The organism is Pseudomonas lurida, from assembly GCF_002563895.1.
Taxonomy (GTDB): domain Bacteria; phylum Pseudomonadota; class Gammaproteobacteria; order Pseudomonadales; family Pseudomonadaceae; genus Aquipseudomonas; species Aquipseudomonas lurida.
Window position 1 is genome coordinate 4,391,820 of the sequence record NZ_PDJB01000001.1, and the last position, 55,942, is coordinate 4,447,761.

56 protein-coding genes (2 of these 56 only partly in view) are annotated in these 55,942 nt (G+C 61.1%); 32 read left to right on the plus strand and 24 right to left on the minus strand.

Annotation, left to right across the window (positions count from 1 at the left end; genetic code table 11):
• From ATH90_RS19835 to ATH90_RS19850, 4 genes are all read left to right on the plus strand, one after another.
• A protein-coding gene (locus ATH90_RS19835; RefSeq protein ID WP_034107774.1) for an N-acetylglutaminylglutamine amidotransferase crosses the window boundary here: on the plus strand, positions 1–1,314 show its 3' portion. 459 nt of this gene lie to the left of the window's left edge; 1,314 of the gene's 1,773 nt are visible here — the last part of the coding sequence; its start codon lies off the left edge, out of view; its stop codon occupies positions 1,312–1,314.
• 3 nt (positions 1,315–1,317) lie between these two features.
• Positions 1,318–3,051, plus strand: a complete 1,734-nt coding sequence (ngg, locus tag ATH90_RS19840) for an N-acetylglutaminylglutamine synthetase (RefSeq protein ID WP_034107776.1) — start codon at positions 1,318–1,320, stop codon at positions 3,049–3,051.
• Positions 3,052–3,196: 145 nt separating this feature from the next.
• On the plus strand, positions 3,197–4,381 hold the full coding sequence (locus ATH90_RS19845; RefSeq protein WP_098467143.1) for an osmoprotectant NAGGN system M42 family peptidase: 1,185 nt from the start codon (positions 3,197–3,199) through the stop codon (positions 4,379–4,381).
• Between the two features lie 59 nt (positions 4,382–4,440).
• The gene (locus ATH90_RS19850) at positions 4,441–4,668 is read left to right on the plus strand and encodes a YheU family protein (RefSeq protein ID WP_003172962.1); all 228 of its coding nucleotides are present in this window, start codon (positions 4,441–4,443) and stop codon (positions 4,666–4,668) included.
• A gap of 2 nt (positions 4,669–4,670) precedes the next feature.
• Here ATH90_RS19850 and csrA read toward each other — a convergent pair whose 3' ends face one another.
• On the minus strand, positions 4,671–4,874 hold the full coding sequence (csrA, locus tag ATH90_RS19855; RefSeq protein WP_034107781.1) for a carbon storage regulator CsrA: 204 nt from the start codon (positions 4,872–4,874) through the stop codon (positions 4,671–4,673).
• Between the two features lie 128 nt (positions 4,875–5,002).
• Complete coding sequence (locus ATH90_RS19860; protein WP_069077899.1) at positions 5,003–5,818, minus strand: SDR family oxidoreductase; 816 nt, start codon at positions 5,816–5,818, stop codon at positions 5,003–5,005.
• A gap of 325 nt (positions 5,819–6,143) precedes the next feature.
• Here ATH90_RS19860 and ATH90_RS19865 point away from each other — a divergent pair, with 325 nt between their 5' ends.
• Complete coding sequence (locus ATH90_RS19865) at positions 6,144–6,296, plus strand: DUF3309 family protein (RefSeq protein WP_003236711.1); 153 nt, start codon at positions 6,144–6,146, stop codon at positions 6,294–6,296.
• A gap of 67 nt (positions 6,297–6,363) precedes the next feature.
• Here the strand turns inward: ATH90_RS19865 and ATH90_RS19870 are convergent, their stop codons facing one another.
• The 5 genes from ATH90_RS19870 to ATH90_RS19890 form a co-directional block, all read right to left on the minus strand.
• The gene (locus ATH90_RS19870; RefSeq protein WP_098467144.1) at positions 6,364–8,451 is read right to left on the minus strand and encodes an LTA synthase family protein; all 2,088 of its coding nucleotides are present in this window, start codon (positions 8,449–8,451) and stop codon (positions 6,364–6,366) included.
• A gap of 360 nt (positions 8,452–8,811) precedes the next feature.
• Positions 8,812–9,003 (minus strand): PLDc N-terminal domain-containing protein, encoded by a 192-nt coding sequence (locus tag ATH90_RS19875; RefSeq protein ID WP_003172956.1) that lies wholly within the window; start codon positions 9,001–9,003, stop codon positions 8,812–8,814.
• Positions 9,004–9,070: 67 nt separating this feature from the next.
• A complete protein-coding gene (locus ATH90_RS19880; protein WP_034107791.1) occupies positions 9,071–9,601 on the minus strand; it encodes a hypothetical protein in 531 nt (176 codons plus the stop codon).
• A 41-nt stretch (positions 9,602–9,642) separates the two neighbouring features.
• Positions 9,643–10,158 (minus strand): ankyrin repeat domain-containing protein, encoded by a 516-nt coding sequence (locus ATH90_RS19885; RefSeq protein WP_034107793.1) that lies wholly within the window; start codon positions 10,156–10,158, stop codon positions 9,643–9,645.
• Between the two features lie 94 nt (positions 10,159–10,252).
• Positions 10,253–12,079 carry a long-chain-acyl-CoA synthetase gene (locus ATH90_RS19890; protein WP_098467145.1) on the minus strand — a complete coding sequence of 609 codons (1,827 nt, stop codon included), beginning with the start codon at positions 12,077–12,079 and terminating at the stop codon, positions 10,253–10,255.
• Positions 12,080–12,485: 406 nt separating this feature from the next.
• Between ATH90_RS19890 and ATH90_RS19895 the strand changes: the two genes are divergently transcribed.
• The gene (locus tag ATH90_RS19895) at positions 12,486–12,764 is read left to right on the plus strand and encodes a DUF3509 domain-containing protein (RefSeq protein WP_003172952.1); all 279 of its coding nucleotides are present in this window, start codon (positions 12,486–12,488) and stop codon (positions 12,762–12,764) included.
• Between the two features lie 59 nt (positions 12,765–12,823).
• Here the strand turns inward: ATH90_RS19895 and ATH90_RS19900 are convergent, their stop codons facing one another.
• From ATH90_RS19900 to aroC, 4 genes are all read right to left on the minus strand, one after another.
• Positions 12,824–13,093 carry a response regulator transcription factor gene (locus ATH90_RS19900; RefSeq protein ID WP_034107797.1) on the minus strand — a complete coding sequence of 90 codons (270 nt, stop codon included), beginning with the start codon at positions 13,091–13,093 and terminating at the stop codon, positions 12,824–12,826.
• Between the two features lie 213 nt (positions 13,094–13,306).
• Positions 13,307–13,837 (minus strand): 1,2-dihydroxy-3-keto-5-methylthiopentene dioxygenase, encoded by a 531-nt coding sequence (locus ATH90_RS19905; protein ID WP_034107799.1) that lies wholly within the window; start codon positions 13,835–13,837, stop codon positions 13,307–13,309.
• Positions 13,834–14,997: an MFS transporter gene (locus ATH90_RS19910; RefSeq protein WP_034108503.1), complete on the minus strand. Its 1,164-nt coding sequence runs from the start codon at positions 14,995–14,997 to the stop codon at positions 13,834–13,836. Before ATH90_RS19910 ends, ATH90_RS19905 begins: the two co-directional genes overlap by 4 nt.
• Positions 14,998–15,076: 79 nt before the next feature.
• A complete protein-coding gene (gene aroC / locus ATH90_RS19915; RefSeq protein ID WP_034107801.1) occupies positions 15,077–16,168 on the minus strand; it encodes a chorismate synthase in 1,092 nt (363 codons plus the stop codon).
• A gap of 143 nt (positions 16,169–16,311) precedes the next feature.
• Here aroC and ATH90_RS19920 point away from each other — a divergent pair, with 143 nt between their 5' ends.
• Both ATH90_RS19920 and ATH90_RS19925 read left to right on the plus strand, forming a co-directional pair.
• Positions 16,312–17,274: an alpha/beta hydrolase gene (locus ATH90_RS19920; RefSeq protein WP_034107803.1), complete on the plus strand. Its 963-nt coding sequence runs from the start codon at positions 16,312–16,314 to the stop codon at positions 17,272–17,274.
• A gap of 99 nt (positions 17,275–17,373) precedes the next feature.
• A complete protein-coding gene (locus tag ATH90_RS19925) occupies positions 17,374–18,180 on the plus strand; it encodes a hypothetical protein (RefSeq protein WP_069077903.1) in 807 nt (268 codons plus the stop codon).
• An 83-nt stretch (positions 18,181–18,263) separates the two neighbouring features.
• Here the strand turns inward: ATH90_RS19925 and prmB are convergent, their stop codons facing one another.
• The gene (prmB, locus tag ATH90_RS19930; protein ID WP_034107807.1) at positions 18,264–19,172 is read right to left on the minus strand and encodes a 50S ribosomal protein L3 N(5)-glutamine methyltransferase; all 909 of its coding nucleotides are present in this window, start codon (positions 19,170–19,172) and stop codon (positions 18,264–18,266) included.
• A 238-nt stretch (positions 19,173–19,410) separates the two neighbouring features.
• Between prmB and ATH90_RS19935 the strand changes: the two genes are divergently transcribed.
• From ATH90_RS19935 to ATH90_RS19955, 5 genes are all read left to right on the plus strand, one after another.
• Positions 19,411–20,001 carry a cysteine hydrolase family protein gene (locus tag ATH90_RS19935; RefSeq protein ID WP_025855010.1) on the plus strand — a complete coding sequence of 197 codons (591 nt, stop codon included), beginning with the start codon at positions 19,411–19,413 and terminating at the stop codon, positions 19,999–20,001.
• Positions 20,002–20,142: 141 nt separating this feature from the next.
• Positions 20,143–20,463, plus strand: a complete 321-nt coding sequence (locus ATH90_RS19940; RefSeq protein ID WP_069077905.1) for a hypothetical protein — start codon at positions 20,143–20,145, stop codon at positions 20,461–20,463.
• Positions 20,464–20,537: 74 nt separating this feature from the next.
• Positions 20,538–21,095 (plus strand): Smr/MutS family protein, encoded by a 558-nt coding sequence (locus ATH90_RS19945; protein ID WP_016976371.1) that lies wholly within the window; start codon positions 20,538–20,540, stop codon positions 21,093–21,095.
• Positions 21,096–21,173: 78 nt separating this feature from the next.
• The gene (gene folE, locus ATH90_RS19950; protein WP_003442011.1) at positions 21,174–21,719 is read left to right on the plus strand and encodes a GTP cyclohydrolase I FolE; all 546 of its coding nucleotides are present in this window, start codon (positions 21,174–21,176) and stop codon (positions 21,717–21,719) included.
• A 101-nt stretch (positions 21,720–21,820) separates the two neighbouring features.
• Entirely contained in the window at positions 21,821–22,192 is a 372-nt protein-coding gene (locus tag ATH90_RS19955) for a glutathione S-transferase N-terminal domain-containing protein (RefSeq protein ID WP_034107814.1), read from the plus strand.
• Between the two features lie 62 nt (positions 22,193–22,254).
• On the opposite strand, the gene ATH90_RS19960 is transcribed toward ATH90_RS19955, so the two are convergent.
• Genes ATH90_RS19960 through ATH90_RS19970 form a run of 3 tightly spaced genes read right to left on the minus strand, consistent with a single transcriptional unit; the run spans position 22,255 to position 25,179 of the window.
• Positions 22,255–22,563 carry an AtuA-related protein gene (locus tag ATH90_RS19960; protein ID WP_069077906.1) on the minus strand — a complete coding sequence of 103 codons (309 nt, stop codon included), beginning with the start codon at positions 22,561–22,563 and terminating at the stop codon, positions 22,255–22,257.
• Positions 22,560–23,885 (minus strand): acyclic terpene utilization AtuA family protein, encoded by a 1,326-nt coding sequence (locus ATH90_RS19965; protein ID WP_098467146.1) that lies wholly within the window; start codon positions 23,883–23,885, stop codon positions 22,560–22,562. The genes ATH90_RS19960 and ATH90_RS19965 overlap by 4 nt, the downstream gene beginning before the upstream one ends.
• A 1-nt stretch (position 23,886) precedes the next feature.
• Positions 23,887–25,179: a CitMHS family transporter gene (locus ATH90_RS19970; protein WP_034107820.1), complete on the minus strand. Its 1,293-nt coding sequence runs from the start codon at positions 25,177–25,179 to the stop codon at positions 23,887–23,889.
• A 125-nt stretch (positions 25,180–25,304) separates the two neighbouring features.
• On the opposite strand from ATH90_RS19970, the gene ATH90_RS19975 reads away from it, so the two are divergent.
• Positions 25,305–26,201, plus strand: a complete 897-nt coding sequence (locus ATH90_RS19975) for a LysR family transcriptional regulator (RefSeq protein WP_098467708.1) — start codon at positions 25,305–25,307, stop codon at positions 26,199–26,201.
• A gap of 103 nt (positions 26,202–26,304) precedes the next feature.
• Here the strand turns inward: ATH90_RS19975 and ATH90_RS19980 are convergent, their stop codons facing one another.
• Both ATH90_RS19980 and ATH90_RS19985 read right to left on the minus strand, forming a co-directional pair.
• Positions 26,305–26,907, minus strand: coding sequence for a glutathione S-transferase family protein (locus ATH90_RS19980; protein ID WP_098467147.1), 603 nt, complete (start codon positions 26,905–26,907; stop codon positions 26,305–26,307).
• 10 nt (positions 26,908–26,917) lie between these two features.
• Positions 26,918–28,084 carry an aminotransferase-like domain-containing protein gene (locus ATH90_RS19985; protein WP_098467709.1) on the minus strand — a complete coding sequence of 389 codons (1,167 nt, stop codon included), beginning with the start codon at positions 28,082–28,084 and terminating at the stop codon, positions 26,918–26,920.
• A gap of 81 nt (positions 28,085–28,165) precedes the next feature.
• Here ATH90_RS19985 and ATH90_RS19990 point away from each other — a divergent pair, with 81 nt between their 5' ends.
• From ATH90_RS19990 to ATH90_RS20000, 3 genes are all read left to right on the plus strand, one after another.
• A complete protein-coding gene (locus ATH90_RS19990; RefSeq protein WP_034107826.1) occupies positions 28,166–28,600 on the plus strand; it encodes a MarR family winged helix-turn-helix transcriptional regulator in 435 nt (144 codons plus the stop codon).
• Positions 28,601–28,806: 206 nt separating this feature from the next.
• The gene (locus tag ATH90_RS19995) at positions 28,807–30,153 is read left to right on the plus strand and encodes an NCS2 family permease (protein WP_098467148.1); all 1,347 of its coding nucleotides are present in this window, start codon (positions 28,807–28,809) and stop codon (positions 30,151–30,153) included.
• A 13-nt stretch (positions 30,154–30,166) separates the two neighbouring features.
• Positions 30,167–30,793: a LysE family translocator gene (locus ATH90_RS20000; protein WP_098467149.1), complete on the plus strand. Its 627-nt coding sequence runs from the start codon at positions 30,167–30,169 to the stop codon at positions 30,791–30,793.
• Between the two features lie 4 nt (positions 30,794–30,797).
• On the opposite strand, the gene ATH90_RS20005 is transcribed toward ATH90_RS20000, so the two are convergent.
• Positions 30,798–36,026, minus strand: a complete 5,229-nt coding sequence (locus tag ATH90_RS20005; RefSeq protein WP_098467150.1) for a dermonecrotic toxin domain-containing protein — start codon at positions 36,024–36,026, stop codon at positions 30,798–30,800.
• A gap of 155 nt (positions 36,027–36,181) precedes the next feature.
• Complete coding sequence (gene uraH, locus ATH90_RS20010; RefSeq protein WP_034107834.1) at positions 36,182–36,535, minus strand: hydroxyisourate hydrolase; 354 nt, start codon at positions 36,533–36,535, stop codon at positions 36,182–36,184.
• Between the two features lie 388 nt (positions 36,536–36,923).
• On the opposite strand from uraH, the gene puuE reads away from it, so the two are divergent.
• From puuE to ATH90_RS20045, 8 genes are all read left to right on the plus strand, one after another.
• Positions 36,924–37,850, plus strand: a complete 927-nt coding sequence (gene puuE / locus ATH90_RS20015; RefSeq protein WP_034107836.1) for an allantoinase PuuE — start codon at positions 36,924–36,926, stop codon at positions 37,848–37,850.
• Positions 37,847–38,362 carry a 2-oxo-4-hydroxy-4-carboxy-5-ureidoimidazoline decarboxylase gene (gene uraD / locus ATH90_RS20020; RefSeq protein ID WP_069077911.1) on the plus strand — a complete coding sequence of 172 codons (516 nt, stop codon included), beginning with the start codon at positions 37,847–37,849 and terminating at the stop codon, positions 38,360–38,362. Before puuE ends, uraD begins: the two co-directional genes overlap by 4 nt.
• 81 nt (positions 38,363–38,443) lie before the next feature.
• Positions 38,444–39,439, plus strand: coding sequence for an allantoicase (gene alc / locus ATH90_RS20025; RefSeq protein ID WP_010208835.1), 996 nt, complete (start codon positions 38,444–38,446; stop codon positions 39,437–39,439).
• A 124-nt stretch (positions 39,440–39,563) separates the two neighbouring features.
• On the plus strand, positions 39,564–40,067 hold the full coding sequence (locus ATH90_RS20030; RefSeq protein WP_095185456.1) for an ureidoglycolate lyase: 504 nt from the start codon (positions 39,564–39,566) through the stop codon (positions 40,065–40,067).
• Between the two features lie 51 nt (positions 40,068–40,118).
• Positions 40,119–41,423 (plus strand): urate hydroxylase PuuD, encoded by a 1,305-nt coding sequence (locus tag ATH90_RS20035; protein ID WP_098467151.1) that lies wholly within the window; start codon positions 40,119–40,121, stop codon positions 41,421–41,423.
• Positions 41,424–41,620: 197 nt separating this feature from the next.
• Positions 41,621–42,967: a nucleobase:cation symporter-2 family protein gene (locus ATH90_RS20040; RefSeq protein WP_034107846.1), complete on the plus strand. Its 1,347-nt coding sequence runs from the start codon at positions 41,621–41,623 to the stop codon at positions 42,965–42,967.
• A 44-nt stretch (positions 42,968–43,011) separates the two neighbouring features.
• Complete coding sequence (locus ATH90_RS29215) at positions 43,012–43,380, plus strand: hypothetical protein (protein WP_141537510.1); 369 nt, start codon at positions 43,012–43,014, stop codon at positions 43,378–43,380.
• Positions 43,381–43,403: 23 nt separating this feature from the next.
• Positions 43,404–44,189: an outer membrane protein OmpK gene (locus ATH90_RS20045; RefSeq protein WP_034107847.1), complete on the plus strand. Its 786-nt coding sequence runs from the start codon at positions 43,404–43,406 to the stop codon at positions 44,187–44,189.
• Between the two features lie 48 nt (positions 44,190–44,237).
• On the opposite strand, the gene ATH90_RS20050 is transcribed toward ATH90_RS20045, so the two are convergent.
• Together ATH90_RS20050 and ATH90_RS20055 are read right to left on the minus strand one after the other, a co-directional pair.
• Positions 44,238–45,368, minus strand: coding sequence for a patatin-like phospholipase family protein (locus tag ATH90_RS20050; protein WP_034107848.1), 1,131 nt, complete (start codon positions 45,366–45,368; stop codon positions 44,238–44,240).
• A gap of 32 nt (positions 45,369–45,400) precedes the next feature.
• A complete protein-coding gene (locus ATH90_RS20055) occupies positions 45,401–46,333 on the minus strand; it encodes a lipid A biosynthesis lauroyl acyltransferase (RefSeq protein WP_034107850.1) in 933 nt (310 codons plus the stop codon).
• A gap of 119 nt (positions 46,334–46,452) precedes the next feature.
• On the opposite strand from ATH90_RS20055, the gene minC reads away from it, so the two are divergent.
• The 7 genes from minC (at position 46,453) to ATH90_RS20085 (ending at position 53,251) form a co-directional block, all read left to right on the plus strand.
• Complete coding sequence (gene minC, locus ATH90_RS20060; RefSeq protein WP_033900844.1) at positions 46,453–47,190, plus strand: septum site-determining protein MinC; 738 nt, start codon at positions 46,453–46,455, stop codon at positions 47,188–47,190.
• Between the two features lie 199 nt (positions 47,191–47,389).
• Positions 47,390–48,202: a septum site-determining protein MinD gene (minD, locus tag ATH90_RS20065; RefSeq protein WP_003175251.1), complete on the plus strand. Its 813-nt coding sequence runs from the start codon at positions 47,390–47,392 to the stop codon at positions 48,200–48,202.
• 3 nt (positions 48,203–48,205) lie between these two features.
• Positions 48,206–48,460, plus strand: coding sequence for a cell division topological specificity factor MinE (gene minE / locus ATH90_RS20070; RefSeq protein WP_003175252.1), 255 nt, complete (start codon positions 48,206–48,208; stop codon positions 48,458–48,460).
• A gap of 96 nt (positions 48,461–48,556) precedes the next feature.
• Entirely contained in the window at positions 48,557–49,192 is a 636-nt protein-coding gene (locus ATH90_RS20075; RefSeq protein ID WP_034107854.1) for an RluA family pseudouridine synthase, read from the plus strand.
• 186 nt (positions 49,193–49,378) lie between these two features.
• A complete protein-coding gene (locus ATH90_RS20080) occupies positions 49,379–50,668 on the plus strand; it encodes a M18 family aminopeptidase (RefSeq protein ID WP_034107856.1) in 1,290 nt (429 codons plus the stop codon).
• Between the two features lie 185 nt (positions 50,669–50,853).
• Positions 50,854–51,030, plus strand: a complete 177-nt coding sequence (locus tag ATH90_RS29425) for a hypothetical protein (RefSeq protein ID WP_010208820.1) — start codon at positions 50,854–50,856, stop codon at positions 51,028–51,030.
• Positions 51,031–51,082: 52 nt separating this feature from the next.
• Complete coding sequence (locus ATH90_RS20085) at positions 51,083–53,251, plus strand: mechanosensitive ion channel family protein (RefSeq protein WP_098467152.1); 2,169 nt, start codon at positions 51,083–51,085, stop codon at positions 53,249–53,251.
• Positions 53,252–53,330: 79 nt separating this feature from the next.
• On the opposite strand, the gene ATH90_RS20090 is transcribed toward ATH90_RS20085, so the two are convergent.
• The 3 genes from ATH90_RS20090 to ATH90_RS20100 all read right to left on the minus strand — a co-directional run.
• Positions 53,331–53,555: an MbtH family protein gene (locus ATH90_RS20090; protein WP_034107860.1), complete on the minus strand. Its 225-nt coding sequence runs from the start codon at positions 53,553–53,555 to the stop codon at positions 53,331–53,333.
• An 82-nt stretch (positions 53,556–53,637) separates the two neighbouring features.
• On the minus strand, positions 53,638–55,032 hold the full coding sequence (locus ATH90_RS20095) for an aspartate aminotransferase family protein (protein ID WP_098467153.1): 1,395 nt from the start codon (positions 55,030–55,032) through the stop codon (positions 53,638–53,640).
• Positions 55,033–55,220: 188 nt separating this feature from the next.
• A protein-coding gene (locus ATH90_RS20100) for an N-acetylmuramoyl-L-alanine amidase (RefSeq protein WP_098467154.1) crosses the window boundary here: on the minus strand, positions 55,221–55,942 show its 3' portion. The gene runs 46 nt beyond the window's last position; the window shows 722 of its 768 coding nt (coding positions 47–768); its start codon lies off the right edge, out of view; the stop codon is at positions 55,221–55,223.

The following is a 55,942-nucleotide window of genomic DNA, read 5'->3' on the forward strand; positions in this document are numbered from 1 at the left end:
AAGCGCCTGCGCTTTGCTTCGGCGTTACCAGCGTTGCTCAAGGGCGGCGACATCAACCCGATCCTCGACCCGGTGGCGCTCAATCATTACCTGAACTTCCATGCGGTGGTGCCTGCGCCACGCACACTGTTGGCGGGTATCGAGAAACTGCCACCGGCCACCTGGATGCGCATCGACGCTGAGGGCAATACCGAGCAGAAAACCTGGTGGACCCTGCCCTACGGCCCCCATGACGATGAAAAGAACCTGACCCTGGAAGACTGGACCGACCGCGTGCTCGACAGCACCCGCGAAGCCGTGGCGATCCGTCAACGCGCGGCCGTGGATGTAGGCGTGTTGCTGTCGGGCGGTGTGGATTCGAGCATGCTCGTCGGCCTGCTGCGCGAAGTCGGCGTGCAGGATCTGTCGACCTTCTCCATCGGCTTTGAAGACGCCGGTGGCGAGGCCGGCAACGAGTTCCAGTACTCGGACCTGATCGCCAAGCACTACGGCACGCGTCACCACCAATTGCGCATCGCCGAAAGCGAGATCATCGAGCAACTGCCGGCCGCCTTCCGCGCCATGAGCGAGCCGATGGTCAGCCACGACTGCATCGCGTTCTACCTGCTGTCGCGGGAAGTGGCCAAGCACTGCAAGGTGGTGCAGAGCGGCCAGGGCGCCGATGAACTGTTCGCCGGTTACCACTGGTACCCACAAGTCGACGGCGCCAGCGACCCGTATGCCGCCTACCGCGAGGCTTTTTTCGACCGCAGCTATGACGACTACGCCGCCACCGTTGCACCGAAATGGCTGACCGCCAACGATGCCGCCGGTGACTTCGTGCGCGAGCATTTCGCCATGCCCGGTGCCGACGCAGCGGTGGATAAAGCGCTGCGCCTGGACAGCACGGTGATGCTGGTGGATGACCCGGTCAAACGCGTCGATAACATGACCATGGCCTGGGGCCTTGAAGCGCGTACGCCGTTCCTCGACTACCGCCTGGTTGAACTGTCGGCCCGCGTACCGGGCCAGTTCAAATTGCCCGACGGCGGCAAGCAGGTGCTGAAGGAAGCCGCGCGCCGCGTGATCCCGAGCGAAGTCATTGACCGCAAGAAAGGTTACTTCCCCGTGCCGGGCCTCAAGCATTTGCAGGGCGACACATTGAACTGGGTGCGCGAACTGTTGCTGGACCCCAGCCAGGACCGCGGCCTGTTCAACCCCGCCATGCTCGACCGCTTGCTCACCGACCCGCAAGGCCAACTGACCCCGCTGCGCGGCTCCAAGCTGTGGCAACTGGCGGCGCTGAACCTGTGGCTCAGCGAACAAGGAATCTGATTGATGAAACCCCATGCAGCGGCCTACAGCCAACGCTTGCTCAAAGGCCAGGCGCCGACCTATGAGCGCCTGCAAGCCCGCCTGGCGGAAGACGGCAGCCCCTTGGCCGCCGAGCCGATTGCCGTGCATTGCGGTTGGGGCCGGTTGCTGATCGGGCATACCTTCCCCGACCCGGCGACCCTGGCCCAGGAACTGCTGAATGAGCAACCCGGCGAGCGCGATATCGCGCTCTACGTGGCGGCGCCGCAACAGATCCTGGGCATCGATCCCCAGCAGCTGTTCCTCGACCCGTCCGACACCCTGCGCCTGTGGTTCAGCGACTATCGCCCTGCCACCCGGGTGTTCCGCGGTTTTCGCATTCGTCGGGTGCAGTCCGAAGCCGATTGGCAGGCGGTCAACCACCTGTATCAAGGGCGCGGCATGTTGCCGGTCGACGCCGAACGCCTCACGCCTCGTCATGAAGGCGGCCCGGTGTATTGGCTGGCGGAAGATGAAGACAGCGGCGCGGTGATCGGCAGCGTGATGGGCCTCAACCACCAGAAGGCGTTTCACGACCCGGAAAATGGTTGCAGCCTGTGGTGCCTGGCGGTCGACCCGCAATGCACACGCCCCGGTGTGGGCGAGGTGCTGGTGCGCCATCTGGTTGAACACTTCATGAGCCGTGGCCTGAGTTACCTTGACCTGTCGGTGCTGCACGATAACCGCCAGGCCAAGAACCTTTACGCCAAGCTCGGTTTTCGCGCCTTGACCACGTTTGCGATCAAGCGCAAGAACGGTATCAACCAACCGCTGTTCCTCGGCCCCGGCCCGCAGGCGGGGTTCAATCCGTATGCACGGATCATCGTCGAAGAGGCCCATCGACGCGGCATCGATGTGCAGGTGGATGACGCCGATGCAGGCCTGTTCACCCTCAGTCATGGCGGGCGCCGTGTGCGTTGCCGTGAGTCGTTGAGCGACCTGACCAGCGCCATCAGCATGACCTTGTGCCAGGACAAGAGCCTGACCCACAAAGTGCTCAAGGCAGCCGGTTTGAAACTGCCGGCGCAGCAACTGGCGGGCAGCGCCGATGACAACCTGGAGTTCCTCGACGAGCACCAGCGCATCGTGGTCAAGCCGCTGGATGGCGAGCAAGGCCAGGGCGTGGCGGTGGATCTGCAGAGCATTGAAGACGTGCAGCGGGCGATCGAGGCAGCGCGCCAGTTCGACAGCCGTGTACTGCTGGAGAGCTTTCACGAAGGCCTCGACCTGCGCATCCTGGTGATCGGCTTCGAGGTCGTGGCTGCCGCGATCCGCCGCCCGGCGGAGGTGACCGGTGACGGCCAGCATTCCATCGGCGCGCTGATCGAAGCCCAGAGCCGCCGTCGCCAGGCCGCTACCGACGGAGAAAGCAAAATCCCGCTGGATGGCGAGACCGAACGTACCTTGAAGGCCGCCGGCTACGACTACAGCAGCATCCTGCCCCGTGGCCAGACCCTCGCCGTGCGCCGCACCGCCAACCTGCACACCGGCGGTTGCCTGGAAGACGTTACCGCCATCCTGCACCCCACGCTGGTGGACGCCGCCGTGCGCGCCGCCCGCGCCTTGGACATCCCCATGGTAGGCCTGGACCTGATGGTGCCGGCCGCCGATCAACCCGAGTATGTGTTTATCGAAGCCAACGAACGGGCCGGCCTGGCCAATCATGAACCGCAGCCTACGGCTGAGCGGTTTGTGGATTTGTTGTTTCCTCACAGTTAACCGACCGCTCGAGCGATGGGCTGGCTGTTCCGGCCTCATCGCGGGCACGCCCGCTCCCACATTGGAATGCGCTGAACCTGGGAGCGGACGTACCCGCGATGAATCCCGGATGGCACCCCATCTTCACGCGTAATCAGGAGTCTTTATGAGCCGAACCATCCCCGAACCGGACCTGAACTACCTGCAAAAAGTGCTGCTGGAAATGCTCGCCATTCCCAGCCCCACCGGATTTACCGACACCATCGTGCGTTATGTCGCCGAGCGCCTGGGAGAACTGGGCATTCCCTTTGAAATGACCCGGCGCGGGACCATCCGCGCCACCCTCAAGGGCCAGAAAAACAGCCCCGACCGTGCGGTGTCCGCGCACCTGGACACCATCGGCGCAGCGGTTCGCGCGATCAAGGACAACGGTCGCTTGAGCCTCGCGCCAGTGGGCTGCTGGTCGAGCCGCTTCGCCGAAGGCAGCCGCGTCAGCCTGTTTACCGACAACGGCGTGATCCGTGGCAGTGTGCTGCCATTGATGGCTTCCGGGCATGCGTTCAATACCGCCGTGGATGAAATGCCCGTGAGTTGGGACCATGTGGAATTGCGCCTGGATGCCTACTGCGCTACCCGTGCCGATTGTGATTCGCTGGGGATTGGTATCGGTGACTATGTGGCCTTCGACCCGCTGCCGGAATTCACCGAGAGCGGGCACATCAGCGCCCGTCATCTGGACGACAAGGCCGGCGTCGCCGCCCTGCTCGCGGCGCTCAAGGCGATTGTCGACAGCGGCGAGCCCTTGCTGATCGACTGCCACCCGCTGTTCACCATCACCGAGGAAACCGGCAGTGGCGCCGCCGCCGCCCTGCCCTGGGATGTCAGCGAGTTTGTCGGCATCGACATTGCCCCCGTCGCCCCCGGCCAGCACTCCAGTGAACACGCGGTGAGCGTGGCCATGCAGGATTCCGGCGGGCCGTATGACTATCACCTGTCGCGGCATTTGCTGCGCCTGGCGTCTGACCATGACTTGCCGGTGCGCCGCGACCTGTTCCGCTATTACTTCAGCGACGCGCACTCGGCGGTGACCGCCGGCCACGACATCCGCACCGCCTTGCTGGCGTTTGGCTGTGATGCGACCCACGGGTACGAGCGTACGCACATCGACAGCCTGGCGGCACTGAGCCGCCTGTTGGGCGCCTACATTCTCAGCCCACCGGTGTTCGCCAGTGATGCGCAGCCGGCGCAGGGTTCCCTGGATCGGTTCAGTCACCAGATCGAGCATGAGACGCAGATGGAGAGCGACACACGGGTGCCGTCGGTGGACAGCCTGGTAGGCAACAAGTCCTGAAACTGGCAACTCCGGTCCCGGCGCAGTAGGATCGCCGGGATCCATCACCCGAGGCTTGTATGCTGATTCCCCACGATGCACTTGAAGTCGACACCCTGACCCGTCTGATCGAAGACTTCGTCACCCGTGACGGCACCGACAATGGCGACGACACGCCGCTGGAAACCCGCGTACTGCGCGTGCGCCAGGCGCTGACCAAGGGCCAGGCGCTGATTGTGTTCGACCCGGAAAGCGAGCAATGCCAGTTGATGCTCAAGCACGACGTGCCCAAGCACCTGTTCGACTGACATCAGAGATTGGGCACCGTCACCGGGTGAGTGGCTGCGCCCTGGCGATCGAGGATCTTCTGGTAGACCTCGGCACGGTGTACATGCACCCCGCTTGGCGCCTCCACGCCTAACTTCACTTGGTTACCGTTCAACTCAAGAATGTGCACGGCGATGTCATCGCCGATGGAGATGACTTCGCCTACGGCACGGCTTAAGACCAGCATGGCGGTTATCCTTTTAGCAATGAAAGGACCTCGACCATGCGCGCTCGGTGGGGGTGCATCAATGGCTTGCGAAGAATTCAGGCAAGCCCTACATGCGCCGGTAAGTTGTCTGACAGACCGCTACTGGATCAGCCCTTGGCCGCCTGCGCCTTGGCACGCATCTTATCGGCCATGCTGGTCATTTCGTCATAGAGCAACTGCGGGTTCTTCTGCTTCAATGCCCACGCCATGCGCCCCTGTTCGTGGGGCAGGATCATGAACTCGCCCTCGGCGACACGCTGGTAGATGTAGTCGGCGATATCCGCTGCCGAGATCGGTGAGCTTTCCAGCAATTTACCGACCTGTGCCTTCATGGCCGGGGTCGGCCCGCGGAACGAGTCGAGCAGGTTGGTCTGGAAGAACGATGGGCACACCACGTGCACGCCGACTTCCTGTTGCTTGAGTTCCACCAGCAAACTTTCCGACAGCGCCACCACACCGGCCTTGGCCACGTTGTAGTTGCTCATGGCGGGCCCCTGCATCAGCGCAGCCATGGACGCGATGTTGATGATGCGCCCCTTGCTCTTTTCCAGCAGCGGCAGGAACGCCTTGCAGCCCTTGACCACGCCCATCAGGTTGATCGCGATCTGCCAGTCCCAGTCTTCCAGGGACAGCTCGGCAAAGAACCCTCCCGAGGCCACGCCCGCATTGTTGACGATCACATCGACCCCGCCGAGTTTCACCTCGCAGGCCTGGGCAAACGCGGTGAGCTGGCTGTAGTCGCGCACGTCGCAACGCTGCACAAACCCATCGCCACCGGCCTCGCGCACCAGCCTCAGGGTTTCCTGCAGGCCCGGCTCGCTGACGTCCGACAAGGCCAGCTGCCAACCCTCGCGAGCCCAGCGCAGCGCGATTTCGCGACCCAGGCCGGACCCGGCGCCAGTGATCATCATGCGATTTTGCATAGAAGTAGCCTTGTGGTTCACGGAAGAAGTGACCGGCAGTGTAGCGAAGGTTTTTCGTGCACCCATCCACCATTAGATTGATGAATGCCCGTGGCAAACCAGCGGCCGGGTCGGATGTCGGCCTATAGCCTAAGTTCAATGTTTTTCAACTAATAAGTCATATTTGCGAACGCACTAAAAGAAATAAGCACGTTTGCTAAATGCTTTAAAAAAATACTGAATTTTCCGTGAAGGACGGCAGTCGGAGTTGTTAAGGCGTCCGTGATTAAACTGTCGGGCCTGTCGTTAAACAACCGGTCTTTGCAGGCCAATAAGGAAAACAACCATGAGCCTCATTCTGATCATTATCTTGATCCTCCTGCTGGTCGGTGGTCTGCCAGTATTCCCTCACTCGCGTAACTGGGGCTATGGCCCGTCGGGTATCCTGGGTGTAGTACTGGTCGTCCTGGTGGTGCTGCTATTGCTCGGTCGCATATAACCGCCGCTCCTGCAGTAACACGCAAAAAAAGAGGCCTTAGAAGGCCTCTTTTTTTATTGCCGGATACTTAATCCGGCTTGCCGTCAATCACACCGGCCGTGTTGTCCAGCAGGCTCTTGGTCGCGGTCTGCAGGAACGACTCGAGTTTTTGCTTCAACGCCGCCTCGTCCGGCGACTCAGGGATAACTTTACCGGTCGGGTTGGCGCCCAGTTCGTACTCCCACAGCTTCGGTGGCATTTCCTTGGGCAATACCAGCACACGGTCGCCCGTCAGCAATGCCACGGTCTGGTCACTGCCCGATGGCTTGATCACGCCAAAGCCCTTGTCGCCTTCTGGCAGGTTCAGCAGGTCACGGCCCCAGCACTGGTGCAAGGTGTCACCGCCGAGACGCCCCATGATGGTCGGCACGATGTCGATCTGGGTGCCCACGGTATGGTCACGTTCGCCAAATTTCTCCTGGATACCCGGCGCGATCATCAGCATCGGTACGTTGAAACGGCCCAGGTCCATCTCGGTGATCTGCTGCTCGTTGCCGAAACCGTGGTCCCCCACGACCACGAACAGGGTTTCCTTGAAATACGGCTCCTTGCGGGCCTTTTCAAAGAACTGGCCCAGTGCCCAGTCGGAGTAGCGCATCGCCATCAAATGCTCGTCGAGGCTGCCACGACCCGTGACTTTATCCACCGGTAACGGGTTCGGCAGCGCGTACGGCGTGTGGTTGGACAGGGTTTGCAGCAACGCGTAGAACGGCTTGCCGCCTTCACGGGCTTTCAACTCTTCCAGGCCACGGTTGAACATGTCCTGGTCAGACACCCCCCAAGTGGGGTCAGAGAACACCGGGTTGACGAAATCATTGCGGCCAATGAAGTTGGTCATGCCCTGGTTGCTGAAGAAGCCCGACTGGTTGTCCCAGGCGAAATCGCCGTTGTAGACATACACGTCGTTGAAATCACGCGCGCTGAGCAGCTGCGGCAAGCCCGACAGCTTGTGGCTGCCTTCCGGGGTCTGCATCAGGTATTCGAAGCCCGGCAAGTTCGGGAAGCACGCCATGGTGGCGAACATACCCTGGTGGGTATGGGTGCCGTTGGAGAAGAAGCGGTCGAACAGCAGGCCTTCCTTGGACAACTTGTCGAAGTACGGCGTGATATTGCCAGGACGACCCAAGGCGCCTACCGAGTGACCGGCAAAGCTTTCCATCAGGATCACGACCACATTCTTGATCGGCAGGGTCTTCTCGGCCGGTGGTGTGTAGTCGCGACGCACGGCGGCGTTGTCGGTATCCACCAGCTTCTCTTGTGGCAACACCAGCATGTCACGCACCGTCTGGGTCGCCAGTGGCTGCTCCAGGGTGGCTTTCCAGATGTTGGAGCGGTCTTCGGAGAAGCGCGACTTGGCGGCAGCGATCAACGACAGAGTGCCATTGAGGCCCAACTGGTTGGCGAAGTTCGAGTCGGTGGTGTACACGTCACCCCAACGCAGCGGCGGGCCCTGGCGCAGGGTGCCACGGGCGGCAACCACGGCGATCAGCAAGCAGACCACGAACACCGCGATGCGCGAGTACCACGGCGCAACCTGGCGGGTGCCGATGCTGCCACCGCTGAACGGTCCGCGAGGGCGCGTCGCACGGTCGGCACCTTTGAAAGCGATGCTCAGGATCAGCGTGCCCACGGCCCAGGCCAGCAGGTAGCGCACGACCGGGAAACCATACCAGAGCATGCTCATCACGGTTTTCGGGTCTTCCTTCACATACTGGAAGACCAGGCCGTTGAGGCGCTGGTGGAACTCGCGGTAGAAGTCCATTTCCATCAGGCCCAGGAACAGGGCGATGCTGGACGCGACGGTCAGCCAGAAACGGAAGAACCCGCGCGCGGCCATGGCCCGCACGCTGAACAGTGCCAGCAGCAACGGGATGAGCAGGTACACCACCAGGCGAAGGTCCAGGCGCAGGCCGTTGGCGAATGCTTCCAGGAAGGTCGAGGCCGGCGTGTCGAGGATCATCTCGCGGTTGTAGACCAGCAGCGCCAGGCGCAGCAGGGAGAACATCACCATCATGACCAGTGCGCAGAGCAGCGTGTATGCCAGATGGGATTTGACGGTCGGTTGCAGCAGGCGATTAGAAGCTCGCTGCTGACTCAGGGCGTCCGGGTTTGCCATGTCGTTTCAGGACCCATTGGAAGTTTAAGTGACGAAGTATTGCAGTGGCGCGAATGGTGCCCGATCAACGGCAGCAAGGCTATTAATTACTGAACGCACACCACGGCCCCCGCCGTTAGTGGCACCTGAAGTAGAGCCTTGGCGGGGAAGTAAAGCCGGCGAATTGTCTTGGATGGAATGTGAAAATTCTGTGCAGCGAATATTTCGATACACAAATCTCAGGGGTGGGCTCAAACCAATGTGGGAGCGGGCTTGCTCGCGAATGCCGTGCTTCAGTCACCGATGTTTCGACTGACACGCCGCATTCGCGAGCAAGCCCGCTCCCACATGGACGGTGCTCACGCTAGATCTGTTGGATAATCAAATCCGCACATTACCCCTCGGCCCGGCAATCGCCCAGATGATCAGGCCCAGTACCGGCAGCAGCAGGATCAACAGGATCCACAGCACCTTGGCGCCTGTACTCGCGCCGCTTTTGAAGACGTTGATGATCGCCCAGATATCCAGCGCCAGGATGATCAGGCCAATCAAGCCATTAAAAGTGGAACCCATGGTGTCGCTCCTAAAATGAGGTATGCACCTTTAGGATAGTCAGCCCCAGCCGGGGTTCCGTTTTATTTCAGACGTGAACGGCGACCTTCAAGGCTTCCAGGGAGGGCTCACCCTTGATGCCGACTTCGGCACACAGCGCCAGCACACGCGGCAGGTCGTTGCCGTAGACCAGCACGGCCTGGATTTCGTCGTCCAGCGGTTGGCTGAAGTCGAGCAGCACATAGCCGCCGTCTTCCGGGCTGAGGGCGCTCATCTGGATCTGGATGCGGTTCAGCGCAGTAAGGGCTTCGGTCTTGGCCAGTTGCTTGGCCTTGAGGTTGAACGCCACGCCCGGGCCAAACGACGCGACGATCTGCGCGAACAGGTCGCCATAGGTGTCGGCCTGGAACAGCACAGTGTCCGGCAGGCTGCCAACCACAACCCACTCACCCAACGGAATGGGGAATGTATCGTCGTAGTTGATATCTGGGTTGGCCGCCAGGAACGCCGCCGGGTCCGCGTAGGCCTGGGCCGCTTCATCGGCGATACGTGCCACCTCGTCCTCGCCCATGACGCCGGCGCTGATTTTGCTGATAAGTTCGACGAGGGCGGTTTTCATGGGGTGATCCTGTGGCGGGCTGGTTTTTGAGGGCGCAAAGCCTACACCAGTTTTTGCAATTGCGCCGCCGTATCCACCGCGCCCATGGTCTGCGCCGCCGCCAGTGCGGTCGCGCCCTGGGCGTCGATGGCCTTGGGATTGGCACCCTGGCTGAGCAGGTAGTCGACCATGTCGACGCGATTGAACATCGCCGCCATCATCAACGCGGTGCGGCCATCGGACGAGGCCGCGTCTATCGGCGTACCGCCTTCGATCAACGCCTTGACCACCGGCAAGTTGCCCTTGAATGCCGCGCCGGCAATCGGCAACTGGTTCTTGTCGTTGGCGATCAAGGGGTCGGCCTTGAACTCCAGCAACACCTTTACTGCCTCGGCGTGCCCGTGATAGGCCGCGAGCATCAGCAAGGTGTCACCATTGTGGTTACGGAAGTTGGCTGGCAAGCCCTTGCTCAGCAACGCGGCGAGCATGGCGGCATCGCCTTTGCGGGCGACGTCGAAGACCTGCTCGGCAAATTCGGCAGCTTCGTCATCGGTCATTTGTTTGGCTTGGTCTGACATGGGGGACTCCTTTCTGGTGCTTATATGGCGCCCAGTGTCGCGATGGAGTTCCCTACTGTCATGGCTTTTTTGTCAAAAGCCCCCATAGGCAGATTCAATAGCGGAACTGCCCGCCCTGGATCTGCGCCAGCAACTGTCCGGTCACGGGCACGTAGCTGTCCGACCCGGGCAACCAAGCATACACCGGGTCATTGCCTGCCTTTTCCGGGTCGAACGCTTCCTCCTTGAGTCGGACCTTCTGGTATTTGAAAGTGCCCGTGGTTTCCATCTTCACCTTGATCCGCAGGAACAGCGGCACCGCGTAGTGGGGCAGTTGGCCGTGGGCGAATTGCAGCAATTCGCGCATGTCCAGGGCCGCGAGGGACTCGCTCGGGGTGATAGCGACCATGCCGGCGCGGCCGTTGGTGTTTTCGATTTCCACCCCATAGGCCACCACCTCGGCAATCTGCGGGTGCTGCAGCAGGACATTTTCCACTTCAGTGGTGGAAACGTTTTCGCCCTTCCAGCGATAGGTATCCCCCAGGCGGTCGACAAATTGCGCATGGCCAAAACCAATGCTGCGCACCAGATCGCCCGTGTTGAAGTAGCGGTCACCCTTCTCGAATACATCCGTAAGGATCACCTTGCGGTTCTTTTCCGGGTCGGTGTAGCCATCATAAGGGGACTTTTCATCGATTCTGGCCAGCAGTAAGCCCTGCCCGCCTGTCTTGACTTTGTGCATGAAACCATCGCTGCCACGTAGAGGCTCACCCGAGTCATGAGCGTAGTCCACCAACGCCCAGTGCTGAAGGCAAAAGCCGACAGTGTTGTCAAAATTCAAGACGTTGGTGAAGCCGATATTACCGTCGCTGGCGGCGTACAACTCACAGACATGCTCCACGCCATAACGCGCCTTGAACTGCGCCCACACACCCGGCCGCAGCCCATTGCCAACCATTTTGGTCACGCGGTTGTCGCGGTCGTTTTCGCTGGCAGGCTGATCGAGCAGGTAACGGCACAATTCCCCGACGTAACCAAGGGTGGTCGCCTTGAATTTACGGGCGTCATCCCAGAACTGACTGGCACTGAACTTACGCCGGATCGCGAACCCCGACGCCCCGACAATCGCCGAGCCCCAGCACACACAAAGGCCGGTGGCGTGGTACAGCGGCAGGGTGCAATAAAGGACATCGTCCGGGCCCATGTCCAGCGCGATGCTGCCAAAGCTGATGGCGGTCTTGGTCCAGCGGCCGTGTTTCATGATTCCGGCCTTGGGCAGGCCGGTGGTGCCAGAGGTGTAGATATAGAAGCAGGGGTCGTTGAAGAAGATCTGTGCGGTGCTGGGCGGGTTGTCCACCGGGCAATCGGCGCTGGCAGCCATCAGGTCGACATAACCGTCGGGCATCGCGCCGGCCTGCTGGTCCGGGACAAACCAGGTACGTCCAGGGGGGATTTGCACGTCAGCCCGTACGTCCTCATAGGCAGCCACCAACTCCGCACCGACCACAATCGCCACCGGGCTCACAAGGTTCAGGCTATGCACCAACGCGGCCTGGGTCTGAGCGGTGTTGAGCATCGCGCAGATGCCGCCCAGCTTGGCCACGGCCAGCACGTTCAGCAGCAACTCGGGGCGGTTTTCGACAAACATCGCCACCACGTCGCCCTTGCTGATCCCTTGGGCTTGCAGATGATGGGCAATGCGGTTGGCGCGCTGATTGGCCTCGGTGTAACTGAGCACACGGTCGCCGTACAACAATGCGGTTCCATCCGGGTTGCGCAAGACTGCTTGTTCGAAGTGCCAGCCCAGGCCGCAAGGCTGTGCGGGGTCGGTGACGTTGGCCGCGCGCATGCCGCGTACCACGCGTGGCAAGGCGCGAACAATGGCGGGGACCTTACGCAGCATCATGCCCCAGGTGATCATGTCGTTTTGCGAATGGCTCATTGAAACGTCCTTTTTCTTATTCTTCGTATGGTCCAGAAACACGGGCATGTTCCAAGGCGCGCTTCGTGGGCAGAAGGCCGCATGCCTTGCAGGAAAATACGTCAGCCGTTCTTTGGCTGTACACGCAGGATTTGAAAAGTTTTGTATCCCGAGAGGCAACCGCCGAAAAAGGGAATTTCGCCACGCTAGGGGAGTCATTAGGAGTAACGGCGCACCTGCTGAACCGTGTCGAGCAACGCAAAATGCAGGATGCATGATGGCCATTCATGCAAATTGCACGAATCCGAAATTTTTTATTTTTTATAAGTTTATGATTTATAACGATTTTTTAAAAAATCACTAGCTGGCACAATCACTGCACCTATCACTCCATGCTTGCCCACTTGAGCCAACGGAGCTGATAGACATGAGCCTGATCCAAGATAAATTCGCTTCAGTATTCTCCAACTACGACGTCACCACCCAGCCACGTCCAGACGGCGGCATCCTGTTGACCCTGCGTAACAGCGAAGGCAAGCAGGTCAAGCGCTCGATCTCTTACCAGCAGCTGCACACCGCTGACCAACTGACCTGGGTGATCAGCGCCATTCGTCGCGACCTTGCCGAACAAGCCAGCGAACTGCCGCAGATTTCGATGTTGCAAAGCCAGAACCGCTTTGCCCTGCCGACCTACCACTCGGCGTAATTCCCAGAAGCAGCAAAGGGCCGCCACACCGTTGAGTGTCGCGGCCCTTTTTATTGCCTTCAGCATAGGCCCTGGCGTGCGGCTTCATTCATCGCCTGCACCCGGTTGGTGACGTCCAGTTTGCAGTAGATATTGCGCAGGTGGAATTTCACCGCCGCCTCGGACGTGGCGCGTATCTGGCTGATCTCCCAGACCGTCTTGCCCTCTGAAGCCCACCGCAAAATTTCCAGCTCGGCCGGAGTCAGTGGCTTGCCCGACAAGCTCAGGCGTCGTCTGACAGCATTGGGCACCGAGTACGGCGGTAACAACGATTCCGGTGGGCCTCTCATTGAAGTACTCTCCTCTTTTCTTGGCTGACGCCTCACCACCCTTCGGATTTATCCTATTGACAGGTGATGTAAACGCTAATGCCGGGGAGAGTTACATAACGAATGGTATTAAGGCGCAGACCCTGCCATAAACAGCAGGGCCTTACAGAAGTTTAAGTTTCTTCCCACAGAAACTTCCAACGCGCAGGGCTTGAAGTTTCTGATTGCTCGCTATTAATCGTCAAATGCGCAAAAACGCTGGGCAATATCGTCACCCGTGAATTCAGGCACCCACCCTTTCGCACTATTAAACAGGCGCAATGCCACGAAGTGCGGGTTCTCGCCCATATCGAACCAGTGCGCCGTACCAGCCGGGATCACCAGCAGATCGTTCTTCTCACAACGAACGGCATACACATAGTCGCCAATGTGCAAGGCGAACACGCCCTGGCCTGCGATGAAAAAACGAACGTCATCTTCACTGTAGCGGCGCTCATCCAGAAACTGCGCGCGCCATTCGGCTTTCTGCGCGTGGTCGCCAGTCACGCTGAGCACCTGCGCAGAGCCGTAGCCAAGGGCATCGATCTGCGCCTGGTAGGCTGCGATCAGTTCAGCGTCACTGGCGCCCTTTTCAAGCGGGACCGGCTGCCAGCGTTCAAAGCGCACCCCTTGCTCGGCCAGGGTTGCGGCGATGTCATCGAAATGCGTCAGGACCTTGTTTGGAGTGTCCGGTGAAGCGGCGGAGTAGACAGCGACGTAACTCATGGGTGGGTTCCTTGGTTCTGCTCTTGCAATCGAAGACCGATGATAATGGCGGCGGCCAGGGCCGCGACACTTGCGATGCTGAAGGTCAGGGTCGGCCCCAACAGGTTCCAACTGTAGCCTGAATACAGCGCACCCAATGCTCCGCCGGTGCCCGCCAGGGCGGCATACAACGCCTGGCCCTGGCCTTGTTGCCGGTCGCCGAAACTGCGTTGCACAAAGGCAATCGCGGCGGCATGAAAGCTGCCGAACGTCGCGGCGTGCATCACCTGCGCCAGCAGCAACACCCAGAAAAACTCGGCAAACGAACCCAGCAGCAGCCAGCGCAGCGCCGCCAGCAGGAAGCTGGCGAGCAATACCCGGCGCACCGAGAAACGCGAGAGGATGCGGCTCATGGCCAGGAACATCAGGACTTCGGCCACCACGCCCAGGGCCCACAGCAGGCCGATCACACCACGGCTGTAGCCCAGGTGTTCGAGGTGCAGGGTCAGGAACGTGTAGTAAGGGCCGTGGCTCATCTGCATCAATGCCACGCAGGCGTAGAACGCCAAGACCCCAGGGCTGCGCAATTGCTTGAGGAAGCCATCGCCCGGCAGACGATGGCCGTGGTGGGCTGGCTGCGCATTCGGCACCCAGAGGCTCGCGCCAATAATGCCCGCCATGATCACCACGACCACCACCGGGTAGATGTCCAGGCTCAGCCAGTCGAACAGGCGGCCCATGATCACCACGGTCAGAATAAACCCGATGGAGCCCCACAGGCGGACTTGGCTGTAGCGCGAGGTCTGCTTCTGCAGGTGCGCGAGGGTGATCACTTCAAACTGCGGCAGCACCGCGTGCCAGAAGAACGCGTGCAGCGCCATTACCATTGCCAGCCAGGCGTAGGTGTGGCTGACGAAGATCAGTGAAAAACTCGCCAGCGTGCACACCGCGCCAAAGCGCACGATGGCCAGCCGCCGACCGCTGTAGTCGCCCAGCCAGCCCCACAGGTTGGGCGCCACACAGCGCATCAGCATGGGGATGGCAACCAGCTCGCCGATCCGCGCGCTGGAGAACCCCAAATGGTCGAAGTACAGCGCCAGGAACGGCGCCGTTGCGCCCAGGAGGGCGAAGTAGAACAGGTAGAAGCTGGAGAGGCGCCAGTATGGGAGGGATGGGGTCATGTCGATACGGGGGGCTGCTTCGCAGCCCGGCGCGAGCAAGCTCGCTCACCCAGAAAGGCCCGCCCATCCCAGCAGGCTGTCACAGCTGGCCCAGCACCGGCGTATTCACGCGTACATCGGCATTTTGCCCGCGGTTGCGCAGCAGGTGGTCCATCAACACGATGGCCATCATCGCTTCGGCAATCGGCGTGGCGCGGATGCCGACGCAGGGGTCGTGGCGGCCCTTGGTGATCACGTCCACCGGGTTGCCGTGCACATCGATCGAACGCCCCGGCGTGGTGATGCTCGACGTGGCCTTGAGCGCCAGGTGCGCAACAATGGGCTGGCCGGAGGAAATACCGCCGAGGATGCCGCCCGCGTTGTTACTGAGGAAACCTTCCGGGGTCAGCTCATCGCGGTGCTCGGTGCCACGCTGGGACACGCAGGCAAAGCCAGCGCCGATTTCAACGCCTTTTACCGCGTTGATGCTCATCAGTGCGTGGGCCAGTTCCGCATCGAGGCGGTCGAAGATCGGCTCGCCCAGGCCAGGCTTGACGCCTTCGGCCACCACGGTGATCTTGGCACCGACGGAATCCTGGTCGCGGCGCAACTGGTCCATGTAGGCCTCCAGCTCCGGCACTTTGTCCGGGTCGGGGCTGAAGAAAGCGTTGTCTTCCACACTGTCCCAGGTCTTGAACGGAATTTCGATCGGACCCAGTTGGCTCATGTAGCCGCGAATAATGATGCCCTGGGTGGCCAGGTACTTCTTGGCAATGGCACCGGCGGCCACACGCATGGCAGTTTCGCGGGCCGAGCTACGGCCGCCGCCACGGTAGTCGCGTTCGCCGTATTTGTGGTGGTAGGTGTAGTCGGCATGGGCCGGGCGGAACAGTTCCTTGATCGCCGAGTAGTCCTTGGACTTCTGGTCGGTATTGCGGATCAGCAAGCCAATGGCGCAACCGGTGGTGCGGCCCTCGAACACGCCGGAGAGGATCTCGACTTCGTCGGGTTCCTGGCGCTGGGTGGTGTGGCGGCTGGTGCCGGGCTTGCGGCGGTCGAGCTCACGCTGCAGGTCTTCCAGGGACAGCTCGAGGCCTGGCGGGCAGCCGTCGACAATGGCGACCAACGCCGGGCCATGGCTTTCGCCCGCGGTGGTGACAGTGAACAGTTTGCCGAAGGTATTGCCGGACATGCAGGGCGCTCCGTGAAATCAGTTGAATCAAGTCAACCGTAATAACTTAAGGCGGCCAGTATACGCAGGCTAACCGACTAGTTCATCCTCGAAACCTTACCGGTAGACCTTGGTCCAACCGGCACCTTCCTCATGATGGCGCGATGATGCTGCGAGTTCTCCTGTTCACCTTGACTCTATTTACCGCCGTGGCCCAGGCCGCCTCCCCTGTTGTGCTGCAACGCCCCATCAGCCTGGACACCGGCAGCGGCGAGCTGTTCGGCTCGTTGCTGCTGCCTCAGTCTGACAAACCCGTGCCGGTGGTGCTGATCATCGCCGGTTCCGGCCCCACCGACCGCAATGGCAACAGTGCCGACGGCGCCCGCAACGACAGCCTCAAGCGCCTGGCCTGGGTGCTCGCGCGGCATAACATTGCCAGCGTTCGCTACGACAAGCGCGGCGTGGCCGCAAGCCTGGCCGCTACACCGGATGAACGTAACCTGACCCTCGATGCCTATGTGGCCGACGCCGTGGCCTGGGGCAAACTGCTCAAGGCCGATAAGCGCATGGGCCCGCTGATCGTGCTGGGCCATAGCGAAGGCGCCCTGGTCGCAGCCCTCGCCGCGCCTCAACTGGACCCGGCCGGGGTGATCTCCCTGTCCGGCAGCGCGCGCCCGGTAGACCAGGTGATCCGCCAGCAGTTGGCCGACCACCTGCCGCCTGCCCTACTGCTGCGTAGCAACGAGATCCTCGACCACCTCAAGGCCGGCCAGGTAGATGCCGATGTCCCTGGCCCTTTGGAGGGTATTTTCCGACCCAGCGTGCAGCCTTATCTGATCAGCCTGTTCCGCGCCGATCCCTCGGCCGCCTTCGCCAAGCTACGGATGCCGGCATTGATCATCCAGGGTACCAACGACATCCAGGTGGGTGTGGGCGACGCCCAGCAACTGAAAAAGGCCAAGCCTGACGCGCAATTGGCGGTGATCGAAGGCATGAACCACGTGATGCGCATCGTGCCCAACGACGTGCAGCAACAATTGGCCTCCTACAACGACCCGCAACTGCCTCTCGCCGCCGAGCTGGGCAGCCGCCTGGTACGCTTTATCGACGGACTTCAACCCCGTTAAGCGACAATTTGCCTCCAGTCCTGAGAGAAACGGCCGATAAGCCCAGAGTCGACAGTAAAAAGACTGTCGGCTTGCTGGGCTTGGACAGGATCGCGCCGCATGACAACCACTGAAGCAACACCGGAATCCACCGCCGAAACCCCGGCTGAAAAAACCGAGGCCGTCGACGCGGCGCCCCTGCCGTGGGCGGATGTCCAGGCCGAGCATTTCAAGATGCTGCGCCTGGCGCCACTGGCCACCGACCGCGCCACCGGCGTGCGGCCGTTGCGCTTCGTGCAGTTCGGCTATGCCGAGCGCAATGACAAACATCACAGCCTGTTGCGCATGGTCATCCAACTGCCAGGACAGCGGGTTCGCCGCGAACAGAATCATCTGGATATCTGGGTCGACCACGACAAGCACCGCGTGCACTTCGGCCCCGGCAACAGCCTGGAAATCGAACCGGCCAACCGCGGTATCGGGCGCTTCCTGGTAGCCCAAGGCGCCGCGTGGGCGAAGAAGAAGTGGTCACACTACCGCGTCGACGGCGTCGACCTGGCCAACAAAGATGCGTTGAACGAGGCCACCCGCCTGCGCCGCGATCATTTCCTGCGTATCCAGGGTTTTGATGTGGCCTATGCCGACGTGCAGCACCTGAAGGGCAACGTGCAGCCGGGCAAGGTCAGCGATGTGCTGGACAGCTGGAACACCGAGAAAGTGCAGTTCGTGGAGATTCTCGAAGCGGCGCAGATGCTGCAACAAGCCGAGCAGAACCTGGCGGAGCAGGAAGTGAAGCTGCGCAAGGAAGAGGAAAAGGTCACCAAGTTCAAGCGTGAAGACAGCGGGTTGCGTTTTACCATCACGTGCCTGGTGGCGTTCACGGTGTTTCAGGCGGGGTTGCTGATCTGGATTGCCACCCACCGGTAACTCAACTGTAGGCGCCCGGCTTGCCGGCGACGGCGACCTCGACAGTGCCATCGCCGGCAAGCCGGGCGCCTACAGATTGTGCGTCACACTCGGGCGGCGAAGACGGCCTGATGCTGGCGGCACTGCTCGGCCGTCAGCATGAACACACCGTGGCCCCCGCGCTGGAAGTCCAGCCAGGCAAAGTCCACTTCCGGGTACAGCGCCTCGACGTGCACCTGGCTGTTGCCCACTTCAACAATCAGCAACCCCTTCTCGGTCAGGTGGTCCGCCGCCTCGGCCAGCATCCTGCGAACCAGGTTCAAGCCGTCATCACCGCAGGCCAGGCCCAATTCCGGTTCGTGTTGGTATTCGTCGGGCATGTCGGCAAAGTCTTCGGCATCCACATACGGCGGGTTCGACACGATCAGGTCGAAGCGCTGGCCCGGCAGGCCGTCAAAGCCGTCGCCCTGCACGGTGTAGACGCGCTCGTCGACACCATGGCGCTCGATATTCTGGTTGGCGACTTCCAGGGCCTCGAAAGACAAGTCCCCCAGTACCACCTCGGCTTCCTGGAACTCGTAGGCGCAGGCAATGCCGATGCAACCGGAGCCCGTGCACAGGTCGAGGATGCGTGCCGGCGGCTGCGCCAGCCAGGGTTCAAAGCGGTTTTCGATCAGTTCACCGATCGGTGAGCGTGGGATCAACACGCGCTCGTCGACGATAAACGACAGGCCGCAGAACCAGGCCTCTTTGAGCAGGTAAGCGGTGGGCACGCGCTCATGGATGCGGCGATGCAATAAGCGCTGCACATGGGAGATTTCCTCTTCTTCCAGGTTGCAGTCCAAATAGCTGTCGGCAATTTCCCACGGCAGGTGCAAGGCGCCGAGCACCAACTGCCGGGCTTCGTCCCAGGCATTGTCGGTGCCATGCCCGAAAAACAGGTCTTCCCCATGGAAACGGCTGACAGCCCAACGGATGTGGTCGCGCAAGGTGCGCAGGCGGGATGTGATCACGGGGCAAGCTCCTGGAAAAAACGACTGGCAATTCTAGCAGTCTTCACCTGTACCGACGATGTACGAAAACCTTTCACCATCGGTCGGATTTCATTCAAATTGCCATCATTGTGTTAAACAGGCCCACCTCTTGACATGGCTGCACGTCAACAACGGCGTACCTTACGATGGTAGCGATTCACAGAACCGCTCAGCCAGTGGACAATGTCGCAAAAGCCCCCCTCACAGGAGCCCCAGAATGTCCGTTCCAAAGACGATGTTTCAACTCAGCGGTCGTGGTTACGCAGCAGCGAACCTCAGCCATGCGACCCTCGTGATCATCGACGCCCAGAAGGAATACCTCAGCGGTCCGCTTGCCCTCTCGGGCATGGACGCAGCGGTTGGCAATATCAAGCAGCTGGTCGCCGCGGCCCGCAACGCTGGGCGCCCGATCGTGCATGTGCGCCACCTGGGCACCGTGGGCGGCCTGTTTGACCCTCAGGGCGAGCGCGGTGAATTCATCCCGGGCCTTGAGCCTGAGGGCGACGAAACCATCATCGGCAAGCTGCTGCCCAGCGCTTTCCATGGCACCGGCCTGGAAAAACACCTGCAGGACCTCGGCTCCCTGGACCTGATCGTCTGCGGTTTCATGAGCCATTCCAGTGTCAGCACCACCGTGCGTGCCGCCAAGAACCTGGGCTTTCGCTGCACGCTGGTGGAAGACGCCTGCGCTACCCGTGACCTGCCTTACAAAGGCGGCATCCTCAGCGCCGAACATGTGCAGCAGACCGAAATGGCCATCATGGCCGACAACTTCGCCACCCTGGCGTTGACCAAAGATCTGATCTGATCGACCTTCTGATGAGCGGCGCAGCCTGTTTATGGCCCCGCTCATCCGCAAATGCCTTTCATTTGCTGCAATTGCCTCTGGTACAGGAACAACCTGTGTATTGTCCGGTCGAACGGCCGATACCCTGGAGGAAAGGTCGGAATGAAGATATCCGATGGTTTTGATGCTCGTCGCTTGCGCCCCAAGGGCCCAAGCAACTGGCGTCTGCGCCTGGTGGCCGGCATTGCCGCGCTGCTGGCGATTGTAGGTGTGCTGTTGGCCGGTGCTGGTGGCGCCGGTTTGTTCGGTCATTCGCCAGCCCTTGGCGAACTGAATGCCAGCCCTGGTGGCTCGGCAATTCTGTTGGTGGTCGGCCTGCTGGTACTGTGGCTGGGCGTCTGGTTGTGGCGGCGCAGCCGTCGGAAAATGCGCCAGCCGTTGTCGCTGAACATCGCTTCGCACCTGATGAAAAAGCACGACTGATGGCGCTTGGATAGCGTTTCCTGCGCCCCGGCCGCCGCGATTAGGTAAACTGCCCGCCCTTCGCGGAGGCTGACATGCAAGACGACGATTTTTCCCTGTTCAAAAACGAGCTGCGCGGCGTCAAGCCGATCAAGCACGACCGCGCCGATACCGGCAAACCCAAGGCTGACCGGGCGCAGATCGCCAAACTGCGCCAGGCTGCGACCGTGCGCACCGATGCCACGACCGTGGACGGCCTGTCGGACCAGTTCGTGATCGACGTCGGCCCCGAAGACGAATTGATGTGGGCCCGCGACGGCGTGCAGGAAAGCCAGATGCGCAAGCTCAAGGCCGGCCAGATCCCCTTCGAAGGCAGCCTGGACCTGCATGGCATGAACGTGGAAAAAGCCCGTGAAACCCTCTGGGCCTTCCTGGCCGAAGCGACCAAGTTCGAAATCCGCTGCGTGCGCGTCACCCACGGCAAGGCGGTGCGCCTGGACGGCAAGCGGCCAATGATCAAAAGCCACGTCAACACCTGGCTGCGCCAACACGCCCAAGTACTCGGCTTCACCTCATGCCAGGCCCGCCACGGCGGCGCGGGTGCGGTGTATGTGATGCTCAAGCGCACCATGATGGAAGGCCGCGACGAATAACAAGTGCCATCGTCAGGCTTGCAGCGATGTGTCCGCCACCGTAACCTTGCGCTTTGCGAAAATCCCACAGGTAGTTTCATGTCCCTGGAACAGAATTACACCGCGATCCTCGGCCAACTCGGCGAGGACGTTTCCCGCGAGGGCCTGCTCGACACGCCAAAGCGTGCCGCCAAGGCGATGCAGTACCTTTGCCGTGGCTATGAGCAGACTCTGGAAGAAGTCACCAACGGTGCCTTGTTCAGCTCTGACAACAGTGAAATGGTGCTGGTCAAGGACATCGAGTTGTACTCGCTGTGCGAACACCACCTGCTGCCGTTTATCGGCAAGGCTCACGTAGCGTATATCCCGAGCGGCAAAGTGCTGGGCCTGTCGAAGGTCGCGCGGATTGTCGACATGTATGCGCGCCGCCTGCAGATCCAGGAGAACCTCAGCCGCCAGATCGCCGATGCCGTGATGCAAGTGACGGGCGCATTGGGGGTGGCCGTGGTGATCGAAGCCAAGCACATGTGCATGATGATGCGCGGTGTGGAAAAACAGAATTCGTCGATGATCACCTCGGTGATGCTGGGTGAGTTCCGCGAAAACGCGGCCACCCGCAGCGAATTTCTCAGCCTGATCAAGTAACAGGCTGCGTACGAAAAGGCCGGCGTTCATCGCCGGTTTTTTTTCGCCCGTAAAATTCAGGTAAGCTGCCGCCCCTCAGTTATGGGCAAGAGGTTTCAGCCATGTTCGTCAAAGCACTTCGAGTGGGCCTCGGCCACGTCATCATCGCGGGCGACTTCCTGACCCGCCCACGCAAAAAGCAGCGGCCTGCCGAACAACAGGCGCAGGTGAATGCAGCGGCCAAGGAACTGACCCTCTATCAATTCCATGCCTGCCCGTTCTGCGTGAAAACCCGTCGCACCCTGCACCGCCTGAATGTGCCCGTTGCGTTGAAGGACGCGAAGAACAACGAGCAGGACCGTCAGACCCTGCTGGAGCAAGGCGGCAAGATCAAGGTGCCGTGCCTGCGTATTGAAGAGAATGGCCAGACCACCTGGATGTACGACTCCAAGGTGATCATCGATTACCTCGACAAGCGCTTTGCCGCTATCTGACAGACACCGCTGAGTCATGTGGGCGCTGGCGTGCCAGCGCCCACATTGGTTTCTGGGTGCTGTTAAAGGTCAAGGTCCAGCAATGCCGAGCCCAGGCACTTGCCATGGGCATCCAGCGCCAGCGAACGGGTGACCCCGCCACGCAGGATCCCCGGCAGCACGAAGTTCAGCGCCTGCACATTGGCCAACACATAACGCTGCACCGGTGCAGCACCAGGCTCGAGCAGGTCCGCAAAGAACGCAGTCACACGCTCGGCCGTCAGGTGCTCGCACAGCAACGGGTAATCCTCGGCACGGTACGCAATGATCGAGATATTCGACGTATCGCCCTTATCCCCGGTGCGGGAATGGGCCAGTGTGTGCAACTTCATGCTTCGATCCTCGGGTTGACCGCGCCACGCGGTAGCAATAACGACGCCACCGCCACGACCTGGCGTACGCTTTTACTCGCGCCACCGCCACCGGACGGGCCGTTGGTGTACAGGGTTTCGACTTCATTGCCGACGCGCACCGCGTCACTTCGCGCCGCACAGCGAGCTGCCACGCGCAGGCGCACTTCCCAGGGTTCGACCGTGCTGCGCGGCCCGTGGAGCGCGTCCATGCCGATCAGTTCGGCGCGCACGTCCTGCATCTTCACGCCGATCAGCTCAAGGCGCTTGAGGACGACATCTCGCGCCAGCTGCGCCCGTGCGATAGCACCGGGGCCACCGTAGGACATCTGCCCTTCGCCAATCCAACCCTCCAAATAACCGACACTGACCTTTAACTGCTCGGGTCGCGCACGCCCCCCCGCCCCTTGGGCGCGGACACGATCACTACCTTCTTCGACAAACCCCACCTGGGAAAAATCAGCCGTCACATCCGGCGTCAGGTACGCCGCGGGATCATGCACTTCATAGATGAGTTGCTCGATGCAGGTGGCGCGGCTGACCCGCCCACCGGAACCGCTGACCTTGGTGATCAAGGCTTCGCCATCGGCACTGATCTCGGCCAAAGGGAAGCCCAGGCGAGCCAGGTCGTCCACATCCTTGAAACCTGGGTCGGCAAAATAGCCACCGCTGACTTGGCCGGCGCATTCGAGCAAATGCCCTACCAGCGTGCCGCGTCCCAGGCGCTGCCAATCGTCCGCCGCCCAGCCGAACTCAAACATCTGCGGCGCCAGGAACAGTGAGGGATCGGCCACACGCCCGGTGATCACCACATCCGCATCAGCACCCAACGCCTCCAGAATGCCGTCGACGCCCAAGTAGGCATTCGCGGAAATCAGGCGCTCGCCCAGTGAACCGACAGTCTGGCCGTTATCCAGCAACCATTCGGGCTGCAAGGCGCTCAACACGTCGTCGCCGACCACCGCAGCGACTTTGAGGTCAACGCCCAACTCGCTGGCAATTCGCCGCACTTCAACCGCCGCCGACAGCGGGTTGGCCGCGCCCATATTGGTGATCACCCGCAAGCGACGACGCCCGGCCTTCACGCCAACAAACGGCAACACCCGACGCATGCGCTCACTGAGCAGCGGGTCATAACCGCCCTCCGGGTCGTTGATCCGCGCCTGTTGCGCCAAGGCAATCGTGCGCTCAGCCAGGCACTCGAACACCAGGTAATCCAGGTCACCCTGTTCGGCCAGTTCCACCGCAGGTTCGATACGGTCGCCGGAATAACCGGCACCGGAACCGATGCGCAAGGTTTTCATCTCAAATCACTCCCAGGAGCAATGCAGTCAGGGTCATCAACACCGACGCAGCAAACAGAAAAGGGATGGTGAAGCGCTGGTGATCGGCCAATTCGATCTTGCACAGGCCCACCAACAGGAAGGTCGCGGGGGTCAGCGGACTCACCGGGAAACCGGTGGTGTGCACGCCCAGCAACGACGCCTGGGCCACTTGCAGCGGGTCGACGCCGAGCGCCTTGCCAACTTCGGCGATCACCGGCATGACGCCGAAATAGTAGGAATCGGGGTCGAACAGCATGCTCAAGGGCATGGAAATAAAGCCCACGACGGCCGGGATCAACTTGCCGTGGCCGGCCGGAATCTGCGCCACCGCCACTTCGGCAATCGCCTTGAGCATGCCCGTGCCCTGCATGATCCCGGTGAACACCCCGGCAGCCAGCAGGATACTGGCCATGGTCAGGGCGGTCTTTGCGTGGGCATCAATGCGGGCGCGCTGAGCGTCGACATTCGGGTAGTTGATGCACAGCGCCACCACGGTGCCGAGCATGAACATCACCACGGGGTCGACCCAGCCGGCGATCATCACCACCATCACCAGCACGGTCAGCATCAGGTTGACCCAGAACAGGCGTGGCCGACGCAGCTTGATGTCATCGTCACTGAGTACCCGTTGCGGCACCGCATCCACGCTGGAGCCGGCGCCGAGGCCCAGGCGTTTTTCTTCGCGACGGCCGAGCCACCAGGCGCAGGCGAAGACAAAGATCAGACCGACAATCTGCACGGGGATCAGTGGCTGGAACAGGTCCGCCACCGGCACATGCAATGCTGCTGACGAACGCAACACCGGCCCCGTCCACGGCAAAAAGTTGACCCCGGCCGCCATCGCGCAGACGCAGGCAAGGATGCGTTTGTCGATGCCCAACCGCGTATAGAGCGGCAGCATCGCGGGCACCGTCACCAGGAAGGTCACTGCGCCGGAACCGTCCAGGTGCACCAGCAGCGCCAGGGTCGCAGTGCCTACGACAATTCGTGTAGGACGCGTCCCTACCGTGCGCAGTATGCGATCAATGATGGGGTCGAGCATACCGGCATCGGTCATGATGCCGAAAAACAGAATCGCGAACACAAACATGCCGACCACGGGGGCGACGTTCTTGATACCGGTAATGATGAAGGCGCTGGTTTGCAGGCCGAACCCGCCGAGCAGTGCGGCGATAATCGGCAAGGCGATCAGGGCCACCAGCGGTGATAGGCGTTTGCTCATGACGGCAGCGAGCAGGCACAGGATGGTGATGACACCCAGGGTAGCGAGCATGGTTACTCCAGAGCGGCCTTGGTGGCCGGTTATTGTTTTCCCTGGAGTATTGGAAGCAGGTTAGTCTTTGTAAATTGGAATATTCAGCCACCATCATTCGTAAAAACAAAATTAAGCTGACCCCCATGAAGAATTCAATCCAGCACATCCAGGCGTTTCTTGCCGTAGCCCGTACCGGCAGTTTCACCAAGGCCGCCAACGAACTGCACCTGTCGCCCTCGGCCCTCACCGTGCAAGTCCAACAATTGGAAGACTGGCTCGGCGTCGCCCTGCTCGACCGCAGCCCGCGCCACGTCAGCCTCACCGCCGCGGGCCGGGACGCCCGCGGGCCCATGCAAAAACTGCTGCTGGACCTGGACAACATCGTCACCGGCTCCCGTGACCTCGCCGCACTGCGCCGGGGGGTGGTCACCATCGCTGCCCTGCCCTCCGTGTGCGCCGGCGCGCTGCCGCCGGTTCTACGCCTGTTTCGGGAACGTTTTGCCGGGATCGAAGTGCGCCTGCATGACCTTGTGGCCCACCGCATTCATGCGCAAGTGCGCTCCGGCGAGGTCGATTTCGGTATCGGCGTACGTGCGCGGCTCAGCCATGGCCTGGATTTCGCGCCGGTGCTCAATGATCGCTTGTGTGCGTTTGTGCCGGAGGATCACCCCCTCACCCGCCACCCGTCACTGACCCTGGCACAACTGGCAGACCAGCCGATCATCCTCACCGGGCGCGACAGCAGTGTGCGTGAGCAAGTGGATGCGCTGTTCGATGAGTCGCGGCTGACGATGAACGCAGGCATGGAAGCCAACTACATGTCGACGGTGTTGGCGCTGGTGCGCCAGGGGCTGGGCATCAGTGTGCTACCGGAGTCGGCCGCCGACAGCCTGGAGGGGTTGACGCGCATCCCCATCGATCATCCTGGCGTGAACCGGGAGATCGGGTTGATCAGTCGCACCGGAATGGGCTTGAGCCCGGCGGCGCAACGGTGCTTCGAGCTGCTGAAGGAACAACTCAATGACTCACCCTCGAGCTGAATGCAGGCGCTGGCTTGCCTGCGATCATAGCGCCTAAGTGCAACCGACAGACTGCGTCGGCCGCGTCGCAGGCAAGCCAGCCCCCACCGTTTGACCGAGTGAATCAGCCCAGCATGGCGACATGCTTGGGATGACTGGCAACACGCTTCAACCACGCCTGCACACCAGGGTAGGCGTCCAGCTCAAAACCACCCTCGTTCGCCACGTGGGTATAGGCATACAAGGCCACGTCCGCGATGGAGAACTGATCACCCACCAGGTAAGGCGTCAACTGCAGTTGGCGTTCCATGACCTTGAGCGCCTTGTAGCCCCCTTTGTGCAGCTTCTTGTATTCCTCCATGCGGTCCTCCGGCAGCCCCAGGTAGAACTGGATAAACCGCGCCACCGCAATGTACGGCTCGTGGCTGTACTGCTCGAAGAACTGCCATTGCAAGACTTGAGTGCGCAGGCGCGGCTCGCTCGGCAGGAACTCGCTGCCATCGGCGAGGAAGTTCAGGATCGCGTTGGATTCCCACAAGCAGGTGCCATCTTCCAATTCCAGCACAGGGATCTTGCCGTTGGGGTTTTTCGCCAGGAATTCGGCGGTCTGGGTGTCACCCTTGAGGATGTCCACATCCACCCATTGATAGGGAATGCCCAGCAGGCTGAGCATCAACTTGACCTTGTAGCAGTTGCCCGACTTGTAATCGCCATAAACCTTGTACATGGGGCTCCCCTTATGCCGCTTGCGCGTGCTGTGCTTGACGGACCACCGCGGCCAGGCGCTTGAGACCTTCGTCCAGGCGGGCCGGGTCGATATGGCTGAAATTGAGCCGCAACGAGCCAAGGTGTTGGTCTGGCTCGGAAAAGAACGGTTCACCGGGCATGAACGCGACGTCCTGATCTAATGCTTGCGCCAACAAGGTGCGGGTGTCGAGCGGCTGTTTCAAGGTCAGCCAGAAGAATAATCCACCCTGTGGCACTTGCCAGTCGGCCAGTTCAGCGAAATGCCGTTGCAATGCCGCCTGGAACGCATCGCGGCGTTCGCGGTAGAAGCTGCGCAGTTGCGCCAGGTGCTGCTGGTACTTCGGCGTGCCGATCCACTGCATCGCCTGCCATTGGCCGACGCGATTGGTGTGCAGGTCTGCCGACTGCTTGAGCTTGAGCAGGTGCGGGAACAGGTCTGGGCTGGCGATCAGGTACCCGACCCGCAAGCCCGGCAACAGGGTCTTGGACACGGTGCCGGTGTAAATCCAGCTGGCCTTTTTCAGGCGACCGGCGATGGGTTTGGCGCTGCCGCCGTCAAAGGTGAGCTCGCGGTAGGGTTCGTCTTCGATCAAGGTCACGCCGAACTCATCGAGCAACGCCGCCACGGCCTCGCGCTTGGCTTCGCTGTAGCGCACGGCCGAGGGATTCTGGAACGTGGGGATCAGGTAGATGAACGCCGGGCGGTGGCGTTCGAGGTGGGTGCGCAACGCGGTGAGGTTCGGGCCGTAGGCCTCCAACTGCACGGTGAGACAGTCCGCGCCGAACAACTGAAAGATCTGCAGCGCGGCCAGGTAGGTCGGGCCTTCGAGCAGGATCTGCGTACCTTTGTCGATGTACAACTTGGCCGCCAGGTCCAGGGTCTGCTGGGACCCGCTGACGATCAGTACCTGGCTGGCCTGGCACGGTATGCCCAATGCCCGCGCCTGGGCGGCAAGCCGTTCGCGCAGTTGTGGTTCGCCTTCGCTCATGCCGTACTGGCCGATATTCAGCGGCATATCGTCCCAGTTCAACGCCGGCAGCATGGCTTCAGCGGGTAGGCCACCGGCGAACGACATCACTTCCGGGCGCTGGGCTGCCGCGAGGATTTCACGGATCAAGGAGCTTTTAAGGCGCGTAACACGTTCAGAGAAGGCCATAAGGTCACCGGTAGCGAAGCCTGGGGGAAATACGTCAAACTGGTTGACCGAAATTACGACGACTTGCACGGATACGTCAATATGCTTGACCTTAAAAACCCAACCGCCCAGCAGCAAGCCATGGAAGCGTTCTTCTTCGGCTATCAGGCGTTTACCGCCAAGGCCGACGAGATGCTCGAGCGCCGGGGCCTGAGCCGGGTGCACCAGCGCATCGTGTTTTTTATCGCACGCTACCCGGCATTGAGCGTGAAGGAACTGCTGGAACTGCTGGGCGTGAGCAAGCAGGCATTGAACATGCCGTTGCGACAGCTGCAGGAAATGCACCTGGTGGACAGCGTCGCGTCCGAGGCCGACAAGCGCAAACGCCTGCTGGCATTAAGTGAAGAAGGCCAGCGTTTCGAGCAGTCACTGCGGCGCGAACAAGTGAAATTGTTGCAGCGCGCATTCGGTGAAGCGGGCGAAGAAGCGGTGGCCGGATGGCTGGCGGTTAACCAGGCACTCGCAAACCAGCCTTGATCTCTGTGGCGAGGGGATGGCCTTTCATCTCTTTCGCAGTTCAAACCGAAAACATTATTTGCTTTCTTTGTATACAAAAGCATAATTCGCTTCGTGCGAGTTCCTGACCTATTGGTCAACAAAACCCGCCAGTACCTCAAAGCGCTGTTGCCCACATTTGTGACCGGCGCTGGAAATAACAATAAAACTCTTGAGGAGTACTCGCTGTGGATAGCCGCAAATCCGAAGCCCCGACGCTGGACATTGCCCCCTCACCGAACGGCTGGCTGGAACGCCTGTTCAAACTGCGCCTGCATGGCACCACAGTGAAGACCGAGCTGATCGCCGGCCTCACCACCTTCATCACCATGGCCTACATCATTTTCGTCAACCCGAACATCATGGCCGACGCCGGCATCGATCACGGCGCGGCCTTTGTCGCCACCTGCATCGCCGCCGCGCTGGGGTGCCTGCTGATGGGGCTGTACGCCAACTGGCCAGTGGGCCTGGCGCCGGGCATGGGCTTGAACGCGTTTTTCACCTACACGGTGGTCGGCACCATGGGCTACACCTGGGAAACCGCGCTGGGCGCGGTGTTCATTTCCGGTGTGCTGTTCATGGGCCTGACGCTTTCGCGGGTGCGTGAATGGCTGCTCAACAGCATTCCAGTCAGCCTGCGCCACGCCATGGGCGCCGGCGTCGGCCTGTTTCTTGGGGTGATCGGGTTGAAGACTGCCGGCATCATCGTCGACAGCCCCGCCACGTTGATCAAGCTCGGCTCACTGCATGAACCCGCGCCGCTACTGGCAGCCGTGTGCTTCCTGCTGATCGCCATCCTCAGTTACCACCGCGTGTTCGGCGCAATCCTGATCAGCATCATCGCGGTGACGCTAACCGGATGGGGCCTGGGCCTGGTGCACTACAACGGCATTCTGTCCACGCCGCCCAGTCTGGCCCCTACCTGGATGGCAATGGATGTAAAAGGTGTGTTCAATGTCAGCATGATCAGCGTGGTATTTGCATTTCTTTTTGTACACATGTTTGACACCGCAGGTACACTCATGGGCGTTGCGCAACGGGCCGGCCTGGTGAACGCTGATGGCAAGATCGATAACCTGTCCCGCGCATTGAAGGCCGACAGCGCTTCCAGCGTGTTCGGCGCGATGGTTGGTGTACCGCCGGTGACCAGCTATGTCGAAAGTGCTGCGGGCGTGGCGGCGGGTGGTCGCACCGGGCTGACGGCTGTCACCGTGGGCATCCTGTTTGTGGCGGCGATGTTTTTTGCACCGCTGGCCGGGATGATCCCGGCATATGCCACTGCGGGTGCGCTGATTTATGTCGCGATGCTGATGATGGCGAGCATGGCGCACATCAATTGGGATGAGGCCACCGACAGCATCCCCGCGATCGTCACTGCGATCATGATGCCGCTGACGTTCTCGGTCGCCGACGGGATTGCGCTGGGCTTTATCACCTACGTGGCGCTGAAGGCGGGTACTGGCAAGTACCGCGAGATTTCCGTCAGCCTGTGGGTGCTGTGCGTGATTTTCATCGCCAAGTTCATCTTTTTATAAGAAGGAGTAACGCATGACCCTGGAAACCTGGCTGCTGTTCAGCGGCGCTGCATTGATCGTGATCCTGATCCCTGGCCCACTGTCCTTGCTGATGATCAGCAACAGCCTCAACTATGGTCTGCGTCGCTCGTACCCGGCGTTCCTGGGAGGCGTGTTTGCCTCGGTCTGCCTGTTGAGCGCTTCTGCGCTGGGGCTGGGGGCGCTCCTGCTGGCCAGCGAGCAGCTGTTCAGTGCCCTGAAGATCCTCGGCGCGATGTACCTGTTCTACCTCGCCTGGCAAAGCTGGCAGCAATCTCGCCAGCCCAGCCAAGGCGCCGTGGTGCCCCAGGCCATCGCAACGCCGCGGTTTCGCGCGCTGTTCAGTCGCGCGTTCGTGCTGGGCGCCAGCAACCCCAAGGACATCCTGTTCTTTGCCGCCTTCCTGCCGCAGTTTCTGAACAGCGAACAACCCTTCCTGTCACAGCTGCTGGTCATGATCGCCACCTGGGCCGTACTCGACCTGCTGTGCAAATTGACCTATGGGCTCGGTGCACAGGGCGCCGCACGCTACTTGCGCAGCGGCAAGGGCCAGGTCGGGTTCAACCGCGTCAGCGCGGTGTTGTTCGGCGGGGCCGGAGCAGCCTCCCTGCTAAGCCGCTGATGGTTCATACACGCACAAAATAGACGCTGGGTGGGTCGGTCTGAAAGACCGGCCATTGAATGCCTGCCACAATTCGCACCAGTCGGTTTTCCTGCAGGGCGCGCTGGACGCCCACGAATGCAAGCGAGTCCGGATGAGCATTGATGGCGCTAATCAACCAGCGGTCCGTCAGCCTCTCCTTAATCTGAACACTCGCTCGCTCCACCCACTTGGGCACGATGTAGTACACCTTGCCGGAATTGGAAGAACGGTGGGTCGCGACCATTTCATGGATGACATGGAAGGCGCGTTTCACCTCGACTTCATAGACGTTGAAACCGTGCTGTTCGAGAACGGTGCGGATCGCCGCGCGCTGCGCAGTATTTCGCTGGGCGGCTCTTCCTGGCCCACTGAAACGCAACGCCGGGTCCACCCCTTGGGCCCTGAAGTCGACGCGAGTGAAACCCGGAGCCAAGCTCTCGTTGCCGATGCTGAGAGATCCGCCCCCCCTTTCGGTGGTCCGCAGCATCCTCAGCCAGTCATCCGTCTGTGCGGGCCGCTGCGCGCTTTGGGTCAACCAGTCGTCCAGCGTTGCGCGGATATTGAGCAGGTGGGTGGCCGAGACCGAGTAGGACGTATCCGCCAACTCAACCAATCGCCTGGCAGCCATTCTCTGGCTGTGAAGGGTCATGGTGGGGAAAGCAGCGCCTACATAGTGCTCCAAAGGCCGGTCAAACAGACGCGTATGCAGCTGCCAGTCCCCCACGGCATTGCGCGACACCGGTATAGGCTGCTCCCCACGTGCCGTCGTGGTCCAACGTTCGATATCAACGTAGGCACGAGAGACCAGCGGCTCATCCGGGCCGATAAACGCGATGCCGCTCCTGGGCGCATTGCTCCCCTCATTGAGCAACCTGTAGTACCCGAGTCCTGAGGCCGTTGCCGTGTCATACCCCGCACCGAGGTAGATGGCGTCGTAGGGAAATACCCGAGCGTGCGGCCTCACATGAAATGTCCCGAGCGCCGTAAACGCAGACATCTGTTCCGCAGGCACCTGGACCCTCCAATCGAACCAGTCGGTGGCCGGCGCAGGTGACTGGTAGATGCGTTTTTCCGTCGCCGCGCGCACGCTCGGTGGGCGCCAGTCTGGCGGCGTGGGTACTCGCGCCTGCCAAGGATTGAGCCTGCCAGAGCTCGGCCCCGCCATCGGCGCGTCTGCGCTCAGTAACCACTCCCTGGGCTGGTGGATGTGCAAGATCAATTCGTCCTGCCCCGGCGCCTGTGGGTTTTTCAGGCGAAACACCTGCTCGTTCCGGCGCCGGTACACCGGGTAATGATGGGTGTCATCCGCCACGAATGCCTCACCATTTTTCACATAGACCCCTTGCTCACCTGGCCCCTTCAAGGCGACGGCCGCGTCCGGTACGCCCTTGACGTTGAAACGCTCCAGGGCCTTGAGTCGAGCGACGGGTGCCAGGGGCGAGTCCCCAGGGCGCGAAGTCATGCGCAAGCGACGAATCCGCCCCAGCACGGCGCTCGGCCTCGGTCGTGCAACCCGGGCCACTGCGCTGCCCGGCTTTTTGGGCCCCGGTACAAAGTTCGATAACAGTTCGAAAGCCAGAAAGGCGGTCATGAAACTCACATCAACCGCATCATGGGCGTCGCCAAAACGGTGATACCGCCGAGCGACAAGCAGCAGCTCATAAAAATCGTTGAATATCCCGTACAACGGCGAGAAAAACGCCACTAACCTGCGCTGGGTGGCATCGCTCTGCTCGCCCAGGCGCCGGCTCCGATACGCCTGCAATGCCTGGCCGGAATGACTGGCACCCTGGGTCCGGCGTTGCAGTTCAAGCACGTTGGCGTGGTACAGCAATGCTTGGGCATTGCTGTGAGCGGTGGGGACAAGGGCCAGCCAGTGCTGGGGTTCACGGGTCATTTGCTCAAGGGTGTGTCGTTCGATCTCGTCCGCTAGCGGCGTCGGCTCCAGATGCTTGACGTTGAATGAACGAACAAACCCAGCTCCCCGCCAAATCCCTTTGAACAGGAAAAAACTCGGCGACAGGTCAAATACGTTGAATATCTGACCAGGTCTGCCGAGGGTGTCTGGATCATGGGGCATTGCCTCGAATGCCCAACCGGGTGCGACTTGCCGCGCCAGGGCCTTGGCGTGCTCAGGCATTGCACCGATGCGATTCAGTTCAGCGTGGGCCTGTTGCAGGCTGGCGTATTCGGTGAGAACCAGGGCGTGCGGAGCGTCGGGCCAATAGACCACGCAAAGTCCGGAAGGCTTGTCATGCACCAGCACGATACCGGCGATGTAGCGATCATGCAGCATCGTGTGGCCCACCAGATGAACCACGTGCAACTGCAATGCGTAGGGGGCCTTCAACAGGTCTTGCGGTGTTCGCGCCGCCATCGCCGTGGTGAACAGGCTTTGTGCCGCCGCCGACAGCCCCCGTTGAATCGCCGCGAAAAGATGATGCTGAACGCCGGTAAGCAAAGCGCGATTCAATAACGCGGGAATACGCCCTTCGCTGACCAGGGTGTGGGCATCGAGCCGCGGATAAAAAACGGTGTGGATCAACGCGTCGTATTGACCGCCGATATCCAGCGACGACGCCAGGCCGATCAAGTAATCGGCATTCAGCCGCTGCTTCCAGCCAGACTGCAGATAGCGGGCACGATGGAGTCGCCACTTTGTCCAGGGCGCCAGTGGGTCCAGGTTGTGCAACACCAGCTGCAACAGACTGAAGGCGGTCCGCGTGACGCTCGGGGTCAATCTTATAGATCGATCGCCCACCGTGCAGACCGGTGAATTCGCACAGAAGCTGCCATGGACATCATCGGGCAGGTCAATAAAGGGCTGGTCGATGTCCCATTGCGAGGAAATACCGTCCTCACTCAGGCGAGCCATCAAGGCGCGGCGGGCGAACGTCTCCAGGTCGGGCAGCACATCTTCCAGCCGGCGCTCGAATGCGAAGGCGTTGCTCAAGTGAACGCGCTGCACATGCAAGAAGTCTCGACGTTGGGCACGGGTTGCATGCGCCAACCAGGCAGGCAGTTTCTTCGCTTCAGACGCGGCCTGGCGCAGCAACTCGACATTCGCCAAAGCCTGGCCCAGGGCTCTATTGACGGGTATTTTCAGCTGCCTCTCCAACTCGCCCCTCAACAGCGCGCGACTCAACCCGGCGTCCTTCACCTCGGTGAAAATACGCGTAATGCCCTCGGTGCTTGTGTGCAATCGGTGGTAACTGTCCAGCATTTGCTTGAGCGCGGCCAGCGCCGGCTTGCCCTTGACTGCGCGGTAGCGCACAGCCAGCGTTTTACGCACGGCATGGGCACGCAGGTCGGAGCGCTTATCGCGCTCGATAGCGCCCCACAACACGGAGCCGTCAGGGCTGGCCAGGCTGGCCTTGAGACTGCGGGTCAAGGCGTCAAGACCGGCAAACGCCTTGATCCCTCCCTCTGTCCCGAACGCGTACAACACCACCGGACGCTGGCGGGCCGGGACCCGCAACGCAGCCGCCGTGGTGATCACCCAGATGTTAAGGAGGGGGTAGAAAGCGTCCGGCTCGCAGCCCACCGCGATTGACAGCACCTGGGTTTCACTGCGAGTGCGTCGAGCTGACAGGGGCTGCTCCACCACTTCGATCACCTGGTCATGATGGGCCGTACCGATCAACTTGAGCCGGTGCAGTAGCTGAACCTCGCAACGCAGGGCCTCGGTCTGGGCCTGCATAAACAGGGAAACACGCCTGGCAGTACCCGCCCCATCCGGGCGCTCCACCCAGAAAGCCAACTCGAGCAGTCGATGCTGCGCGTTGTGCAGCAACGTATTCATCACAGACGTATGCACACTGAGTTTGCCCAGCAGCGACGTGATCGCCCGATAAGCGGGAGTCTGCGCGCCGGGGTCATCCGCAGCGAGTAACGCGACCAGACCTTTTTCGTAGCGCTTGACCTGCTGCTCCGCGGTGCGCAGGGCCAAATCGGGGGCGCTGCTGGCGAAGACTATTTCTTCGCCCCGTCGTTGCCCGTCCCATTTAAGCAGTTGAGTGCGAATGAGGCCGAGCCGAGCGCCGCCGACCAGCTGTTTTCTGGCGTGCTGCACATGCGCGAGTAACAGGGCGGCATTCAGCGGTGGAGGCGCAGGCCGTTGGTCAGAAAACACCTGCGCAGCATAATCCTTCACGGCACACCCCAGCTCATTGCTCCATTGCCCGGCCAGCATCGCCAGGGCGCCCTGCTCCAGCGCATCGTCCATTACCTCCAAGCCGCGAACGAAGGTCGCCGACGATAAGTCCGCCGGCCGGTACGCCCCCTCACGGCGCCTTAACGGCAAGCAGTGCCAGAGGTCGTGGAACAGCGAGCGGTTCACGTCCAGCAGGGCACACTGAAGGGCGAAGAACGACGGGGCCTCGTAAAACGGGCGCACCGCACCCGGCAGGTAAATCACCTGCGGCGCGTCGCTGGGCTCGCCCTCGCGGTAAAGGTGCAACGCACCGGGAATCACGACCGCTGGCGTACCCGGCCACATTAATTGGCCGACTTTCACGCTCGCCCACGCCCCACCTGCCCGGTCGCGCGCTTCTGCGGTCGGGGCATCAATCAAGGCTTGGACCATCGCCATTGCGCGGCTTGAGAGTTCCTCCAGCTGCTGCGCCATGAAGGCGCGGTCAGCGAAGAGTGTTTTTTGCAACTCGACCCAACGCTCTCGGCGAGTGAGCCAGGACCCCAACACCAAGCCGTTCCAGTAGGCAGAGGCCACGTGATCCAGGCGCTCCAAGAGCCTCATCGCAATCACCCGCTGCAATACTTCCAGCGGCGTGTACGGGAATCGGTAATCCGGCCTCCCCTTGACGCTCAGGGCAGTGAACCGGTTGACGTTGATCACCACCGAGGGCAATACCAGCAACGACAATGCCCGCTCAGTCAACGTCTCGACTTTGCGGGGCGGGTCGGGCGGCTTGGGTTCGGTGAACACCAGGCTGTCAGGGTCGATCTCGAATTCCTTGCGCAGCTCGGCGCGCATCACCGCCAGAACCTTCGGCGAGCGCCCTAGCAGGCGGGCCAGTGCCTGCGTCGCCTCATTACACCGCCAGTCCGCAAGGGCGATTTGATTGATCAGGCGACTGGGATGGGGAGCGGTGTTGATCCGCCGCGTCAGCAGATCGCGAATCGACTGAGACGCATCGGCATCGTCTGTATCGACAGCCGGCGCAACGCTCGGGTGGTCGGGGACCAGGGTCATGGGGTTTTGTTCTCTGCGACGAAAACCCCAGCCTAGGCACTACCGACAGGTACAAGGTGCTAGATAGTTGAACGCAACCCGCGCAAAAAAAAGCCCGCAGTGTGGGCGGGCGAAAAACCAACGAAGAGCTTTGGGGGTGTGAAGCGAGGTGACGCTCAGCTACCGCGGTAGGTGGAGTAGCTGTATGGCGAAATCAGTAGGGGAACATGGTAGTGATCCTGCTCGGCGCTGATACCGAAACGCAGCACCACCACATCCAGGAAGGCCGGCTCCGGCAACTGCACACCACGGGCGCGGTAGTAGTCGCCGGCACTGAACTGCAGCTGGTACACGCCGCTGCGGTAATCGTCGCCCTGCAACAGCGGTGCATCGCAGCGGCCGTCGTTGTTGGTCAGGGCGGTGGCGACCAGCGCCAGCTGTGCGCCTTCGACGCGGTACAGCTCGACCTTGATCGCGCTGCCGGGGCAGCCGTGTGCGGCGTCCAATACGTGTGTGGTCAAACGTCCCATGGCGTCTATGCGCCTCCCGTGGTCAGTGGAAAGTGATCCGCACTTTTTCAGGGCATCAAAAAGCCGGCGATGACTGATTAAGACACTTTTTAAAAAAATTGTACACAATAAAAATCACAAACCATTGGATCCGCCCGCTGACATTGCCCTAAGGTGCGATCAACAAGTAATCGTTGCTTTTTAACGACCTTTTGTCCATTTGCTGACCAGTCAGGCAAGTTTCTTGCTACACCATCCTTACAGAGCCATCCAGAAAAAATGCGGAAATGCAGGCTTACAAAGTTGGCGACAAGTTGTATACAATCACTCATCGCTGTGACGCCACCCAGTCTTTTCACTGCCCGGCCGCCACACACACTTGCTACCACGAACAAGAAGGAAGACTGCAGTGAGCGCTGACTACCCACGCGACCTGATCGGTTACGGCAGTAACCCTCCTCACCCCCACTGGCCGGGCAACGCGCGCATTGCGCTGTCTTTCGTACTCAACTACGAAGAAGGCGGCGAGCGCAATATCCTGCACGGCGACAAAGAATCCGAAGCCTTCCTGTCGGAAATGGTCTCGGCCCAGCCACTGCAGGGCGAGCGCAACATGAGCATGGAGTCGCTGTACGAGTACGGCAGCCGTGCCGGCGTGTGGCGCATCCTCAAGCTGTTCAAGGAATTCGACATTCCGTTGACCATCTTCGCCGTGGCCATGGCCGCCCAGCGCCACCCGGACGTGATCCGCGCGATGGTTGCCGCCGGCCACGAGATCTGCAGCCACGGCTACCGCTGGATCGACTACCAATACATGGATGAGGCCCAAGAGCGCGAGCACATGCTCGAAGCCATCCGTATCCTCACCGAACTCACCGGCGAACGCCCACTGGGCTGGTACACCGGGCGCACCGGCCCCAACACCCGGCGGCTGGTGATGGAGGAAGGCGGCTTCCTCTACGACTGCGACACCTACGACGACGACCTGCCCTACTGGGAACCCAACAACCCGACCGGCAAGCCGCACCTGGTGATCCCCTACACCCTGGACACCAACGACATGCGCTTCACGCAGGTGCAGGGCTTCAACAAGGGCGACGACTTCTTCGAATACTTGAAAGACGCGTTCGACGTGCTCTACGCCGAAGGGTCCGAAGCGCCGAAAATGCTTTCCATCGGCCTGCATTGCCGCCTGATCGGCCGCCCTGCGCGCCTGGCTTCGTTGAAGCGTTTTATCGAATACGCCAAAGGTCATGAGCAGGTGTGGTTCACACGCCGTGTCGATATTGCCCGGCATTGGCAGGAAACCCACCCGTACACGGGAGCGGCAAAATGACTGCGTTCCACACCTTGAAACCCTCGACCCTGAGCCGCGATGAGTTTGTCGCTGCCTTCGCCGATATCTACGAACATTCGCCATGGGTGGCCGAAAAGGCCTTCGACCTGGGCCAGGATGCCTCGATCGATCAGATCGAAACCCTGCACCAGCGCATGAGCGACATCCTGTTGAGCGCCGATCACACCAGGCAACTGGCGCTGATCAACGCTCACCCGGACCTGGCCGGCAAAGCCGCCGTCCAGGGGCAACTCACCGAAGCCAGCACCCATGAACAGGCTGGCGCCGGTATTCACCAATGCACGGCCGAAGAGTTTTCTCGCTTCACCGAGCTGAACGACGCCTACAAGGCCAAGTTCAAGTTTCCCTTCATCATGGCGGTAAAAGGCAGCAACCGGCACCAGATCCTCGCCGCGTTTGAAACGCGCATTCACAACTCGGTCGACGCCGAGTTCAAGTGTGCCCTGGCCGAGATCAACAAGATCGCGTTGTTCCGATTACTGACTCTTTAAGCAGACCTGGCCCGAGCGGTTCATGAACGCCCAGGGCCTGGCGAGCATCCCAAGCCACTCTATTTAAGGCAGACAAGAAGAATGAAAGCTTACGCCGTACCTTTCGAGAAGTTCGTCAACCTGGCCGACGCCCGCCTGGGCACCAAAATCATCTCCGTTACCGATGACTGGTTCGCCGACGCCAACCGCCTGTTCCAGCCGACCCCGGCCGTGTGGAAGGAGGGCGTTTTCGATGACAACGGCAAGTGGATGGACGGCTGGGAGTCGCGCCGCAAGCGCTTCGAAGGCTACGACAGCGCAGTGATCCGCCTGGGCGTGCCGGGTTCGATCAAGGGCGTGGACATCGACACTTCATTCTTCACCGGCAACTTCCCACCGTCGGCGTCCCTGGAAGCCTGTTTCCTGGCTTCGGGCGAGCCGGATGACAACACCCAGTGGGTGGAAGTGCTGTCGGCCGTCGAGCTGCAAGGCAACAGCCACCACTACCACGAGATCAACAACGACCAGGCCTTCAGCCATCTGCGCTTCAACATCTACCCGGATGGCGGCGTAGCCCGCCTGCGTGTGTACGGCGTGCCGTTCCGCGACTGGTCTTCGGTAGGCGACAACGAACAGGTCGACCTGGCCGCCGCCTTGAACGGCGGGCGTGCCCTGGCGTGCTCCGATGAACACTTTGGCCGCATGAGCAACATCCTCAACCCAGGCCGTGGCATCAACATGGGCGACGGCTGGGAAACCGCGCGTCGTCGTACGCCGGGCAATGACTGGGTGATCGTCGCCCTGGGCCATCCCGGCGAGATCGAGAAGATCATCGTCGACACCCTGCACTTCAAGGGCAACTACCCGGACACCTGCTCGATCCAGGGCGCGTTCGTGAAGGGCGGCACCGACAGCCAGATCGAAACCCAATCGCTGTTCTGGCGCGAACTGCTGCCGGCACAAAAGCTGGAAATGCACGCCGAACACACCTTCGCCGAGCAGATCAAGGCGCTGGGGCCGATTACCCACATCCGCCTGAACGTGTTCCCGGACGGCGGTGTGAGCCGCCTGCGTGTGCTCGGTAAGGTCGCGAAATAAGGGTGGGCCCAATCGCGGGCACGCCCGGCTCCCACAGGGGTATGCGGTCAAATGTGGAAGCCGGGCGTGCCCGCGACAGCGGTAGACCAGACAACATCACATTCGAAAATTTAAGAAGACAGCCATGCGCACACTGATGATCGAACCCCTGACCAAAGAAGCCTTCGCCCCTTTCGGAGACGTTATCGAAACCGATGGCAGCGATCACTTCATGATCAACAACGGGTCGACCATGCGCTTCCACAAACTGGCGACGGTGGAAACCGCCCAGCCAGAGGACAACGCGATCATCAGCATCTTCCGCGCCGACGCGCTGGATATGCCGCTGACCGTGTGCATGCTGGAGAGACACCCGCTGGGCAGCCAGGCCTTCATTCCGCTGCTCGGCAACCCCTTTCTGATCGTGGTCGCGCCACTTGGCGATGAACCTGTATCGGGCTTGGTCCGCGCCTTCGTCACCAACGGCAGGCAGGGCATTAATTACCATCGCGGCGTCTGGCACCACCCGGTGCTGACGATCGAAAAGCGGGATGACTTCCTGGTGGTTGATCGCAGTGGCACAGGCAATAACTGCGATGAGCATTTTTTCAAAGAGGATGAGCGGTTGATCCTCGCCCCCCACCAATAAGAGAAGGTCTGATCACCCGACAACAAGGGTGACAGGCGAGAGGTAAAGACTGTGGAAGCACATTTGATGGAATGGCTGAACCTGAGCGTGCGCTGGGTTCACATGATCACCGGCGTCGCGTGGATCGGCGCTTCTTTCTACTTCGTCTGGCTGGAAAACAACCTCAATCGCGTCAACCCCAGGAACGGCCTGGCCGGTGACTTGTGGGCGATCCACGGTGGCGGTATCTACCACCTGGAAAAATACAAACTGGCTCCTCCGACCATGCCGGACAACCTGCACTGGTTCAAATGGGAGGCCTATTTCACCTGGATGTCGGGCATTGCGCTGCTGTGCGTGGTGTTCTACTGGAACCCCACGCTGTACCTACTGGCCCCAGGCAGCAGCCTCAGTGGCCCGGAAGGCGTACTGCTGGGCATTGGCTCATTGTTCGCCGGCTGGTTCATCTACTCCTTCCTCTGCGACTCGGCCCTGGGCAAGCGCCCTGCCCTGCTCGGCTTGATCCTGTTCGTGCTGTTGATTGCCGCCGCGTACGGCTTCAGCAAAGTGTTCAGTGGCCGTGGCGCCTACCTGCACGTGGGTGCGGTGATTGGCACCATCATGGTGGGCAACGTGTTCCGCATCATCATGCCGGCGCAACGCGCGCTGGTCGCGGCGATCGCGGAGAACCGCACGCCGGACCCGGCGCTGCCGGCCAAAGGGCTGCTGCGTTCGCGTCACAACAACTACTTCACCTTGCCAGTGCTGTTCATCATGATCAGCAACCACTTCCCGAGCACCTACGGCAGCGAATACAACTGGCTGATCCTGGCCGGTATCGCGGTGGCGGCGGTGTTGGTGCGGCACTACTTCAACACGCGGCATAACAGCCAGAAGTATGCGTGGACCTTGCCGGTAGGCGCCTTGGCGATGATTTGCCTGGCGTATGTGACCGGGCCAAAACCGATGTCGGCCGCACCGGAAGTGGCCAAGGCACCGGCAGCGATCGAGTACCAGCCATTGCCGGAAACGGCCTTGGGGGGTGGTTTGAAACCTGCCGCGCCTGCTGCCCCTGCCGAACCGGCTGCAGCACCCGCTGCGCCTGCCCAGGCGACGATTGATTTCGACAAAGTGCACGGGGTCATCCAGGAACGCTGCGCCGTGTGCCACTCGGCCAAGCCCACCAGCCCACTGTTCAGCACCGCGCCGGCGGGGGTGATGTTCGATACCCCGGCGCAGATCCAGCAGCAGGCCGCGCGCATTCAGGCGCAGGCCGTGGCGAGCCAGATCATGCCGCTGGGCAACATCACCCAGATGACCCAGCAGGAGCGTGATCTGATCGGCACCTGGATCAATCAGGGGGCCCGCACCAACTGACCGACTCACAGAGACCCAGAGTGGGCGCTGGCTTGCCTGCGATAGCGGTGTATCAGTCACCCAGAAGGTTGGGTGACTCACCGTCATCGCAGGCAAGCCAGCGCTCACAACCAGGACTTTTAGCGTTTTGAAGATTGAGTTCCACCCGGCAATTGAATGCCAAACAACACAAAAATAAAAAAGATCCGAGGTGTTGCATGACCGAGTTAGTCGAACCGCAGATTCCTGCCGCGCCCGCCATGGTGCGGCTGCCCCTCTTGCAACTGATTCTGGTAGGCCTGCAACACGTCTTGCTGATGTACGGCGGCGCCGTCGCCGTGCCCCTGATTATTGGCCAGGCCGCAGGGCTGAGCCGGGAAGAAATCGCCTTCCTGATCAACGCCGACCTGCTGGTGGCCGGCATCGCCACCATGGTGCAGTCGTTCGGCATCGGCCCGGTGGGCATCCGTATGCCGGTGATGATGGGCGCCAGTTTTGCCGCCGTCGGCAGCATGGTCGCCATGGCCGGCATGCCGGGCATCGGTTTGCAGGGGATCTTCGGCGCGACCATCGCTGCTGGGTTCTTCGGCATGCTGATCGCGCCATTCATGTCCAAGGTCGTGCGCTTTTTCCCGCCGCTGGTGACCGGCACGGTGATCACCGCGATCGGCCTGTCGCTGTTTCCGGTGGCCGTGAACTGGGCCGGGGGTGGCAGCGCCGCCGCGACCTTCGGCTCACCCATCTACCTGGCGATTGCCGCACTGGTACTGGCCACCATCCTGTTGATCAACCGCTTCATGCGCGGCTTCTGGGTGAACATCTCGGTGTTGATCGGCATGGGCCTGGGCTACGCCTTGTGCGGGGCGATCGGCATGGTCGACCTCGGCGGCCTGGCCCAGGCGCCATGGGTGCAAGTGGTCACGCCGCTGCACTTCGGCATGCCCACCTTCGAGTTGGCGCCGATCCTGTCGATGTGCCTGGTGGTGGTGATCATCTTTGTCGAGTCCACTGGGATGTTCCTTGCGCTGGGCAAGATCACCGGCCAGGACGTCACGCCGAGGATGCTGCGCCGTGGCCTGTTGTGTGATGCCGGCGCGTCGTTCGTGGCGGGTTTCTTCAACACGTTTACCCACTCCTCGTTCGCCCAGAACATCGGCCTGGTGCAGATGACCGGCGTGCGTTGCCGCTCGGTGACGATCATGGCCGGGGCCTTCCTTATCGTCCTCAGCCTGCTGCCCAAGGCCGCCTACCTGGTGGCGTCGATACCGCCGGCGGTACTCGGGGGCGCGGCCATTGCGATGTTCGGCATGGTGGCAGCCACTGGGATCAAGATCCTCCAGGAAGCCGACATCGCCGACCGTCGCAACCAGTTGCTGGTGGCGGTGAGCATCGGCATGGGCCTGATCCCGGTGGTGCGTCCGGAGTTCTTCGCCCAGTTACCGCTGTGGATGAGCCCGATCACCCACAGCGGCATCGCCATGGCCACCCTCAGCGCGTTGTCGCTGAATATCCTGTTCAACATTCTCGGTGGCGCTGAACGGCCTGCCGTTGCTCATACGCATTGATTCCTTTGTTAGTAAAACAATAACAACAAACAGGGAACACCCACATGCACGCCATTCACCTGGGGCCGGCCACGAGCCGTGCCCCATTCTCGCCCCACGCGCTCTTTTACGGCGCACTTGAGCCCAGGCTTTGGAGCCAGTATTCTCCGCGCCCGCTCGAATCGACTCAAAAAAAAACAGCGAATGTAAAAGCTGACTGCAAGGCCAACTTATCCCGGCCTTATGTCTGCGGCCAAAGTGCGCAAACGTCCTCTGAATTCGACTGCATCCGATGCAGCCGACGGGGATTTTTTGGCTTTTTAAACACCTTGGCGCAGCTCTTGCTAAAAGCACTAAAGCTGACCGAACAGACGATTTTTGCAGCGAACCAAAAGGCGCCACACCAGAGCGCCTGCGTAGAAGAAAAACCATAAAACTTTAACTCGGGAGCAACCGAATGAAACCTATGTTCAAAGGCCTGATGCTGGCGGGATCCCTGCTGGCCGGTGGCCAAGCCGTGGCCGGTGACCTGTTGCAGTGGCAGAACAACAGCCTGACTTACTTGTGGGGCAAGAACTTCACCGTCAACCCGCAGATCCAGCAAACCGTCACGTTCGAACATGCCGATGCCTGGAAGTACGGCGACAACTTTTTCTTTCTCGACCGTATCTTCTATAACGGCAAGGAAGACGGCAACGTGGGTCCGAACACCTACTACGGCGAGTTCAGCCCACGTTTGTCGTTCGGCAAGATCCTGGACAAGGACCTGTCATTCGGCCCGATCAAGGATGTGTTGCTGGCACTCACTTACGAGTTCGGCGAAGGCGATAACGAGTCGTACCTGGTCGGCCCTGGTTTCGACTTGAACATCCCCGGTTTCGATTACTTCCAGCTGAACTTCTACCAGCGCCAGACCGAAGGCAATCGCCCGGGTGACGGTGTGTGGCAGATCACCCCGGTATGGTCGTACACGATCCCGGTGGGCAACTCGAATATCCTGATCGACGGCTTCATGGACTGGGTGGTCGACAACGACAAGAACGCCCGTGGTACTTACCACGCCAACCTGCACTTCAACCCGCAGGTCAAATATGACTTGGGCAAGGCGCTGCACTGGGGCGACAAGCAGTTGTATGTGGGTTTTGAATACGACTACTGGAAGAACAAGTACGGCATCGAAGACTCCGGCGCGTTCAAGACCAACCAGGACACGGCGAGTTTCCTGGTCAAGTATCACTTCTGAGTAAATACCGCGTAAGCCATGTGGGAGCGGGCGTGCTCGCTTCCACATTCAGTTCGGCGTCAATCCAAGGAACCTCGATAATTCCTCACGCTTGGCCAGCGCATCTTTGCGCCCCAGCTCGATCAATTCGCTGCAATACCCCGCCTCGAACAACAAGTAACTCAGCACCCCCGCCCCGCTCGTCTTGGTCGCCCCCGGCCCCCTCAAGAACAAACGCAATGCCGCTGGCAATTCCTGCCGATGCCGCGCCGCGATTTCGTCGATGGGTTGGCTCGGCGCAATCACCAGCACCTCCACCGCCGCCACCCCAGGCGCGGCATGGCTGAACTGGTTCAAGCGCTCCAGCAATTCGATATCGCCTTCAAGGCTGTCAATGAACGTGCTGTTGAGCATGTGCCCACCGATCTGCGCCAGGGTTGGCTGCTGGCCGGTATAAGTGCGCTGCGTCGCCGGTTCGTTACCCCGCGGGTTGCCGCTGACACCGACCACCAGCACCCGGCTGGCCCCCAGGTGCAAGGCCGGGCTGATCGGCGCCGACTGCCGTACGGCACCATCGCCGAAATACTCTTGGTCGAGCTTCACCGGGGCAAACAGCAAGGGGATCGCCGAACTGGCCAGCAGGTGTTCAACCGTCAGTTGGGTCGGAACGCCGATGCGACGATGGCGCAACCAGGCGTCGATGGTGCCGCCGCCCTGGTAGAAGGTCACCGCCTGCCCGGACTCATAGCCAAAGGCCGTGACTGCGACGGCGTGCAAGTGCTTTTGACGGATGGCTTCGTCAATGCCGTCCAGGTTCAAGCGCTCCTGCAGCAACTCGCGCAGCGGCGAGCTGTTCAGCAGTGCCACCGGCACTTGGGCGCCGAGGCCCAGCAGGCTGTGGATGAGAAAGCGGCCGGCCTGGCGAATCACCCCGGGCCAATCGCTGCGCAACACCAAGTGGCTGCGAAAGCCCTGCCAGAAGGCGGTGAGGCGTTGGATGGCCGCCGTGAAATCCATCGCGCCACTGGCCAGGGTCACGGCGTTGATCGCGCCGGCCGACGTGCCGACGATCACGGGAAACGGATTGGGCGCCCCTGGCGGCAACAGCTCGGCAATCGCCGCCAATACCCCTACCTGATACGCCGCTCGCGCCCCGCCACCGGAAAGAATCAAGCCTGTAACCGGTTCAGCTGGGCGCATTGCGTCACTCCATGTGGGGAAAGTCGGTATTGTCAGCGGCGTTTTTCGTACAGCTTAGCTTCACCCGGTGGCCGGCTCTTGAAGCGGCGATGGGTCCACAGGTATTGCTCGGGGCATTCACGTACTGACGCTTCGACCCACTGGTTGATGCGCAGGCAGTCGACTTCATCGCTTTCACCGGGGAAGTCGGTCAAGGGCGGGTGGATCACCAGGCGGTAGCCACTGCCATCAGCCAGGCGCTCTTGGGTGAACGGCACCACCAGCGCCTTGCCCAGGCGGGCGAACTTGCTGGTCGCGGTCACAGTGGCAGCCTGGATGCCGAACAGCGGCACGAAGATACTTTGCTTGGCGCCGTAATCCTGGTCCGGTGCATACCAGATGGCGCGACCGGCGCGCAGCAGCTTGAGCATGCCGCGCACGTCTTCGCGCTCCACGGCGAGCGAATCGAGGTTATGACGTTCACGGCCACGGCGCTGGATGTAGTCGAACAGCGGGTTGCCGTGCTCGCGGTACATGCCATCAATGGTGTGCTTCTGCCCCAGCAGCGCTGCGCCGATTTCCAGGGTGGTGAAGTGCAGGGCCATGAGGATCACGCCCTTGCCATCCAACTGGGCCTGCTTGAGGTGTTCCAGGCCTTCGACGTGGGCCAGGCGTGCAAGGCGCTGGCGCGACCACCACCAGCTCATGGCCATTTCAAAGAACGCGATGCCGGTGGAGGCAAAGTTTTCCTTGAGCAGGTGCTTACGCTCTTTGGCAGATTTTTCCGGGAAGCACAGTTCCAGGTTTCGCGCGGCGATGCGGCGACGTTCGCCGGCCACACGGTACATACCCGCACCCAGCAGGCGACCAATGGTCAGCAGTGCACGGTACGGCAGTTGGGTGACCAGCCATAGCAGGCCGAGTCCCAGCCATAACAGCCAAAAGCGCGGGTGAAAAAATACAGCTCGAAAACGCGGGCGATCCATTACAGATTCCGGTAAAGACAAGGGCCGCGCATTCTACAACGGTTCGACTCGGCTTGCGGCCCGTGAGTGTTCTCGTTATAAGTCTCGACACTTTTCGTGACAAGCCGCTTTTGCCGACCATGAGCCAAACCGAACCGCTAGACCAAGATCCCGTGTTCCAGCTGAAAGGCAGCATGCTCGCCATCACCGTGCTGGAACTCGCCCGCAACGACCTCGACGCCCTGGACCGCCAGCTCGCCGCCAAGGTCGCCCTGGCGCCGAATTTCTTCAACAATGCCCCGCTGGTGCTGGCCCTGGACAAACTGCCCGCTGGCCAGGGCAGCATCGACCTGCCCGGCCTGATGCGCGTCTGCCGCTCCCATGGCCTGCGCACCCTGGCGATTCGCGCCAGCCGTATTGAAGACATCGCCGCCGCCATCGCCATTGAACTGCCAGTACTGCCACCGTCCGGCGCGCGCGAGCGTCCGCTGGAACCATTGGTCGGTGAAGAGAAGAAAAAACCGGAAAAACCGCCCGAGCCTGCGATCAAGCCTACAAAGATCATCACCTCGCCCGTACGCGGCGGACAGCAGATTTACGCCCAGGGTGGCGACCTTGTGGTGATCTCCTCGGTCAGTCCGGGGGCGGAACTTCTCGCCGATGGCAACATCCATGTATACGGCCCGATGCGCGGACGTGCCCTCGCCGGCATCAAGGGTGATACCAAGGCCCGTATTTTTTGCCAGCAGTTGACCGCTGAGCTAGTGTCCATCGCAGGCCAGTACAAGGTTTCAGAAGATTTGCGCCGTGATCCGCTGTGGGGGGCTTCGGTGCAGGTCAACCTGTCGGGCGATGTGTTGAACATCATCCGTCTTTAACGGATACTGCCGCATTTTCCAAGCATCTCTAGACTCTGATAGCACAGCGAAACCGGCAAGACTTGCGTAGGAATAATTGGAAGTGGCGTTTCTCCCTGGGAAACCCCATCTTTTTCCTACAAAGGCTGTCCGCCTGCAGCGAGTTCCAAGAGATGTTTTTCAGGGACCGAAAGTCCTTTTTCCTTAGGGGTGAAACACCTTGGCCAAGATTCTCGTGGTTACATCCGGCAAGGGTGGTGTGGGTAAGACCACCACCAGCGCCGCTATCGGTACCGGTCTCGCTCTGCGCGGCCACAAGACAGTTATCGTCGACTTCGACGTCGGCTTGCGTAACCTCGACCTGATCATGGGCTGCGAACGCCGCGTGGTGTATGACTTCGTCAACGTGGTCAACGGTGAAGCCAACCTGCAACAGGCCCTGATCAAGGACAAGCGCCTTGAGAACCTGTACGTACTGGCTGCCAGCCAGACCCGCGACAAAGACGCGCTGACCAAGGAAGGCGTAGGCAAAGTCCTCGCCGAGCTGAAGGAAACCTTCGAATACGTGGTCTGCGACTCCCCGGCTGGTATCGAGACGGGTGCTCACCTGGCGATGTACTTCGCCGATGAAGCCATCGTGGTGACCAACCCGGAAGTCTCTTCCGTCCGCGACTCCGACCGCATGCTCGGCCTGCTCGCCAGCAAATCCAAGCGCGCCGAAGAAGGCCAGGACCCGATCAAGGAGCACCTGTTGCTCACCCGCTACAACCCTGAGCGCGTCAGCAATGGCGAAATGCTCGGCGTTGAAGACGTGAAGGAAATCCTCGCAGTGACCCTGCTGGGTGTTATTCCAGAATCCCAGGCCGTCCTGAAGGCTTCCAACCAGGGTGTTCCGGTGATTCTTGACGACCAGAGCGACGCCGGCCAGGCGTACAGCGATGCAGTCGATCGCTTGCTGGGCAAGACCGTGGAACATCGCTTCCTCGATGTTAAGAAGAAGGGATTCTTCGAGCGTATCTTTGGAGGCAACTAAACAATGAAATTTCTCGACTTCTTTCGCGCCAACAAAAAGCCAAGTACCGCGTCGGTAGCGAAAGAGCGTCTACAGATCATCGTGGCGCACGAACGCGGCCAACGCAGCACGCCGGACTACCTGCCAGCCTTGCAGAAGGAACTGGTCGAGGTGATCCGCAAGTACGTCAATATCGGCAACGATGACGTGCATGTCGCCCTGGAAAATGACGGCAGCTGCTCGATTCTGGAACTCAATATCACCCTGCCTGATCGTTGATCGAAAAGGCGGCTGCCACGGCGGCTCGTTCACCCTGATGCCTTTTTGGGCATTGGGTGGGCGAGCCGCCGTTGGCGTTTGTTACGAGGCTGTTTAATGCCGTTGTCCACTATCCACATCCTTCATCAGGACGACGCCGTCCTGGTGGTGAACAAGCCCACCCTGCTGCTCTCGGTGCCTGGCCGCGCCGACGACAACAAAGACTGCCTGATCACCCGCCTGCAGGAAAACGGCTACCCCGAAGCCCGTATCGTGCATCGCCTGGACTGGGAAACCTCGGGGATCATCCTGCTGGCCCGGGACGCCGACACCCACCGCGAACTGTCCCGCCAATTTCACGACCGAGAAACCGAAAAGGCCTACACCGCCTTGGCCTGGGGTCAACCGGAACTGGACAGCGGCAGCATCGACCTGCCTCTGCGCTATGACCCGCCAACCAAGCCACGCCACGTGGTCGATCATGAATTCGGCAAGCACGCGCTGACCTTCTGGAAAGTGCTGGAACGCTGCGGCGACTGGTGCCGCGTCGAGCTGACGCCGATCACCGGGCGCTCGCACCAGTTGCGTGTGCACATGCTGTCCATCGGCCACCCGCTGCTGGGTGACGGCCTGTACGCCCATGAACAGGCCCTGGCCGCCTGGCCACGCCTGTGCCTGCACGCGAGCATGCTGAGCTTCACCCATCCGCAAACCGGCGAGCGCTTGCGCTTCGAGTGCCCCGCCCCGTTCTAAAATTGGCAATACGATCAAAATGTGGGAGCGGGCTTGCTCGCGAAGGCGGTGGATCAGTCAGCCTATTGAGTGACTGACGCACCGCCTTCGCGAGCAAGCCCGCTCCCACAGTGAGTTCTGCGTCAGTTCTAGACACCGAGTGAAACCAATACGGTAAACTCCGCGCATTGCTGTCTGGAGCTATTTATGCGCGAAGCGTTGAATCAAGGCCTGATCGACTTCCTCAAGGCCTCCCCTACTCCTTTTCATGCCACCGCGGCCCTGGCCCTGCGCCTGGAAGCGGCCGGCTACCAGCGCCTCGACGAGCGCGAAACCTGGAACACCGAAGCCAACGGGCGCTACTACGTGACCCGCAACGACTCCTCGATCATCGCCTTCAAGCTCGGCCGCCACTCGCCGCTGCAGGGCGGCATCCGCCTGGTCGGCGCCCACACCGACAGTCCGTGCCTGCGGGTCAAGCCGCAGCCGGAGCTGCAGCGCCAAGGTTTCTGGCAGTTGGGCGTCGAAGTCTACGGCGGTGCGCTGCTGGCGCCCTGGTTCGACCGCGACCTGTCCCTGGCCGGCCGCGTCACCTTCCGCCGCGATGGCAAGGTCGAAAGCCAGTTGATCGACTTCAAGCTGCCGATTGCCATCATCCCCAACCTGGCCATTCACCTGAACCGTGAAGCCAATCAGGGTTGGGCGATCAATGCCCAGACCGAGCTGCCGCCGATCCTCGCGCAATTTGCCGGTGATGAGCGCGTGGACTTCCGCGCCGTGCTCACCGAGCAGCTGGCTCGCGAGCATGGGCTGAATGCCGACGTCGTACTCGACTACGAGTTGAGTTTCTACGACACGCAAAGCGCTGCGGTGATCGGCCTGAACGGTGACTTCATCGCCGGCGCGCGCCTGGACAACCTGCTGTCGTGCTACGCCGGCCTGCAGGCCCTGCTCACCAGCGACAGCGAAGAAACCTGCGTGCTGGTGTGCAACGACCATGAAGAAGTCGGCTCGTGCTCGGCGTGCGGCGCCGATGGCCCGATGCTCGAACAGACCCTGCGTCGCCTGCTGCCGGAAGGTGATGAGTTCGTACGTACCATTCAGAAATCCCTGCTGGTGTCTGCAGACAACGCCCACGGCGTGCACCCGAACTACGCCGAGAAGCACGACGCCAACCACGGCCCCAAGCTCAACGCCGGCCCGGTGATCAAGGTCAACAGCAACCAGCGCTACGCCACCAACAGCGAAACCGCCGGGTTCTTCCGCCACCTGTGCATGGCCCAGGAAGTGCCGGTGCAGAGCTTCGTGGTGCGCAGCGACATGGGTTGCGGCTCCACCATCGGCCCGATCACCGCCAGCCACCTGGGCGTGCGGACCGTGGACATCGGCTTGCCGACGTTTGCCATGCACTCCATTCGCGAGCTGTGCGGCAGCCATGACCTGGCGCACCTGGTGAAGGTGCTGGGTGCGTTTTACGCGAGCCACGACTTGCCTTGAGACCGAGGTGCGGCCATTGCGGGCAAGCCCGCTTCCACAGGGGAAGTACCTTCCAACCGTGGGAGCGAGCTTGCCCGCAATGACGATTAAGAACACTCACATCGGTATCTGACCCACATCAATCCCATTTCCCGTAATCCGACCTAGACTTGTCAGTATTCCCACTCCGACAAGGCCGTCGCACCATGATCTCCATGTCCTCCTTCCATGCCATGCTTATCCCGATTCTGATCGGTATGATCATGTTGGCTGTAGGCTTCAACTTCCGTGACAAGCCCCTCGGCGTGTTTGGCATGTGGATCGGCATGCTGTTGATCCTGGGCACCGTGGTGTACAAGATCCTCGCCAAACTGGCCGAATGACGATTGCACTCGTACACTCGGTCAATTCGTCGTTTCCAAGGTTGACCGCCTCGTGCTTTCCCGTCTGTTTGCCCTGCCCTGCTACTGTTTGATCGCCCTGATGACGCTGCTGCCGCTCACGCCTGCCCAAGCCGTGGGCTTGCCCGGCTTGTTGGGCAGTACCAACAAGACCCAACCCCAGGCTGAAGTGCCCCTGGGGCAGTCGTTGGACGAGGTGATCAAGACCCTCGAGAACGACCAGCAGCGCACCCAGCTGCTGAGCGACCTGAAAAAACTCCGTGAGGCCACGAAAAAAGCCCAACCGGCCGCCGAAGAAGGTGTGCTGGGGCTGATCGGCGGCACCCTGGCCAACCTGGAAGCGCAGTTCTCCGGCGCCGACAGCCCGTTGGGGCGCTGGTCCAACGAAGTCGACCTGGCCAAGGAAGAGCTCAGTGCACTGATGCTGCCGGCCAACGAATGGCTGCCGATCATTTTCGGTTTTGCCTTGATCCTTGCGGTATGGAGCCTGCTCGCCGCCGCACTGATCTGGCTTAGCCACCGCGTACGTGAACGCTTCGGCCTGCCCGAAGAACTGCCGCAACACCCACGCACCTGGGACATGGTGCGCTTTGCCCTGCGCAAACTGGGCCCGTGGCTGATCGCATTGGTGATCACGGTCTACCTGAGCTACGCCCTGCCCTCGTCTTTGGGCAAATCCCTGGCGATGGTATTGGCCTACGCGCTAGTGGTGGGCACCTGCTTCTCTGCGATCTGCGTGATTGCCTTTTCCGTACTCGACGGCCCCCATCGCCATCGCGCGCTCTATATCCTGCGCCACCAGGCTTTCCGCCCACTGTGGTGGATTGGCAGTTTTGCCGCCTTCGGTGAAGCCCTGAGCGACCCACGGCTGGTCCAGGCGCTGGGCCAGCATTTGTCCCATACCGCTGCGACGGTTGCCAATGTGATGGCGGCGCTGTCGACCGGTGTGTTTATCCTGCGTTTCCGCCGGCCCATCGCCCACCTGATTCGCAACCAGCCACTGTCCCGCCGCCTGACCCGCCGTGCCCTCAGTGACACCATCGAAATCATCGGCTCCTTTTGGTACATCCCGGCCTTGTTGTTGGTGGGTATCTCGCTGTTCGCCACCTTCGTCTCTGCCGGCGATACCAGCACGGCCTTGCGCCAGTCGCTGCTGTGTACGGTGCTGCTGGTGCTGTGCATGGTGATCAATGGCCTGGTGCGCCGCCACGCCCTCAAGCCGCAGCGCGGGCACAAGCGCCACGCGCTGTACTCCGAACGCCTGAAGAGCTTCGTCTACACCCTGGCCCACCTGGTGGTATGGCTGGTGTTCATCGAGTTGGGCCTGCGGGTGTGGGGCCTGTCGTTGATCCGCTTTACCGAAGGCGATGGCCATGAAGTCAGCGTCAAGTTATTCGGCCTGGCCGGTACCTTGTTGTTTGCCTGGCTGATCTGGATTCTCAGCGACACCGCGATCCATCACGCCCTCACCCGCTCGCGCAAAGGCCTGGCCAATGCGCGGGCGCAGACCATGATGCCGTTGATCCGCAACGTGCTATTCGTGACTATCTTTATCATCGCCGCGATTGTCGCCCTGGCGAACATGGGCATGAACGTCACGCCGCTGCTGGCGGGTGCCGGCGTGATCGGCCTGGCCATCGGTTTTGGCGCGCAATCCCTGGTGGCGGATCTGATCACCGGCCTGTTCATCATCATCGAAGACTCGCTGGCCATCGACGACTACGTGGATGTCGGCGGCCACCTGGGGACCGTGGAGGGCCTGACCATCCGCACGGTGCGCCTGCGCGACATCGACGGCATCGTGCACACCATCCCGTTCAGCGAGATCAAGAGCATCAAGAACTACTCGCGGGAGTTCGGCTACGCGATCTTCCGGGTGGCGATCCCCTACAACATGGAAATCGACGACGCCATCAAGCTGATGCGCGATGTCGGCCAGAAAATGCGCAATGACCCCCTGCAACGCCGCAATATCTGGTCGCCATTGGAAATCCAGGGTGTCGAAAGTTTCGAATCGGGCAGCGCAATTCTAAGGGCGCGGTTCAAGACGGCGCCGATCAAGCAGTGGGAAGTGTCGCGGGCGTTCAACCTGTCGCTCAAGCGTCACCTGGATGAAGCCGGGCTGGACCTGGCGACGCCGCGCTTGAGTGTGCAGGTGGTGACAGGGGCTTCGGGCGGGCTGGAGAAAGAAAAGACTACCTGAACAGTCGGCGCCGGCTTGTGGAATCGTCGCTGCGCGGCGATGGCGTCCTTGAGCCGGCGCCTACAGGGGTGGGGAAGAATCAGTTGGTCAGCGCTGTACCGTCCATCTTCTGGCGTAAGCTCAACGGACGCATATCGGTCCACACTTCCTCGATGTAGGCCAGGCACTCTTTCTTCATGCCACTCTTGCCCACGGTGCGCCAGCCTTCCGGTACAGCCTTGTAGTCAGGCCAGATGGAATACTGTTCTTCATGGTTGACCACTACCTGAAACAGGATGTCGTCGCGGTCAAATACTGAGGTCATTGCTGTTCTCCATCGCTAAAAGGCTGGCTGCGCACCGCGCGCAGCACTGATATCTGTAGAAACGTACCAAGCTGCGAAAAAATTAGAGGCTGGCCACCGCCGCAGCCAACGCGCGTCCGAAGATGTCCGCCACGCGGTCCACTTCGGCGGCGGTGATCACCAGCGGCGGCAGGAAACGCACGACACTGCCGTGCCGACCACCCAGCTCCAGGATCAGGCCGCGCTTGAGGCATTCGCGCTGCACCAGCGGCGCCAACTGACGATGCACCGGTGGATGGCCCTGGATGTCTGGGATGCCACTTGGGTCTACCAGCTCCACGCCAAGCATCAGCCCACGGCCGCGAATATCGCCCAGGTGCGGGAAATCGCGCTGCAGGATGCGCAGGTGTTCACCCAGGCGCTCGCCCATGGCGGCCGCGTGGCCGGCAAGGTCGTGGTCCTTCAGGTAGCGCATCACCGCCGAACCCGCCGCCATCGCCATCTGGTTGCCACGGAAGGTCCCGGCATGCGCACCCGGCAGCCAGGTGTCGAGCCAGTCGCGATACACCACCACTGCCAGCGGCAGGCTGCCGCCGATGGCCTTGGACATCACCACCACATCCGGGATAATGCCGGCATGTTCGAAGGCAAACATCTTGCCGGTGCGGCCAAATCCGCTCTGGATTTCATCGACGATCAACGCCACACCCGCTTGTTCGGTGATGCGTCGCAGGCCACGCAGCCAGTCGAGGTCAGCCGGAATCACACCGCCCTCGCCCTGCACCACCTCGACAATGACCGCCGCCGGCAGCAATACGCCGGCCTCCGGGTCGTTCAGCAGGTTTTCCAGGTAATGCAGGTTGACCCGCACCCCTTCTGTGCCGCCCAGGCCGAACGGGCAACGGTAATCGTAGGGGTAGGGCAAGAATTGCACGCCATTGCCAAGCAACGCCCCCAAGGGTTTCTTCGGCCCCAGGCTGCCCATCAGGCTCAAGGCACCCTGGCTCATACCGTGGTAACCGCCCTGGAATGACAGCACCGTGCTACGCCCGGTGGCGGTACGCACCAGCTTCAACGCGGCTTCCACCGCATCCGTGCCAGTGGGTCCGCAGAACTGGATTTTTGCTTCCCGTGCCAGCGTCGGCGGCAACAGCCCGAACAAGTCCTGCACGAACTGGTCCTTGACCGGAGTAGTCAGGTCCAATGTGTGCAGTGGCAGTTCATCGGCCAGCACCTGCTGGATGGCCTCAATCACCACCGGGTGATTGTGCCCCAACGCGAGGGTGCCGGCGCCGGCCAGGCAGTCGATAAAACTGCGGCCCTCCACGTCTTCCACGTAAATGCCCTTGGCGCGCTTGAGCGCCAGGGGAATGCGTCGGGGGTAGCTACGGGCGTTGGACTCTTGCTGGCGCTGGCGGGCGAGCAACGGGGTTTCGTCGAACTGGTAGAGCGTTTCATGCACCTGGGCGTCTTCGATACGGGTGGTAGCGACTGACATTTCTCGATCCCTCAATACGCTGATGATGGTGACCAAACTGCCGATCCGCTGGCGTCTGGCCCAAGGGGCATGCGCACGGATTTCCTGTTCTGGAAACGCACCAGCACGGGAGGGATTTAGTGACCACCGATCTTTAACTGATGGATGAAGCCCCAAGCCCGCTCCCACATTTGGAATCGCACTCGGTTTTATAACCCAAGGTATTTTTCATTCAGCGCATATAAAATCGCGCAGGTCTCCGCATCCAGAAACCCGCAATAATCCCGCGACCGAAAGTGCATCTGGAACGCCCGCGTTCTCTGTTCAAAGGCTTGCCGGTTCTTCGCCGGCGCATACCCGTAACGCTGAAACGCCCGCTCCACCTCGACCTCCGGCGGCAACCCGACACAGAACCGACGCTGATACATTGCCTGCGTTGCCTCATCAAACCAGGCCCCTACCCCCGCTTCATGCAGACACTGCCACGGCAGCCGGGGCCCTGGATCGCTCTTGCGCCCGTACGCCACGTCCGAGTGTCCGAGGATGTCGGTAGGCCCGATCTGTGGATAACGCCCAAGAACGTCGCGAACCAGCGCAATCAACACCTCTATTTGTTCCTCCGCGTAGGCAGGAAACGTGAACACGCCGCCGTCGTCCCGCGCCAGGTTGACGAGCTCGACGCCGATCGAGCGACTGTTAAGGTTACCGCGCCCCGCCCAATGGCTCCCCCCGGCATGCCAGGCGCGCTTGTCCTCCTCCACCAATCGAAAGACCCGCAACTCTTCATAGCCGGCAGCGCTGTAGCTGGGGTCGTCGGGGTCGGGCAGCAGATAGTGCGCACTGACCCCATCCTGCGTCAGGGTGCGCAGGGAGGAGCCGAACGGTGCCGCCGTGTAATGCAGGATCACCTGCCGCACCGGCTCGCCGTCAC

Coding starts and splice junctions, on each gene's coding strand:
- ATH90_RS19990 (WP_034107826.1), top strand. CDS start 28,166: ATGCTTGACCTTAAAAACCCAACCGCCCAGCAGCAAGCCATGGAAGCG.
- ATH90_RS19905 (WP_034107799.1), bottom strand. CDS start 13,837: ATGAGTTACGTCGCTGTCTACTCCGCCGCTTCACCGGACACTCCAAAC.
- ATH90_RS19850 (WP_003172962.1), top strand. CDS start 4,441: ATGCTGATTCCCCACGATGCACTTGAAGTCGACACCCTGACCCGTCTG.
- ATH90_RS20005 (WP_098467150.1), bottom strand. CDS start 36,026: ATGACCCTGGTCCCCGACCACCCGAGCGTTGCGCCGGCTGTCGATACA.
- ATH90_RS19865 (WP_003236711.1), top strand. CDS start 6,144: ATGAGCCTCATTCTGATCATTATCTTGATCCTCCTGCTGGTCGGTGGT.
- ATH90_RS20080 (WP_034107856.1), top strand. CDS start 49,379: ATGCGCGAAGCGTTGAATCAAGGCCTGATCGACTTCCTCAAGGCCTCC.
- ATH90_RS19920 (WP_034107803.1), top strand. CDS start 16,312: ATGATGCTGCGAGTTCTCCTGTTCACCTTGACTCTATTTACCGCCGTG.
- ATH90_RS20055 (WP_034107850.1), bottom strand. CDS start 46,333: ATGGATCGCCCGCGTTTTCGAGCTGTATTTTTTCACCCGCGCTTTTGG.
- ATH90_RS20030 (WP_095185456.1), top strand. CDS start 39,564: ATGCGCACACTGATGATCGAACCCCTGACCAAAGAAGCCTTCGCCCCT.
- ATH90_RS19895 (WP_003172952.1), top strand. CDS start 12,486: ATGAGCCTGATCCAAGATAAATTCGCTTCAGTATTCTCCAACTACGAC.
- ATH90_RS19925 (WP_069077903.1), top strand. CDS start 17,374: ATGACAACCACTGAAGCAACACCGGAATCCACCGCCGAAACCCCGGCT.
- ATH90_RS19880 (WP_034107791.1), bottom strand. CDS start 9,601: ATGAAAACCGCCCTCGTCGAACTTATCAGCAAAATCAGCGCCGGCGTC.
- ATH90_RS19870 (WP_098467144.1), bottom strand. CDS start 8,451: ATGGCAAACCCGGACGCCCTGAGTCAGCAGCGAGCTTCTAATCGCCTG.
- folE (WP_003442011.1), top strand. CDS start 21,174: ATGTCCCTGGAACAGAATTACACCGCGATCCTCGGCCAACTCGGCGAG.
- alc (WP_010208835.1), top strand. CDS start 38,444: ATGAAAGCTTACGCCGTACCTTTCGAGAAGTTCGTCAACCTGGCCGAC.
- minC (WP_033900844.1), top strand. CDS start 46,453: ATGAGCCAAACCGAACCGCTAGACCAAGATCCCGTGTTCCAGCTGAAA.
- ATH90_RS19985 (WP_098467709.1), bottom strand. CDS start 28,084: ATGGCCTTCTCTGAACGTGTTACGCGCCTTAAAAGCTCCTTGATCCGT.
- ATH90_RS19910 (WP_034108503.1), bottom strand. CDS start 14,997: ATGACCCCATCCCTCCCATACTGGCGCCTCTCCAGCTTCTACCTGTTC.
- ATH90_RS19965 (WP_098467146.1), bottom strand. CDS start 23,885: ATGAAAACCTTGCGCATCGGTTCCGGTGCCGGTTATTCCGGCGACCGT.
- ATH90_RS19875 (WP_003172956.1), bottom strand. CDS start 9,003: ATGGGTTCCACTTTTAATGGCTTGATTGGCCTGATCATCCTGGCGCTG.
- ATH90_RS20095 (WP_098467153.1), bottom strand. CDS start 55,032: ATGTCAGTCGCTACCACCCGTATCGAAGACGCCCAGGTGCATGAAACG.
- minE (WP_003175252.1), top strand. CDS start 48,206: ATGAAATTTCTCGACTTCTTTCGCGCCAACAAAAAGCCAAGTACCGCG.
- ATH90_RS20075 (WP_034107854.1), top strand. CDS start 48,557: ATGCCGTTGTCCACTATCCACATCCTTCATCAGGACGACGCCGTCCTG.
- uraD (WP_069077911.1), top strand. CDS start 37,847: ATGACTGCGTTCCACACCTTGAAACCCTCGACCCTGAGCCGCGATGAG.
- ATH90_RS19935 (WP_025855010.1), top strand. CDS start 19,411: ATGTCCGTTCCAAAGACGATGTTTCAACTCAGCGGTCGTGGTTACGCA.
- ATH90_RS19970 (WP_034107820.1), bottom strand. CDS start 25,179: ATGCTCGCTACCCTGGGTGTCATCACCATCCTGTGCCTGCTCGCTGCC.
- ATH90_RS19885 (WP_034107793.1), bottom strand. CDS start 10,158: ATGTCAGACCAAGCCAAACAAATGACCGATGACGAAGCTGCCGAATTT.
- aroC (WP_034107801.1), bottom strand. CDS start 16,168: ATGTCCGGCAATACCTTCGGCAAACTGTTCACTGTCACCACCGCGGGC.
- ATH90_RS20000 (WP_098467149.1), top strand. CDS start 30,167: ATGACCCTGGAAACCTGGCTGCTGTTCAGCGGCGCTGCATTGATCGTG.
- ATH90_RS20040 (WP_034107846.1), top strand. CDS start 41,621: ATGACCGAGTTAGTCGAACCGCAGATTCCTGCCGCGCCCGCCATGGTG.
- ATH90_RS19955 (WP_034107814.1), top strand. CDS start 21,821: ATGTTCGTCAAAGCACTTCGAGTGGGCCTCGGCCACGTCATCATCGCG.
- csrA (WP_034107781.1), bottom strand. CDS start 4,874: ATGCTGGTCTTAAGCCGTGCCGTAGGCGAAGTCATCTCCATCGGCGAT.
- ATH90_RS20050 (WP_034107848.1), bottom strand. CDS start 45,368: ATGCGCCCAGCTGAACCGGTTACAGGCTTGATTCTTTCCGGTGGCGGG.
- ATH90_RS19900 (WP_034107797.1), bottom strand. CDS start 13,093: ATGAGAGGCCCACCGGAATCGTTGTTACCGCCGTACTCGGTGCCCAAT.
- ATH90_RS19945 (WP_016976371.1), top strand. CDS start 20,538: ATGCAAGACGACGATTTTTCCCTGTTCAAAAACGAGCTGCGCGGCGTC.
- ATH90_RS19975 (WP_098467708.1), top strand. CDS start 25,305: ATGAAGAATTCAATCCAGCACATCCAGGCGTTTCTTGCCGTAGCCCGT.
- ATH90_RS19860 (WP_069077899.1), bottom strand. CDS start 5,818: ATGCAAAATCGCATGATGATCACTGGCGCCGGGTCCGGCCTGGGTCGC.
- ngg (WP_034107776.1), top strand. CDS start 1,318: ATGAAACCCCATGCAGCGGCCTACAGCCAACGCTTGCTCAAAGGCCAG.
- ATH90_RS29215 (WP_141537510.1), top strand. CDS start 43,012: ATGCACGCCATTCACCTGGGGCCGGCCACGAGCCGTGCCCCATTCTCG.
- ATH90_RS19980 (WP_098467147.1), bottom strand. CDS start 26,907: ATGTACAAGGTTTATGGCGATTACAAGTCGGGCAACTGCTACAAGGTC.
- ATH90_RS19890 (WP_098467145.1), bottom strand. CDS start 12,079: ATGAGCCATTCGCAAAACGACATGATCACCTGGGGCATGATGCTGCGT.
- ATH90_RS20090 (WP_034107860.1), bottom strand. CDS start 53,555: ATGACCTCAGTATTTGACCGCGACGACATCCTGTTTCAGGTAGTGGTC.
- ATH90_RS20045 (WP_034107847.1), top strand. CDS start 43,404: ATGAAACCTATGTTCAAAGGCCTGATGCTGGCGGGATCCCTGCTGGCC.
- ATH90_RS19960 (WP_069077906.1), bottom strand. CDS start 22,563: ATGAAGTTGCACACACTGGCCCATTCCCGCACCGGGGATAAGGGCGAT.
- uraH (WP_034107834.1), bottom strand. CDS start 36,535: ATGGGACGTTTGACCACACACGTATTGGACGCCGCACACGGCTGCCCC.
- ATH90_RS19845 (WP_098467143.1), top strand. CDS start 3,197: ATGAGCCGAACCATCCCCGAACCGGACCTGAACTACCTGCAAAAAGTG.
- ATH90_RS29425 (WP_010208820.1), top strand. CDS start 50,854: ATGATCTCCATGTCCTCCTTCCATGCCATGCTTATCCCGATTCTGATC.
- ATH90_RS19940 (WP_069077905.1), top strand. CDS start 20,143: ATGAAGATATCCGATGGTTTTGATGCTCGTCGCTTGCGCCCCAAGGGC.